At 65.3% G+C, this 43,244-nt stretch carries 42 protein-coding genes (1 of these 42 only partly in view); 16 read left to right on the top strand and 26 right to left on the bottom strand.

Annotated features, from left to right (window positions below; genetic code table 11):
• From GQ57_RS23680 to GQ57_RS38285, 8 genes are all read left to right on the top strand, one after another.
• The coding region (locus tag GQ57_RS23680; protein WP_034199173.1) for a TolC family protein at nt 1-296 on the top strand (296 nt) is incomplete at its 5' end.
• 157 nt (nt 297-453) lie between these two features.
• Entirely contained in the window at nt 454-1,275 is an 822-nt protein-coding gene (locus GQ57_RS23675) for an AfsA-related hotdog domain-containing protein (RefSeq protein WP_235215115.1), read from the top strand.
• Nucleotides 1,276-1,308: 33 nt separating this feature from the next.
• On the top strand, nt 1,309-1,956 hold the full coding sequence (locus tag GQ57_RS23670) for a methyltransferase family protein (protein ID WP_034199172.1): 648 nt from the start codon (nt 1,309-1,311) through the stop codon (nt 1,954-1,956).
• Nucleotides 1,957-1,960: 4 nt separating this feature from the next.
• Entirely contained in the window at nt 1,961-2,902 is a 942-nt protein-coding gene (locus GQ57_RS23665) for an NAD-dependent epimerase/dehydratase family protein (protein ID WP_052001451.1), read from the top strand.
• A 131-nt stretch (nt 2,903-3,033) separates the two neighbouring features.
• Entirely contained in the window at nt 3,034-5,793 is a 2,760-nt protein-coding gene (locus GQ57_RS23660) for a PEP/pyruvate-binding domain-containing protein (protein WP_034199171.1), read from the top strand.
• Between the two features lie 80 nt (nt 5,794-5,873).
• Nucleotides 5,874-6,701, top strand: a complete 828-nt coding sequence (locus GQ57_RS23655) for a hypothetical protein (RefSeq protein ID WP_152603330.1) — start codon at nt 5,874-5,876, stop codon at nt 6,699-6,701.
• A 377-nt stretch (nt 6,702-7,078) separates the two neighbouring features.
• Complete coding sequence (locus GQ57_RS23650) at nt 7,079-7,957, top strand: MBL fold metallo-hydrolase (protein ID WP_034199169.1); 879 nt, start codon at nt 7,079-7,081, stop codon at nt 7,955-7,957.
• 202 nt (nt 7,958-8,159) lie between these two features.
• Nucleotides 8,160-9,131 (top strand): LysR family transcriptional regulator, encoded by a 972-nt coding sequence (locus GQ57_RS38285; RefSeq protein ID WP_081896749.1) that lies wholly within the window; start codon nt 8,160-8,162, stop codon nt 9,129-9,131.
• A 66-nt stretch (nt 9,132-9,197) separates the two neighbouring features.
• Here GQ57_RS38285 and GQ57_RS23640 read toward each other — a convergent pair whose 3' ends face one another.
• On the bottom strand, nt 9,198-10,379 hold the full coding sequence (locus GQ57_RS23640; protein WP_034199168.1) for an MFS transporter: 1,182 nt from the start codon (nt 10,377-10,379) through the stop codon (nt 9,198-9,200).
• A gap of 596 nt (nt 10,380-10,975) precedes the next feature.
• Between GQ57_RS23640 and GQ57_RS23635 the strand changes: the two genes are divergently transcribed.
• Nucleotides 10,976-12,109, top strand: coding sequence for a helix-turn-helix transcriptional regulator (locus GQ57_RS23635; protein WP_031400598.1), 1,134 nt, complete (start codon nt 10,976-10,978; stop codon nt 12,107-12,109).
• Nucleotides 12,110-12,179: 70 nt separating this feature from the next.
• Here GQ57_RS23635 and GQ57_RS23630 read toward each other — a convergent pair whose 3' ends face one another.
• From GQ57_RS23630 to GQ57_RS23590, 9 genes are all read right to left on the bottom strand, one after another.
• Nucleotides 12,180-12,548, bottom strand: a complete 369-nt coding sequence (locus tag GQ57_RS23630) for an antibiotic biosynthesis monooxygenase family protein (protein WP_031400599.1) — start codon at nt 12,546-12,548, stop codon at nt 12,180-12,182.
• 79 nt (nt 12,549-12,627) lie between these two features.
• A complete protein-coding gene (locus GQ57_RS23625) occupies nt 12,628-13,188 on the bottom strand; it encodes a flavin reductase family protein (RefSeq protein WP_034199167.1) in 561 nt (186 codons plus the stop codon).
• A 65-nt stretch (nt 13,189-13,253) separates the two neighbouring features.
• Complete coding sequence (locus GQ57_RS23620; protein WP_034199166.1) at nt 13,254-14,417, bottom strand: LLM class flavin-dependent oxidoreductase; 1,164 nt, start codon at nt 14,415-14,417, stop codon at nt 13,254-13,256.
• 95 nt (nt 14,418-14,512) lie between these two features.
• Nucleotides 14,513-15,367 (bottom strand): DUF6282 family protein, encoded by an 855-nt coding sequence (locus GQ57_RS23615; protein WP_031400602.1) that lies wholly within the window; start codon nt 15,365-15,367, stop codon nt 14,513-14,515.
• A gap of 12 nt (nt 15,368-15,379) precedes the next feature.
• A complete protein-coding gene (locus GQ57_RS23610; protein WP_034199165.1) occupies nt 15,380-16,159 on the bottom strand; it encodes a hypothetical protein in 780 nt (259 codons plus the stop codon).
• Between the two features lie 63 nt (nt 16,160-16,222).
• On the bottom strand, nt 16,223-17,209 hold the full coding sequence (locus tag GQ57_RS23605) for an NAD(P)H-dependent flavin oxidoreductase (protein ID WP_034199164.1): 987 nt from the start codon (nt 17,207-17,209) through the stop codon (nt 16,223-16,225).
• A gap of 93 nt (nt 17,210-17,302) precedes the next feature.
• The gene (locus GQ57_RS23600; RefSeq protein ID WP_034199163.1) at nt 17,303-18,001 is read right to left on the bottom strand and encodes an RraA family protein; all 699 of its coding nucleotides are present in this window, start codon (nt 17,999-18,001) and stop codon (nt 17,303-17,305) included.
• Nucleotides 17,998-19,185, bottom strand: a complete 1,188-nt coding sequence (locus GQ57_RS23595) for an isocitrate/isopropylmalate dehydrogenase family protein (protein ID WP_052001449.1) — start codon at nt 19,183-19,185, stop codon at nt 17,998-18,000. The genes GQ57_RS23600 and GQ57_RS23595 overlap by 4 nt, the downstream gene beginning before the upstream one ends.
• Nucleotides 19,186-20,208 (bottom strand): aldolase catalytic domain-containing protein, encoded by a 1,023-nt coding sequence (locus GQ57_RS23590; RefSeq protein WP_034199162.1) that lies wholly within the window; start codon nt 20,206-20,208, stop codon nt 19,186-19,188. It lies immediately after the preceding gene.
• A 727-nt stretch (nt 20,209-20,935) separates the two neighbouring features.
• Here GQ57_RS23590 and asd point away from each other — a divergent pair.
• Nucleotides 20,936-22,051 carry an aspartate-semialdehyde dehydrogenase gene (gene asd, locus GQ57_RS23585; RefSeq protein ID WP_034199161.1) on the top strand — a complete coding sequence of 372 codons (1,116 nt, stop codon included), beginning with the start codon at nt 20,936-20,938 and terminating at the stop codon, nt 22,049-22,051.
• Nucleotides 22,052-22,357: 306 nt separating this feature from the next.
• On the opposite strand, the gene fahA is transcribed toward asd, so the two are convergent.
• Together fahA and GQ57_RS23575 are read right to left on the bottom strand one after the other, a co-directional pair.
• On the bottom strand, nt 22,358-23,671 hold the full coding sequence (gene fahA / locus GQ57_RS23580) for a fumarylacetoacetase (RefSeq protein ID WP_034199160.1): 1,314 nt from the start codon (nt 23,669-23,671) through the stop codon (nt 22,358-22,360).
• Between the two features lie 29 nt (nt 23,672-23,700).
• Nucleotides 23,701-24,507 carry a cyclase family protein gene (locus GQ57_RS23575; RefSeq protein ID WP_031400610.1) on the bottom strand — a complete coding sequence of 269 codons (807 nt, stop codon included), beginning with the start codon at nt 24,505-24,507 and terminating at the stop codon, nt 23,701-23,703.
• 490 nt (nt 24,508-24,997) lie between these two features.
• Here GQ57_RS23575 and GQ57_RS23570 point away from each other — a divergent pair, with 490 nt between their 5' ends.
• The gene (locus GQ57_RS23570; RefSeq protein WP_052001448.1) at nt 24,998-25,684 is read left to right on the top strand and encodes a TetR/AcrR family transcriptional regulator; all 687 of its coding nucleotides are present in this window, start codon (nt 24,998-25,000) and stop codon (nt 25,682-25,684) included.
• Here GQ57_RS23570 and GQ57_RS23565 read toward each other — a convergent pair.
• From GQ57_RS23565 to GQ57_RS23510, 12 genes are all read right to left on the bottom strand, one after another.
• Entirely contained in the window at nt 25,671-25,910 is a 240-nt protein-coding gene (locus GQ57_RS23565; protein WP_034199159.1) for a hypothetical protein, read from the bottom strand. The genes GQ57_RS23570 and GQ57_RS23565 overlap by 14 nt on opposite strands.
• A 395-nt stretch (nt 25,911-26,305) precedes the next feature.
• The gene (locus GQ57_RS23560; protein WP_031400613.1) at nt 26,306-26,992 is read right to left on the bottom strand and encodes a DAPG hydrolase family protein; all 687 of its coding nucleotides are present in this window, start codon (nt 26,990-26,992) and stop codon (nt 26,306-26,308) included.
• Nucleotides 26,993-27,158: 166 nt separating this feature from the next.
• Complete coding sequence (locus GQ57_RS23555; protein ID WP_034199158.1) at nt 27,159-28,286, bottom strand: porin; 1,128 nt, start codon at nt 28,284-28,286, stop codon at nt 27,159-27,161.
• A gap of 57 nt (nt 28,287-28,343) precedes the next feature.
• Nucleotides 28,344-29,894: an ATP-binding cassette domain-containing protein gene (locus GQ57_RS23550; RefSeq protein WP_034199157.1), complete on the bottom strand. Its 1,551-nt coding sequence runs from the start codon at nt 29,892-29,894 to the stop codon at nt 28,344-28,346.
• Nucleotides 29,891-30,886, bottom strand: coding sequence for a branched-chain amino acid ABC transporter permease (locus GQ57_RS23545; protein WP_081896748.1), 996 nt, complete (start codon nt 30,884-30,886; stop codon nt 29,891-29,893). The genes GQ57_RS23550 and GQ57_RS23545 overlap by 4 nt, the downstream gene beginning before the upstream one ends.
• Nucleotides 30,886-31,773: a branched-chain amino acid ABC transporter permease gene (locus tag GQ57_RS23540; protein WP_052001446.1), complete on the bottom strand. Its 888-nt coding sequence runs from the start codon at nt 31,771-31,773 to the stop codon at nt 30,886-30,888. The genes GQ57_RS23545 and GQ57_RS23540 overlap by 1 nt, the downstream gene beginning before the upstream one ends.
• A 21-nt stretch (nt 31,774-31,794) precedes the next feature.
• Complete coding sequence (locus GQ57_RS23535; RefSeq protein ID WP_034199156.1) at nt 31,795-32,991, bottom strand: amino acid ABC transporter substrate-binding protein; 1,197 nt, start codon at nt 32,989-32,991, stop codon at nt 31,795-31,797.
• A 43-nt stretch (nt 32,992-33,034) separates the two neighbouring features.
• Nucleotides 33,035-34,006 carry a 3-keto-5-aminohexanoate cleavage protein gene (locus GQ57_RS23530; RefSeq protein WP_235215114.1) on the bottom strand — a complete coding sequence of 324 codons (972 nt, stop codon included), beginning with the start codon at nt 34,004-34,006 and terminating at the stop codon, nt 33,035-33,037.
• A complete protein-coding gene (locus GQ57_RS23525; protein WP_063934594.1) occupies nt 33,978-34,892 on the bottom strand; it encodes a 3-hydroxyacyl-CoA dehydrogenase family protein in 915 nt (304 codons plus the stop codon). The genes GQ57_RS23530 and GQ57_RS23525 overlap by 29 nt, the downstream gene beginning before the upstream one ends.
• Before the next feature lie 9 nt (nt 34,893-34,901).
• Nucleotides 34,902-35,705, bottom strand: a complete 804-nt coding sequence (locus tag GQ57_RS23520; RefSeq protein WP_031400621.1) for an SDR family NAD(P)-dependent oxidoreductase — start codon at nt 35,703-35,705, stop codon at nt 34,902-34,904.
• Nucleotides 35,702-36,049 carry a cupin domain-containing protein gene (locus GQ57_RS23515; protein ID WP_031400622.1) on the bottom strand — a complete coding sequence of 116 codons (348 nt, stop codon included), beginning with the start codon at nt 36,047-36,049 and terminating at the stop codon, nt 35,702-35,704. The genes GQ57_RS23520 and GQ57_RS23515 overlap by 4 nt, the downstream gene beginning before the upstream one ends.
• A gap of 2 nt (nt 36,050-36,051) precedes the next feature.
• The gene (locus GQ57_RS23510) at nt 36,052-36,894 is read right to left on the bottom strand and encodes a cyclase family protein (protein ID WP_052001445.1); all 843 of its coding nucleotides are present in this window, start codon (nt 36,892-36,894) and stop codon (nt 36,052-36,054) included.
• A gap of 222 nt (nt 36,895-37,116) precedes the next feature.
• Here GQ57_RS23510 and GQ57_RS23505 point away from each other — a divergent pair, with 222 nt between their 5' ends.
• Nucleotides 37,117-37,929 carry an IclR family transcriptional regulator gene (locus GQ57_RS23505; protein ID WP_052001444.1) on the top strand — a complete coding sequence of 271 codons (813 nt, stop codon included), beginning with the start codon at nt 37,117-37,119 and terminating at the stop codon, nt 37,927-37,929.
• 410 nt (nt 37,930-38,339) lie between these two features.
• Here GQ57_RS23505 and GQ57_RS23500 read toward each other — a convergent pair whose 3' ends face one another.
• Nucleotides 38,340-39,491, bottom strand: a complete 1,152-nt coding sequence (locus GQ57_RS23500) for an MFS transporter (RefSeq protein WP_034199153.1) — start codon at nt 39,489-39,491, stop codon at nt 38,340-38,342.
• A gap of 134 nt (nt 39,492-39,625) precedes the next feature.
• On the opposite strand from GQ57_RS23500, the gene GQ57_RS23495 reads away from it, so the two are divergent.
• The gene (locus tag GQ57_RS23495; RefSeq protein ID WP_200880668.1) at nt 39,626-40,423 is read left to right on the top strand and encodes an IclR family transcriptional regulator; all 798 of its coding nucleotides are present in this window, start codon (nt 39,626-39,628) and stop codon (nt 40,421-40,423) included.
• Between the two features lie 95 nt (nt 40,424-40,518).
• A complete protein-coding gene (locus tag GQ57_RS43115; RefSeq protein WP_160257551.1) occupies nt 40,519-40,665 on the top strand; it encodes a hypothetical protein in 147 nt (48 codons plus the stop codon).
• Between the two features lie 147 nt (nt 40,666-40,812).
• Here GQ57_RS43115 and hndA read toward each other — a convergent pair whose 3' ends face one another.
• Entirely contained in the window at nt 40,813-41,763 is a 951-nt protein-coding gene (gene hndA, locus GQ57_RS23490; protein WP_031400627.1) for a 2-hydroxy-1-naphthoic acid nonoxidative decarboxylase, read from the bottom strand.
• Between the two features lie 122 nt (nt 41,764-41,885).
• On the opposite strand from hndA, the gene GQ57_RS23485 reads away from it, so the two are divergent.
• The gene (locus tag GQ57_RS23485) at nt 41,886-42,770 is read left to right on the top strand and encodes a LysR substrate-binding domain-containing protein (protein ID WP_034199152.1); all 885 of its coding nucleotides are present in this window, start codon (nt 41,886-41,888) and stop codon (nt 42,768-42,770) included.
• A 285-nt stretch (nt 42,771-43,055) separates the two neighbouring features.
• Nucleotides 43,056-43,244 carry the beginning of a phospholipase D family protein gene (locus tag GQ57_RS23480; RefSeq protein WP_034199151.1) on the top strand. The gene runs 1,362 nt beyond the window's last position, so only the first 189 of its 1,551 coding nucleotides appear in the window; it begins with the start codon at nt 43,056-43,058; its stop codon lies off the right edge, out of view.

Raw genomic sequence — 43,244 nt, 5'->3', positions numbered from 1 at the left:
CGAACTACCGGCAGCAGGTGCTCGTCGCATTCCGCGAGGTGGAGGACAACCTCGCCGACCTGCGCCTGCTCGACGACCAGATCCGTGCACAGGACGCGGCCGTCAACGCGTCGCGCCGTGCGGCGACCTTGTCGCGCACGCAGTACCAGGAAGGCGAGGTCGCGTATCTCGACGTGATCGACAGCGAGCGCTCGGTGCTGCAGTCGCAGTTGCAGGCGAACCAGTTGACCGGCGTGCAGGCCGTGTCGACCGTCAACCTGATTCGCGCGCTCGGCGGCGGATGGAGCGACGCGTAGCGTCGCCCGCCGCATCCCCCTGTCGCGCGGTTACGCCGAGCGAGTCTCCCGGCCCGGGGGGGGGGGCGTGAACATGCATTTCACGATTGGCAGGACTCCGTTCGACACAACGTCAAATGGGGAAACCGCACTTTGCTTGCCGGCATCTTCATTGGAAGTGCTGGATCGGCGCGCGGACAAACAATACGAGGAAACTATGGACAAGGGACCGTTTCACCAGCGTTCGAACGATTCATTGTTTATCGTCGGCGACCGTTGGGGCAGCGTCGGGATCGACGAAGGCATGCTCAGCGTTTCGGAATTCGTTTCCGGATTGCGCGCGGGGCGTTATCACGCGCCCCTGCCGACGCTGCGGCCCGGATTCGGGGTGGACGATCGCGAGCTGGAGGTCCTGCGACGCGAACTCGAGCAGCACGGCCTGGATCCGGTCGCGTTGAGCGGGATGCGCGAGCCGGATTGCGTCGAGATCGCGCATACGCACAAAAGGAACCCGCGCAATGTCCTGCTCGCGAAGCTGGTATGTCTCGACGGCGCGCACTACCGCGCGGCACTGCGGCTGGACAGCAATAACGAGCTGCTGCTCGATCACGTCACCGGCTGCCATATCTCGGCCATGGTCATGACGGAAGCAGCCCGGCAGATGTTTCTCGCGGTGACCGAGCAGTACTTCCTCGGCGGGGAGGCCGACGGGCATCACCGATTCGTGATTAACGACTGGCAGGCATCGTTCGAGAATTTCCTGTTTCCGCTGGACGCCGTCATCGATTACCGGATCGAGGAGGTCGATCACGACAAGGCCGATCGATTGCGGTTTCGTGTCGAAGTCCTCGTGAAGCAGGCCGGCACGGTCGCCGCCCGGGTTCGCATTTCGTTCACCGTTTTCGATTCGGCTTACCTGACCCGGTACGAAATGAAGCAGGCCGCCCGCACGATCAGACGGCTGAAGGCCGGCCTCGCCCATCCCGATTCAACCGAATGAGTTCATCGGGCGCCGTGCCCGGGGAGAAACATCGTGCAATGGTTCCTGCGCAAGTATCCGCTGCTTGTCTTCCTGTCGTGCTGCCTGATCCTGTTGATCGCCGCCGGCGACGAGGTGGCCCGCCATGCGTCACCGCTGCATCGGATCGGCATCGCGTTGGTCGCGATGTATCTGATCTGGCTTGCGTGCGAGGCTCGGACCGCGATGACCAGTTCGGTCGAAAGCAATCTGTCGAGCGATCGTGGGACGGTGCTGGTCTACGGGGCGGCGAGGGTGCTCACCGTCGCGAGCGCGTGCTTCGTGTCGAGCCGCTGGGTCGAATATCGGCCGTGGATGCCGGTGTTGCCGGCGCTCTTTTGCTTCGGCATTGCATTGCGGATCGTCGCGATTCACACGCTCGGGAAATTCTATTCCCACAAGGTGCGCACGCTCGCGGATCACCGGATCGTGCAAACCGGGCCGTACCGGTGGGTAAGGCATCCGGCCTACGCGGGGATGCTGATCGCGCATGCGTCGTTCGTGGCGTTCTTCCTGAACGGCTATAGCGTCGCGGCCTTCGCGATCATGCTCGTGCCGTCCATCGTCGTGCGCATCCGGTGCGAGGAGCGGATCCTGTCCGACGTGGCCGGCTACGCGGACTACTCGCACGGCCGATATCGCCTGATGCCGTTCGTATGGTGACGCCATGACGGCGTCGACGATCCTGGTGACGGGAGCCAGCGGCTTCATCGGCGAGGCAGTGTGTCGCCGGATGAGCGAGCTCGGGCACGGGGCGCGCCTGCGCTTGCTGGTGCATCGCCGGGCGCCCGGCCATGCCGGAGCGGGCGGCATGGATTGCGTGCACGGCGACCTGACCCGGCCGGCCGGTTTGCGCGGGCTGTGCGACGGCATCGAGACGGTGATCCACGCGGCTTCCGACGTCGGCGCCGATGCCGACGCGTGCGATGCGGTCAACCGGTCGGGTACGCGGGCGTTGGTCGAGGAAGCGCGGCGGGCCGGCGTGCGGCGAATGATCTACGTCGGCACGGCTGCCGTCTACGGGGCCGGCGTTCATCGCGGCATCCGCGAGAACGAGGTGGCGCCGGCTCCGGTATCGGCGGCCAGCCGCTCCCGGTTGGCCGCCGAGCAGTGCGTGCTGGCGGCGGGCGGGGTCGTGCTCCGGCCGATGTTCATCATGGGTGCCGGCGACCAGTGGTTCTTGCCGACGCTGCTGCGGCTGATCGGCGGGTTGAACGCGTGGATCGAAGAAGGGCGGGCCGTCCTGTCGTGCACCACGGTGGAGACCGTCGCTTCCGTAGTGGCGGCGATAGCGCTCGAACCGGGCAGGGTCGCGCGGGGCGCCGTTTACCACTGCACGCATCCCGAACCCGTTCGTGTGCGCGATCTGGTCGAGGCAGCGGCGGCGCACGTCGATTTCACGTTGCCGCGAACGTCGGTCGGTCTCGCCGAAGCGCTCCGACGCTTGCCATCCGGAGTAAGCGAGCGGCAGGCGCGCCTGTTCGCGGAGGACCACTGGTACGACGGCGCGCGGTTATGGCAGGCGCTCGGTACGTCGCCCGGCATGAATGTGCTCGCGCACTGCGACGCTTACTGGCAGGGATACCGGCGCTGGCTGGCCGACGGGTAGGCGGCGCGCCCGGCATCGGGGCGCGGAATCCGCCGAATGAAAGCATATCGGACACATGATTCGCATAACGAAGTTATCGGCGTGGACGGCGTTCCAGCCAAGGCCCTTCAACTGTCTGGAGAGAAACCGCAATGACTATTCTGTTGTCCGAGACGCAATGTCTCGATCCCCGGGAGGTCGGATTCAAGTTTTCGCGGCAGGCGGAGCTGCGGGCGGCGGGATTTCCCGTGCCGCGATTCCGTTGCGTTCCGGTATCGGTGTTCGATTCGACGGTCGGCGCCGTGTTGAACGAGGTGCCGAGACCCTCTTTGGCCGACGGCGATCTGGCGGCGCTGAAGGGATGGTCGCTCGATATCAGGGCCCGGATTGATGAAACAATGGTCTGCCCGGCCGATCTGGCCGGCGAGCTGGTCTTCGCGTTCGGGCGAATCGCCGCGGACGACCAGCTGGTTGCGGTACGGGCCTGTGCGGTCGCGGATGACGGCGGGCGGGGGGAAGACTCGGCCGACGATCCGTTCGCCGGACTATCCGACAGCTTTCTGTACGTGCCGCTCGGCGCACTCGTGACGTCGGTCTTGAAATGCTGGGCGTCGGCGTTCAACGTCGAGACGATGCTGTACCGTCACCGGCGAGGGCTGGATCCGGCCGGGGCGCGCGTCGCGGTGGGTATCCAGACGATGATTTCCGGATCGCGCTCGTTCGTGGCCTTTACCCGGGACCCGCGTGACGCATCGGATCGTTGCGTCATCGCCGCGGCATACGGCATCGGCGAAGGCGTGGTTCAGGAGAAGGCGGACATCGATCACTTCTTCGTCGAACGCGATTCCGGGCGGGTGACCTCGCGGCTCGTGTCGAAGCAGCGTCTGGTCGGGCACGATCGTCGATCCGGCGCGATTGCCACGCTCGACGTGCCGCCGGCGCTGGCCGGGCAGCCGGTGCTCGACGACGAGGCCGCCCGTTCGGTGGCCGAGCTGGCAGTTCGTGTCGAGCGGCATTTCGGCGTGCCCCAGGATATCGAGGGCACGATAACCGACGATGGCGCGATGCATCTGCTGCAGGCCCGGCCGATCGCGCTGGCCCGGCAGGAGGGGGGCGGCCACCCGCGGCCTGGCCCGTTGCGGCCGGTCGACATGATATGGAGCAACAGCAACATCACGGAGAGTTTCCCCGGCGTCACGTCGGCCCTGACCTTTTCGCTGGCTGCGCACTACTACGATGTGTTCCTGACCGACGGCTACCGGCGTTGGGGCGTCCCGCGCCGGGTGCTCCGGCGCAACGCGGATCACCTGAGCAACATGATCGGGCAATTCGACGGCCGGATTTATTGCTGCATGAGCGTCTGGTACCACCTTCACGGCCATGTGCCGATCTTCTGGATGATGCGCGAGACGTGGGAGCGGTCCTTTTTCGGCGTCGAGCCCGACTCCGTCGCGACTGCGCCGGCCAGGCGGCGCACGTCGTTCCTGTCGCGCGTGGCCGGGGCATGTCGCGACTACCTCGGCATCGCATCGCGTCTCGTGTCGCACCCGTTGCGGATGGCCCGCTTCCTGAAGCAATGGCGCGCATTCGTGAACGACCACCGCGACCTGGACGGACTCGACGCGTCGGCGTTGATCGCGGTCTATCGGGAGATGTGGGCGATCGTCGCGGCTCAATGGGGCGTGACGCTGGTGAACGGCTTTTTCCTGGTGTCGCTGACCGGCTGGGTGCGTGCGCTGATCGGTCGATGGACGCCGGCGGCCAGCCCCGGGTTGCTGAACGGGCTGCTGTGCGGCGGCACGGAGAATCGCTCGGTCGCGGCGCTGAGATCGACCATTTCATTGTCCGAGCAAGCGCGCGCGCATCCCGGGATGTTGTGCGCGCTGCTCGGCGCCGCATCGGACGTATCGATCTGGCGCGATCTCGAGGCGGGCCGTTACGGCAACGCGTTGGCCGACGCGGCGGCCCGGCATTTGAGCGCGTTCGGCGACCGCAACCTCAGCGACCTGAAGCTCGAGGCGCCGACGCCCCGGCAGCAGCCCTGGCGGCTGATCGGGCAACTGCGTCCGTTCGTCGAGCAGCAACTGACCGTCGAAAGCAGCCGCCAGACCGAGGCGCGCGCGCGCAGCGAGGCCGAATCGGAGTTGCAAGACCAGTGTCGATGGTGGGGCAGGCGTATCGTGTTGCGCAGCCTGGTGAAGGCGATGCGATGGTTCATGCGCATGCGTGAGGACACGCGTTTCTGTCGCAGCGAGCTGTTCGGCATGTCGCGGGAAGTCTTCATCCGGCTCGGGGCGGCGCTGGCCGACGCCGGCTTGCTGGATCGCCCCGACGACGTGTTCGATTTGTCCGTCGACGAAGTGCTCGATGCGTTCAGCGTCGGCGGCACGATTCCCGGCAGTGCGTTGCGTGTGCTTGCGCGGGAGCGGGGTGCGCTTCGGCACGCGCACGCGCAATTGCCGGACCCGCCGAAGACGATCAAGGTATCGAGCGCCGGCCTGCGCACGTCGACGATGCGGTCATGCCGCGAACACGCGCACGGCAACGCAGCGGCTTCGGCATCCGCCGATGTCCGCCTGCAGGGCATCCCTTCGAGCCGCGGTGTCGTGCGCGGCAGGGCGCGCGTCGTGCTCGACCCGGCGAGCGTCGAGCCGAGCTCGGTGCACGATCAGATCCTCATCGCGAAGGAGACGGATCCGGGCTGGCTCTTTCTGATGCTGGCGGCCAAAGGGTTGATCGCGGAGCGAGGAACGTTGCTGTCGCACACGGCCATTACGGGGCGCGTGCTCGGCATCCCGACCGTGGTGTCCGTGGCCGACGCCACCCGATGCATTGCCGACGGCGCATGGATCGAACTCGACGGCGCGGCCGGCACGGTGCGTCTGTTGCAGCAAGAGGAGGCGATATCGTGATCGCGCGTCTGAAATTGTTCGTCGTCGAGTCGTTTCCGTTGAGGTTCTTCATTCCGTATTCGCTCGTCTATGCATTCGGAATGACGGGACTGTTCGCCGCGACCGACGGCAGAATCACGCACTGGACGCCTGGCTTCGGGCTGTTGACCAGCGCCGCGACACTGATGATCGATCAGCTGATCATCCGCGCGCTGGACGACATCCGCGACCTCGATTACGACCGCCGCTACAATCCGGCGCGCCCGCTGGCCCGGGGCGCGGTGCGTCGTTCGGACCTGGTCGCCCTCATCGTCGCGGGCGTGGCCTTCGTGCTGGCGATCAACGCGGGCCGCGGCGCGGCGGACCTGATCCTGGTGGTCCAGCTGATCTACCTGGTCGTGCTCGCGGCGATCGAGAAGCGCTTCGATTGGCCCCGCGACGGACAACTGCTGACGAACCTCGCGGTCAGTTACCCGATCCAGCTGGCGTTGAGCGTCTACCTGTATGCGGACTGGTTGTCCTTGCATGCGCTCGCGCCAGCGTGGCAAGGCGTGCTCGTGATCCTGGCTGCTGCGGTCGGCTTGCTGCACCTGGAACTGGCACGCAAGGTCACGCGCACGCCCAGGGACGGGGAGCGCACCTACGTGCGTATTTTCGGCGTGCGGAACACGGTCCGGATCGCGGCGGCCTGTGCCGCGATCACGAGCCTGATTGTCGTCGCGCTGCTGCAGCCATGGGCGAATCCGCCACGCAGCGCCTGGGGCTGGGCGGCGCTGCTGCCGCTGATGCCGGTCGTCATCGGTCGGCTGAAATTCAACGATCCGGCCTTGCCGCGGTGGCCGTTGCGTTATGCGGCGTGGTACATCCTGGTGATGTATGCGTCGTTCCTGTTCGTGGGCCTCGCGACGCTGGGCAGGCAGGTCGCGTGATCGATCGCTCCCGGCGCGCGGCGCGACTTCGAGCGTGCCGATTCGCGACATTTCTGTCGTGGATGAAAATCCCGCCGGGCCGTTTATGGCCTTTTATCGTTCGGATACCATCAACGGCAATCGTGAGCCTGCGTGGAAGGTGAAGGCTCGCTGTCTTCAACGCGTGATTTGCCGGGCCGGCCGATTGCGCCGATTGCGCCGATCCGGCGTGTCACGCGATTCATTCAATCCGCGACGGTGCAAATCCGTCCGGTTGCCCGCATCCTCGATCCCGTCGGTCGCGCGAGCCGTTCGAGCGGACGGTTTTCGACTGTCGCATCGGGAGAAATGATTCGTCTCGGAATATCGAAAAGCGTAACCGTAAAAAGGAAGCTTAAATGACGTCCCCCCGCAACTATCAAACGCCCGGCCTGAATCGTCGAAACATCGGCGGTTTCCAAGTCACGATGATCAGCGACGGTTATCTCGATGCGACGGCCGATTTGCTGAACGGAATCGATCGCGCATCGGCCGACGAGATCTTGCGCAAGCGGGGCGTGGCCGACGTATCGCGGATGAACATCAACGTGTATGTCGTGCAGGACGCGACGCGCACGATCCTGATCGATGGCGGCGGCGGCGGGTATAACGGCTGGGGCGGGAGGCTGCCGGTCGCGCTGGCGGCCGCCGGCATCGATCCGCTCGACATCGACACGATCCTGCTGACCCATGCCCATCCCGATCACGTCGGCGGTCTTGCCGGCCCGCTCGCGACGCCGCTGTTCCGCAATGTCGAGCGGCTGCTGATTCATCGCGCCGAATTCGACTTCTGGAACGATGATGCCAATCGATCCGGGGCGCCGGCGGAAATCCGGCCGTTCTTCGATATCGCGCAAAACGTGTTCCGTGCGTACGCGCCGCAACTGGAGGCGTTTGGTGCCGAGGACGTGCTGGGCGGAATTCAGGCCGTGCCGTTGCCGGGGCATACGCCGGGCCACACCGGGTATCTGATATCGGACAACGGACAGGCGCTCCTGGTGTGGGGGGACCTCGTGCATTTTCCCCACGTGCAGGTCGAGCGTCCGGAAGTGACCATCGCGTTCGATCATGCGCCCGACGAAGCGGCCGTGGCGCGACGCCGGTTGCTCGATCGCGTGAGCTCGGACGACCTGCTCGTCAGCGGCATGCACTTCAACCTGCCCGCGTGCGCCCGCATCGAGCGGCGCGGCGCCAGCTATGCACTGACGTACGAGACCTGGTCGCCGGCACTGGTCTGAGCGGGCGCGCCCGCCCGGGCGTCAGGCTCGGGCGGGCCGCTCGAATTCGACCTGCCTTCATCGCGCGGCGTCGATCCGGCGGCGAACCGGTATCCCCGCGCGTGGTCCGCTGCCGAGGACATTGCCCAATGACAAAGCGTTCGATTATCTTAAAATAGACAATGAGAACGCACATTGAATACGCTCAAAATGGGGAGTCGTATTGGACAAGCTAAACGGCGTGACGGTATTCGTCCAGGCAGCGGAGACTCGTAGCTTTGTTGCAACCGGCCGATCTCTTGGAATTTCGGCCTCGGCGGTCGGAAAAAGTATTTCGCGTCTGGAGGAAAGGCTTGGCGTGCGGCTTTTCTATCGCAATACCCGAAGCATTCACCTGACTCCGGAAGGCGCGCTGTTCCTCGGGCACTGTCGGCGCATATTGGGAGAAATCGAATACGCCGAACGGGAATTGTCCAAGGCCAGGACGGCGCCGCGCGGCAAGTTGCGCGTCAGTCTTCCGCTCGTCGAGAGCTTGCTGCTGTCGACGCTGTCGTCGTTCATGGCGCGCTATCCTGAAATCGAGCTGGAACTGGATTTCAGCGACCGGCTGGTCGATATCATCGACGAAGGTTTCGATGCGGTCATCCGGACCGGGGAGTTGCGCGATTCGATGCTGATGTCGCGCAAGCTGTGCCTGTTCCGGATGCTGCTGGTGGCGTCGCCGCGCTATCTCGACGAGCACGGCGTTCCCCAGCATCCGAACGATCTGATTCGCCACGCGTGCCTGCACTACAAGTTCCCGACGTCCGGCAAGCTCGAACAATGGCCGATCGAACGCAGCTCGAGCGCATTCGATTTCCGGCTGCCCGTGACGATGGCCTGCAACAACGTGACGACGCTCGTCTATCTGGCGCGGCAGGGCCACGGCATCGCCTGTCTGCCGGATTTCGCCGTGCGCGACGCGTTGGCCGACGGCTCGCTCAGGACCATGCTGGACGACCATGCGGGGGATCCGAACATCTTCTGGATCCTGTGGCCGTCGAGCCGGCACGAGTCGCCGAAGCTGCGCGCGTTCATCGATCATTTGACGGAGCACCTGTTGGCGCCGGCAAGCGACCTGCGGGCATTGCCGGGCATTCTGAAGACCGTCGGCGAGGACACGCGCGAGCAGGAACGGCTGGCGCCATCGAGGTAGGCGGGCCCGCGCGGCGAGCGGCGAAGCGAATCGCGGGGCGACGGCGGGATACATGAAGGCGTGACGTCATCGCGCGGCGGACAGGGCGCTTTCCCGCGGCGTGTCGCCGTAGTAGAGGACCTTGATGCCGATGAAGGCCAGCGCGACGGCGGAGAACATGAGGCCGCTCCAGATGGTTCCCTGAATCCCGACTCTCGAAAGAAACCATCCGCCGGCGGTCGAGCCGAAGACCACGCCGAGGTTGATGAACGAGATGTACACACCGGTCGCGAACTCCGGCGCTTCCGGGGCTTCCGACGTCAGCCAGATCTGCGTGACGATCAGCCCGCTCGTATGGATGGCGCCCCAGAGCAGCGCGATCACGATCATCGGCGGCAGCGACGGCGTACAGAAGAAGTGCAGCACCAGGTAGGCGGCGCTCAGCGCGACCGGATGCAGCACCGTCGTTCGCACCTTGTCCTTCGCGAGCAGTTTGCCGGCGAGCAGATTGCCGATGACGCCGCCGATCCCGAATATCACCAGTACGACGCCGATGAGTTCGCCGCTCATGCGCGCTTCGAGGCGCAGGTATTCGGCGGAGTAGCTGTACACCGAGAACATCGCGCCGAAGATCGCGGTCGATGCGGCGATGTTGAGCCACAGCGGGACCTTGCGCAGGATCGCGAGCTGCTTGCCGTACGAGATGCGCTCGCTCCTGGCGGCATCGGGAAGCTTCGCCAGGATGCCGAGTGCGGCGACGAAGTTGACCGCCGCGCTGAACAGGAACGATGCCTCGTAGGACACGCGTGCCGCGATCCAGGTCGTGATCGGGATGCCGAGCACCATGCCCATGCTGGTGCCCACGAACGCCCTCGCGGAAGCGTGGGTGGCCATGTTCTTCGGATAAAGCGACGCGGCCGCGACGAAGGCCAGCGAGAAATAGACAGGGTGGAACAGCGCGGGAATGATCCGCGAGATCATCAGCGTCGTGTAGTTGGGCGCATACGCCGACAGCACGCTGCTGGCCGAGAAGATCAGCAGCGACAGCATCAGGACTTTCTTGCGGTTGAAGCGCGACATCAGCAGGACCATGAACGGGCCGCCGGCAGCGACGACGAGCGCGAAAAGACCTACCAGCAAACCGGCTTGCGACGCGCTGATGCCATAGCGTTGCGTAATGACCGGGAGAATGCCGACCACGCCGAATTCGATGGAATAGACGCCGAACAGGCCGAGCGCAATGAAAAATATCGGATGCAGTTTTTTCACACAATCTCCTTCATTCGTTGCCCGTGGGCTTCGAAAACATCAACGACTCGATTCGATGCGTGGATGGTAAGTCGATGCGGAGAAAAGAAAAATAGTATTCAGTTCCGTGGTTTGGCGACTCGCATGTCCGCAATCGCGCGCGAAGCCGCCTGCAGCGGGGCGGTGGCGGGTTCGGCGACGACCGGCAGGCGCGCCGCGGCATGCCCCCCGGCGTCGAATGCATGCACCGGATTGCAGTTCTGAAATGACGAGTTACATGTTATCGGCCGGAAGAAAATATATATATTCGAATTTCAATATAGTGATAGGGATTGTGGATATTTATTCTGTTAACAATGGACTTGAGTGGGCGCAATTTTGATGTTTTCTGTGTATTATGATCGCTGCAGCGCAGCATTGTTAACGGAGCGGGTTCCGGATGTTTCTTTCGCTTTCCTAATGTAATTATGGTGTATCCGTTGCAAGCATGACAGGAATGCGTCGACCGAGGAGATCGGTGATTGCCCGGAATGTTGTCCTGATGTGCGCCGTTTCATGAGAGTGCCTGACTATCCGAACGAATATCAAAGGCGTCGAGCGCCTTGGGGGCATTGATAATGAAGGTTGAGATACTCGATGATCTTCTGTCGAAGATATACGATACGGCCCACGATGCATCGCTCTGGCACATCGCGCTCGCGGCGTTGTGCCGGATGATGGAAGTCGAATCCGGAGCCCTGCTCTACGTCCCGCTTCAGGGAAGCGCCGGTCAGCCGATCGAAATCACGTATGGCACACCCGACGACGCGTTCAGGCGGTTGACGAATACGCTGAGCCGCGGCCGGGGCTGCGGGCCGCTCGAGTACATCGGCCCGCAAGGCGAGGTCGTCAGGTTCGACGTGCAGTCGGGTGGCGACGGGCAGGGCTTGCCGTGGCTCGTCGGCCCGACGAGCGGGCGCGACGTCGGGCAACTGCTGCTTGCGGTGTTTTCCTGGAACGATGCGTTCGTCGGTGCGATCGGTTTCAAGACGCGCGTGCGCGGCGAACCGTTCTCGCACGGCGAGACGCAGCTGCTTTCGCTGCTGTTGCCGCATATCCGTCGTGCGCACGAATTGAAGGCGCGGTTCGAGGACATCGTCGGGGTGAACGAAACCGCGCTGCTCGCGCTTGGCCGGCTGTCCTACGGTGCGGCGCTGCTGGCGTCGAGCGGCGAGGTGATCCGCACGAACAACGAAGCAGACCGGATCTGTACGGCGTCCGACGGCATCTCGATCTCGCAGCGCCGCTTGCGTTGCGTCGACGTGGAGAGCGATCGCAGCCTCGCCGAGACGTTGCGCCGAACCGTGTTCCGGTCCGGCGGCGACAGCGCGAAAGCGGTGCTGATCTCCCGTCCATCCGGCAAGCGTCCGTATATCGCGTGGAGTGTGCCGGTCGAGCACGCGCGGCCCGACGCGTCCCGCAGCCCGGCATACACGATGATCATCATCAACGACCTGGAGCGGCCGAAGAACAACCTGCACGCATTGCACGAGCTTTACGAGCTGACGCCGTGCGAGGCCGACATCGCGATTGCGCTGGGCACGGGGGCGGAAGTGTCGCACGTCGCGCAGAGCCGGCGCGTGTCGGTCAATACGGTCCGGTCCCAGCGGGCCCAGATCTATGCGAAGCTCGGGATCAGCAGCCAGAGCGAATTGATCCGGACGCTGGCCGCACTGCCGCAGCAGGAAATGCAGCGGTGGCAGGCAACATAGTGTGGCCGTGAAGGCAGGCGGCCCGCTTGCGGCGGGCCGCCCGGAACGTACGGCGGGAAACGCGGCCCGGTTATGCGTCGACCGCGGCGCCGGCCGTTTCCGGCGTAATCAGATCGGTTACCTGATAAAGGTGAAATTCCCAGGTTCCGGTTTCCTTCAGCCCGTTGTAGCGCGACAGGAATTCCGGGTCCGTGAAGAGCTGGTCGAATGCGGCCTTGCTCGTCCACTTCGCCTGATTGATGACGGTCTTGCCGTCGACGCTCTTGTACAGGCGGCTCCACAGGAACGCCGGATAGGTGCGCGCAACGTAGTTCACGGTATCGCGTAGTACGTCGAGCGCGGCATCCTGCTTGCCGTCGAAGACGTGCACGACGTTGACGAGCACGATTTCCTCCGCGGTGGCGGAATCGGGCGTCGTCGCAAACGTGTCATTGGCCATGGCAAACCTCGAATCGAGTTGAGATGAGTGGTTGAAGAAAGGGGGGCGGCCCTCGTCGTGTCGACGGCCGCCGGTTCCATCACGCCGGCGTTGCGAGCCCGGCTTCATGGAGGCTGTCGGCCGGCGCGCGGAGCGCCGGCAGCGCGCAGGCGCCGGCGGGCATGCCGTCCTGCCACAACAGCGGCGCAATGGCGTCCGCCGCGGTTGCCGCGCGCACACGGCCGATCACGACTTCATGGCTGCCGTACGCGAGCTGGCCGTCGACGTCGCAGAACAGGTTCGCCTGCGCGCCCGTCAGGAACGGCAGCGCATGGCGTTCGTCCCACGCGCCGTGTGCGAAGCGCTCGCGGCTCGGCACCTTGCCGGAGAACACCGGAATCAGGTGACTCTGGTCGGCGCGCAGCAGGTTCACCGAGAAGCGCCGTCGGCGCAGCAACGGTTCCCAGATGCTCGCCGCGCGGTTGATGCAGACGAGGATCGCGGGCGGGTCCGACGAAACGGAACTGACGGCGGTCGCCACCATTCCGAATCGCTCGGAGCCTTCGTCCGTCGCGATGATGCAGATCGTTGAAGTCAGACGCCGCATCGCTTTCTTGAAGTTCGCGACGACGGCGTCGTCGGACCGGGAATGATCGAGCATGGCTTGACCCTTGATGAGAGTGTCGTAGTGGATGCTGTGCCGCGGCCGCGGGCGACCGGCCGCCGTCACGCGATCCGCACGCGCGCGTGCGGATACGTGCCGCGCAGGCCGGCGTCCTCCATCAGCGGCAGCACGCCGTCGACGAAGTCCTGAATGCCGGCGTGGTAGTCGAGCCATGTCAGGCAGATGCCGTCGATCCCCCAGTCCGAATACTGCTGGAACTGCGAGACGATCATTTCCGGCGTGCCGACGAGCGGCACGCCGGCGAATCCCGCCTTGATGTGATATCGGAAGCGCTCGGCGTCTTCGGTCGACTTGAACATGCCGCTTTCGATGCCGATTTCCTTCGTGACGTTCGTGCAGGCCACTTCGTCGCCCATCTGGTTCACGTAGTAGTCGAGATCGCGCTCGGCCTGCGCGAGCGTGTCGCGCTGGATCACGTACGCATAGCACCAGATCTGGATGTCGCGGCCGAACTCCTTGCGGGCGAGATCCCGGTAGGACTGGATCTGCGCGCGCGCGACGTCTTCGCCGTCCTGGTACTTGACGATCAGGTAGGCGGCGTCGCAATGCTGCGCGCAGAACCGCTTGCCGCGCGGCGATCCGCCGGCATTCATCAGGAACGGGCGGTTGAGCGGCTTCGGCTCGGAGAAGCCGCGCTCGATGTTGAAGTATTTTCCCTTCAGGTCGAATTCGCCTTGATGGGTCCACGCGCGGCGGGCGACTTCGAGCCATTCGTCCGCATGGTCGTAGCGTTCGTCGTGCTCCCGCATCGTGCCGTCGAACATCTTCATTTCCACGCCGTGCCAGCCGCAGATGATGTTGAGACCGAAACGGCCGCCGCTGATGTGGTCGATCGTGGCGGCCTGCTTGGCCGCGAACAGCGGATGCACGGTCGATACGTGCGACGTGGTGAGGATGCCGATCTGGTCGGTCACCGATGCGAGCCCCGCGGCCCACGTATAGGTTTCATACGACACGCCCATCGGGTTGCTGTCGCCGCCGAAACCGCGCCAGCGGCCGACCGGCAGCAGCGCTTCGAAGCCGGCGCGGTCGGCGGCCTTCGCGATCTTCATGTTGCCGAGCCAGTCGTCCGCCTTCAGGCGTTCGGGCGCGCGGGTGAACGTGCAGCCGCCTTCGATGTTCAATGCGAATACGCCCAGCTTCATTTGGTTGGTGCTCGACAGCATCGGGTTGGGCTTGCGGGATGCGTAAGTCAGATTGGCCATGAAGTTCTCCTTGGATAGGGCAACACATGCGGGAAGAAAGCGCTGGTACGGTGGAGCGGGCGAGGCGCACGCGCGGCGGAGTGCGGACATTGCGCCTAGGTCAGCAGCGCGAGCGGCTGCACGCGCGTGATGTCGTCGATTCGCTCGCGCGACAACCCGAATTCGCCGAACCACCCGGACGACGCATGCAGCCAGTCCGGGATGTCGGGCTGGCTCGTCTGGCCGAGATCCGAGCTGTAGACGACGCGCGGCACGTCGGCCAGCACCGCACGAAAATCCTCGGCGTCCTGGTAGCCGAGCAGGTACGTGAGCGCGGTCTGCTCGACGTACACCATCGGCGCGCTCGCGATGTCGCGCAACTCGGCCGCGCGCAGGCCGGTGAGCGGATTCGCGGGCTGGTTGAGCATCAGGCGCGGCACGTCGTGGCGGATTGCCGCGTCGACGAGGCGATACACCTCGTCGCGGCTCGCATGGCCGGTCGAGATCACGAGCGGATAGTCGCGCGCCATGCGCAGGATGTCGACGACGCAGTCCTTCAGGCGGCCGTCGGCGTCGGATACGGTGCAGGGCGCGATCGCGCGCCGGTCCAGAATCGGGTGGCTGCGTTCCCGCGCGAGCCGGCTCGCGTGCTTGCGGCCCGTCACGGTAGGGAAGTGGACGATCAGGCGGACCGGGCCCTCGCCATGCTGGCACAGCGCACGCTCGACCGCACGCCGGTCGATGCCGCCGGCAATCTCGTTCAGCACGATCGACGCCGATACGGGAAGGCCCGCCTGGCGCGCTTCCCAGGCCTGCGCGGCCGTGCACCCGAGATGGTTCTTCAGGACGACCCAGCCGCCGGCTTCGCGATAGCATGCGCCTGCATCGAGCACGGAGCGGCGCCGCACGAACGCGTCGGGCCCCGCGTGGTAATGCACGTCGATGAACGTGGCCTGAGAGATGTCGGTCATGGTCGTTTCCGGTCAGGTCGGTTGCGACACGGCGATGCCGAGGTGCGCACGCACCGCCGCGCAGACGCGGGCGAGATCGTCCGTCAGCGGCCGCATGCCGCCGTCCGGGATGCCGAGGGCGGCCTGCGACGGCGTGCGGCGCAGATGGATGTTGCAGCGGCGGACGAGTTGCGAGCGCTCGCCGTAGACATTCAGCAGCCGGCCCGCGTAGCGATCCACGGCGGCCCGGACGTCGATGCCGAGAAGCAGTGCGAAACCGCGGGCAAGGCGCGCCGCTTCCGTCGCGCGGGTGCCGGGGGCGGCCGGCGCGGCGCCCGCGTGCGCCACGGTCGCACCCTCCGGGGCGACGAGGCTGTCGAGTCTCGCCAGCGCGCCGGCGACGTCGCCGCGGCGGCCGAGCGCCGCGAGCGCGCCGAGCCGCGTGTCGAGCGTTTCGTCGGCGAGGTTCGGCGCGGAGATCAGCAGCACCTTCGGCACGCCGGCGGCCCACGGCGCGCCGAGCATCGCCTGCACGACGGCGCCGCCCAGCGCGCCACCCGCGAGCAGGTCGAGTCGTCCGGACGCGGCCAGGCAAGCGGACCAGCGCGCGGCGAATGCGTCGATGCCCTCCGGTTCGTCGGACAGCATCGACAACGTGTCGTAAATCGTCACGCGATAGCCGGCGTCGGCCAACGGCCGCACGAGCGGCTCGAAAAAGCGTCCTTCGTCCCAGGCCGGGAGCACCGGGGACAGGACGGCCGCCCGCAGCGGGCCGTCGCCGTAATGCGCATGGACAGGTTCGATCGGTTTCATCTGGAGGCCGAGGGTCGGGGCCGGCCCGGTCGTGCGAGGGGGCCGGCAGGCATGGACGAGGGCTCAGGCGGTCTCGGGCTGGAACGCTTCGCCGAGTTGCGTGAGGTGGCGGGCCGTGTCGTGCGCGATGCCGTGCACGATGTCGGCCGCCGGGCGAACGTCGCGAACGAGATCCGACACCTCACCCGCCCAGATCGCGCGCGTGCGGACGTCGTCGTCGCGAATCGCCTGCGCGTAGGCTTCGCGCACGGCAGCGGGGGCGGCCGGCAGTTCGCGCTCGCGCCCGACCCATTGCGCGGAAAAGTCGTTTGCGAGCGCCCGGCCCGAATACTCGGCCGGCCATTCGATCCCGCGCACGAGATCGAACGCGCGCGTGCGCACGGTGTCCTTCTCGGTGGAGTCGATGAGGCGCTGCCGCATTTTCGCGGTCGCGAGCGACTCGTCGGTCGCGACGAAGCGCGTGCCGAGCATGACCGCGTTCGCGCCGAGGGCGAGGGCGGCGGCCGCGCCGCGCCCGTCCGCGATGCCGCCCGCGGCGATCAGCGGATACGCATCGCCGACGGCGTCGCGAACCGCGGGAAGCAGCGGAAAGAGTGCGCGGCGCAGGCTGTGCCCGCCCGCTTCGGCACCCTGCACGATGAGTGCGTCCGCGCCCGCGTCGACGGCGAGCAAGGCCTGGTCGACGTCGTGCACCTGGACAATGGCGAGCGCACCCCGATCCTTGATCGTACCGACGAACAGGCCCGGATTGCCGAACGACAGCGCGACGACGTTCGGGCGATAGGACAGTGCAAGATCGAGCAGCTGCATGTTCTTCTCGACCGTGAACATCACGAGTCCGACGCCCCAGGGCGCACCGAGGTCCGACATCAGCCCGAGTTCGGCGCGCATCCAGTCCGGATCGCCGTAGCTCGCGCCGACGAGGCCGAGACCGCCGGCGCGGGAGACGGCCCCGGCGAGGCGGCCGCCCGACACGCCGCCCATCGGGGCGAGAACGACCGGATGCCGGATGCCGAACAGTTGGGTGACGGGCGAAGTGATGGTGGTCATGAATTGATCCTCGAATGGGCGAATACAGGGAGTGCGAAGTTCATTCGTAGCCGAATCGGGCGGCGGCGCGGGCCGGCGCGCGCGCCAGACGGGTCAGCTCGCGCTCGCGCCGGCAGCCGGCAGCCACGGCTGGTCGTAGCGATGCACGCGGCGGGCGTCGGCGAGGCTCGCGCCGTCGGTGACGGCGGCGATGATGCGCGACTCGGTCTGCTCGATCGCATGCGCGCGCTTGATCACTTCCTCTGCGTGCTGCCTCGGGATCGCGACGCAGCCGTTGTCGTCGCACACGATCAGGTCGCCTGGATGCACGACCACGCCGCTGACGTCGACGGGCACCTGGGTCGCCTGAAGCTGCGCGCGGTTCTTCGCGGTCTGCATGAAGACCGCCCGGCTGAACAGCGGGTAGTTGAACTGCCTGACGGTGCCGATGTCGCGCGCGGCGCCGTCGATGACGGTCCCGCGGATATTCCGGGCGACCGCGACGTGCGTGAGGATGTCGCCCCATACCGTGCAGTCGGTGCGGCCCGCGTTGCTCGAGACGATCACCGAATCGGCGGGCACGTCGTCGATGTAGTTCGCGGCATTCCTGAACCCGGCGGTGTCGCTCACCGGCTCGTAGCGGACCGTATACGCGAAGCCCGCGCAGCGCGCGCCGGGCACGCGGGCCGTGAGGCCGTGAATGCCGCCGGAGAGGCGCAGGCTGTCGAGCGCATCCGACAGGGACGCAGTGTCGAGCTGGCGGCAGGCGGCCAGGAGATCGTGGTCGTACGCGATGGGTTGAGGTTGGGTCATCTTGAAGAGTCTCGTTGGAGGAGGGCATCGCGGGATCGGGGCGACGCCAGCTCGAGCGTGCAGCGCTCGACGATGGCGTTGGCGACTTCGCGCGTGGTCGACGTGCCGCCCAGGTCGTAGGTGCGGCAATCGGTGCGCGCGACGCTGCACACCGCCGAGCGGATCGCGGTTGCTTCGCTCGCGTAGCCGAAGTGATCGAGCAGCAACGCGATCGTGAGGAACATGGCGCTCGGATTGGCCTTGCCGAGGCCGGCATGCGCGGGCGCGCTGCCGTGCACCGGCTCGAAGTACGCGCCGGATTCGCCGATGTTCGCACTGGGGGCGAGCCCCAGGCCGCCCATGACACCCGCGCCGAGATCCGACAGGATGTCGCCGAACATGTTTTCCGCGACGATCACGCCGAATCGCTCCGGACGCCTGACCATCCACAGTGCGACGGCGTCGACGTTGTCGATGGCGACGGCGATCCCCGGATAGTCGGCGGCGACCGCTTCGATGATGTCCCGCGCGAACGCGCCGCTATGGCGCAGCACATTGGGCTTGTCGGCGAGCGTGACCTTGTCGAAGCCATGCCGTCGTGCGTAGTCGAATGCGAAGCGGAACAGCCGGGTGAGTCCGTTGCGGGTCTGCAGCCGTACGGCCATCGACGCGTCTTCCGCGGCGACGTGCTGCCACGGCGCGCCGGCGCGCTGGTGGCGCGACAGTACCGCCTCGAATTCCGCGGGAATACCGGGGAAATCCAGCCCCGCATACAGGCCCTCGGTGTTCTCGCGAATGACCGCGAACCGGTAGCGGTCGGGGCCCAGCACGTCGACGATCGGCCGGACGTTCGCGAAGAGATTGAGCTTTTGACGCAACTGGATGACGGGCGACACGTACTGCAATCCCGTGCCGCGAAGTTCCGCCGCGAGCTCGCTCTCCGCCTCGCGCATCGGCTTGCTGGTAATGGCGCCGAGCAGCGTCGCGTCGCTCGCGGCGATCTGGTCCCACGTGGCGTCGGGAACCGGATCGCCCCCGGTGCGCCAGCACGTCCAGCCGATATTGCCGAAGGTCAGCTCGGTTGAAATGCCGAGCGCGTCGAGCACCGGCAGTGCGGCGTGCGTGACCTCGACGCCGATGCCGTCGCCCGGCAGCACGCAGATGCGTAGCGGCCGCCCCGGCCCGATGTTGGCGCGCGCGTTCATTCAGAGTGCTCCGACGCGCGTTTCGGCGCGGCGCGCGGGTGCCGCGTGCGGTTGCGCCGTGGCGGCCTCGCTGGTCTTGCGCTCGTCGCGCACGCGGCGCAGCGTGCGGAACCACTCGGCTTCGGAGCCGTCGGCGAGGGTTGCCGCGATCTTCTGCTTCGCGTCAAACGAGATGTTGTATGCGCCGAGCATGATGTCGACGAGCGGTGCGGGCTGGCTGCTTTCGGTGACATGCTGTGCGGCGTACGACGACAGCTCGAGCACCTTGACCAGGTCGTAACGGGTGGGCTGGTCCAGGCGGTCGAGGTACGCGACGATCATGCTCAGGTGCAGGTTGCCGGCGCCCTTGCCCATGCCGCACAGCGACGCGTCGATGTATTCGGCGCCGGCATCGAGTGCGGCGAGCGTATTCGACAACGCGAGCGACAGGTTGTTGTGCGCGTGGAAGCCGAGCGGTACCGCCACGCGGCTCGCGAGCTTGCTGATCAGGCGCTGCGTGTCGGACGGGATCATGTTGCCGTTGGAGTCGGCGTAGACGACGAGATCCGCGCCCGCATCCTCGGCGCGTACCGACATTTCGGTGATGGCGTTCAGCGACATCGTCGTCACGTGCGTGACGTTCGCGCTGACCTTCAGGCCGCGCCGCTTCGCGCTCGCGATGGTGCCGAGACCGTCGTCGAGCTGGTCGGGGCGCAGGCAGACGCGGACCATCGCGACGCCGCGCTCGGTGAGCATGTCCAGGTCGCTGTCGTCGATGTTGCGCGGGTGCACCATCACGCAGAGATTCGTCTTTCCGTCGGCGGCGTGGACGAGCGCGTCGATATAGCTTTCGTCGACGGCGCTGGTGAGCCCGTGTTCGTTCTTGCGTACGAACGACCCTTTCCGGTAACCGATCTCGACGTACGGGATGCCCGCGTGCGCGAGCCGGCGCGTCGTCTCGACGGCGAATTCGGCCGTGAAATTGAAGTTGTTCCGATAGCCGCCATCCCGCAGGGTTACGTCGGTGATGATGATGTCGTTCATTTCTATGCCTCGTTTGAAGAGTTGGGAAAACGAAACGAAATTCAAGCCTTGAACATGGCGCAGCCGCTTTTGTTATCGATCTGTTCTTTTCTGTTGTTGTTGGACGGAATTTAAGCGATGAGGAAATGAGCGTCATCATCCTTGAGGATGATTGGCGGTGGCGGATTTCGGCAGGCCGGAATCGCGGGGCGGTCGCTGCGCGTGCACGTTCGTCGGGCAGCGGCACCATGCCTGAGCCGGCGTGCTCCGAAAACGTCCCCGCTCGCCCGACGATGGTGCGAGGCGGTTCGCGCACTACGATTCTTGAATGAACGCTGGATGACGCAGCGGCGAATATCCGTTCAATCCACGCCGATGCGCGCCGGTCGTGGACGACTGATCGACAGGATGAGAATCGAATAAGGTTATGACGGGGCGACGTGGGTGTTGGGAGGCCGGGGCGGCAGCCGGTGCGATCCCCGCCGTCGTTACTCGGCGGCGGGTGGGCATCGTCGGTTCCTTATGCGGCTCGCGGCTCGCGGATCAGGCGCCTCACCGGGGCCAGCCAACACAATTGAACGCGATGTTCGCCAGCCCGTTTCGACGCCAGCGAACGGCAGGGATTGAACGAGCTATGAACTGAAATCACATCAACACCTTCACCTATGCACTAGCTTGACATCTGTCGACGCGGCACCATTGCTGCATGAACGCGCTCGCGACAGCTTTTCAACAAGGTAGAGAGACGATGGCAAAGGTCGGACTGGTAGGTTGGCGTGGCATGGTCGGTTCCGTGCTGCTGAAACGGATGCGCGACGAGGGCGACTTCGCAAAAATCTCGCCGGCGTATTTCAGCACGTCGGCGGCGGGGCGCACGTATCGCGATCCGCGCGGTGTCGAGCACCGTCTGCTCGATGCGAACTCGATCAAGCAACTCGGCGAGATGGACATCGTCATCACCTGCCAGGGCGGCGACTACACGAAGGCCGTCTATCCGGCGCTTCGCGCATCGGGCTGGAATGGTTTCTGGATCGATGCCGCGTCCGCGAAGCGGATGGACGACGATTCGATCATCGTGCTCGATCCGGTCAACCGCGCGCAGATCGAGGCCGGTATCGCGGCTGGCGTGCGCAACTACATCGGCGGCAATTGCTCGATCACGCTCTCGCTGATCGGTCTGGCGGGACTGTTCCGCTCCGGTCTGGTCGAGTGGATGAGCATGATGACCTACCAGGCGGCGTCGGGCGCCGGCGCACGGCACGTGAAGGAATTGCTCGGTCAGATGTCGGCCGTCGCGAAGTGTGTCGACGGCAGCCTCGCCGATCCGGATACGCCGGTGCTCGACGTGCTGGCGAAGGCGCACGCCGCCGCGCACGCGAGCGACTACCCGACCGAGGCGTTTGGCGTGCCGCTCGCAGGCAGCATCGTTCCGTGGATCGACAGCGACCTCGGCAACGGCGTGAGCCGTGAGGAATGGAAGGGCGAGGTCGAGACAAACAAGATCCTCGGGCTGCCGCCGGGCACGATCCGTGTCGACGGACTCTGCGTGCGCGTTGCCGCACTGCGAAGCCACTCGGCCGCGATCACGCTGAAGCTGAAGGAGGATTGCGAGCCCGACCAACTCGAAACGCTGATTCGCGATGCGCACGAGTGGGTCGACTTCGTGCCGAACAACAAGCAGGAGACGATCCACCGACTGTCGCCGGCCGCCGTCAGCGGGTCGCTGAAGATCGGCGTGGGCCGACTGCGCCGCCTCAACGTCGGGCCGCACATGTACAGCGTGCTGACCACGGGCGATCAACTGCTGTGGGGAGCGGCCGAACCGCTGCGGCGCGTGCTGAACATCATTCTCGACGCACGGTAGGGCGCGTGACCGGGAGCGGCCGTTCCGGCATCGCCGGATTCGGCCGCCTTGGTGTGACGCAGTGTCCGGAATGACAGGGGGGAGCGCGATTTCCCGCGTAATGATCCGGCCGCCTGACAGGCACAAGGCAATCCGTTGTTCCGGGAGTGTCCTTGTGTCTTCAGCGACGTGGGGCCGCTTCGCATGACGGCGCAATCATTGCCGAGTCGCAGTCACGGCAGGCGACAGCGCGAGCGGCATCCGGTTTTCGCGAGCGCACTGACGCCGGTGACGAAGCGGCCCGTCATTGCCGTCGCAGCCGCGTTTTCATTCGGTTTCGGGAAAGGGCAGCACGGTCCCGTAATTCACGCCGAGTCCGATTCGCGCATAGCCTTCCCGTTCGCACCAGCCGCGGAAGATGACGGTATCTCCGTCCTCGAGGTAGCCCCGTTGCTCGCCATTGCCGATGTCGACGCGCTGCGTTCCCGCGACCGTCAGCTCCAGCAACGCGCCGGCTTCGCCTGCCGACGGCCCTGAAATGGTGCCGCTTCCCAGCAGGTCGCCACTCTGCAGATTGCACCCGCCGACCGTATGGTGGGCGATCATCTGGCCCAGCGTCCAGTGCTGGTGCCGGAAGCTGGTTCGGGTCAGCGTGCGAGGCGCGATGCCGTTCGCGAACTGGCGCGCGCTGAGGATCGACGCCTCGAGCTGGATGTCGAATGCGCCGCTGTCGGCATTGTCTTGCGCACTCAGGTAACCCAGCGGCTGCGGGCGCCCGGGCGCGCGCGACCAGGTCGTACGGTACGGCAGCAGTGCTTCGAGGGTGACCAGCCACGGCGAAATCGTGGTGGCGAAGTTCTTCGCGAGGAACGGCCCGAGCGGCTGCATCTCCCACGCCTGGATGTCGCGGGCCGACCAGTCGTTGAGCAGGCACAGGCCGAAGATGTGTTGCGGCGCTTGCGCCAGCGGGATCGGCCGGCCTCGCAGGTTGCCGGTGCCGATCACCGCGCCGATCTCGAGTTCGTAGTCCAGCTTGCGACAGGGGCCGTAGACCGGCGTCGGAGACGCTGTGTCGCGAAACTGCCCCATCGGACGATAGACATGCTGGCCACTGACGCCGATCGACGAGGCCCGGCCGTGGTACGCAATGGGTAGCCAGTCGAAATTCTCGCTGACGGCCATGCCGAGCGGGCGGCTGGCATTCAGCGCATGATCGAGCGAGGTATAGAAATCCGTATAGTCGCCGATGCGCACGGGCACCGCATACTCGGCTTCGTGCTGCGGGACCAGTGTCTTTCGCACGATCGCCTCGGCGCTGCTGCCTGTCTCCAGCAATGCAAACAGTGCGTGGCGCAACGCTTGCCATGCGCTCGGGCCCAGGTCCAGGAGCAGGTTGAGTGTCGGCCCGGATGCGGCGCGTATCGCGTCCGCCGCCAGGCCGTCGAGCCCGATCGATCGCGCCAGTGCGGCGAGGTCGACGATCTGATCGCCGATGCCGATGCCGCCGCGCCAGGGTTGGTCGCTGGCGGCGCGTCGGAAGACGCACAGCGGCAGGTTTTGCAAAGGAAAGTCGGTGTCGGGAGCGTTTGCCTGCTCGAGCCAGCTTGTGCGGGACACGTCGTGAGTGTGATTCAGTTCCATGGAAACCTTCGGGAAAGGCGTGGCGCGGATCAACCCGCGAACGAGGGCGGGTCTTCGAAGATTGCGACGGCCCGGGTCCATCCGGCCGACGCGCCGCGGATCTTGTGCGGGAAGCACGAAATGAAGAAGCCGTGCGGAGGCAGGACTTCCAGGTTGTGCAATTTCTCCAGGTGGCAGTAGCCGATGTTGCGGCCTGCCTTGTGCCCTTCCCAGATCAGGGCCGGGTCGTGCGTGCCGGCATATTTCCTCGCCGTATGCACGAACGGCGCATCCCAGCTCCATCCGTCCGTTCCCGTGAGGCGCACACCGCGCTCGAGAAGGTACATCGTCGCTTCCAGACCCATCCCACACCCGGAAGAAACGTAATCGGGCTGCCCGTAACGCTTGCCTGCCCGCGTATTGATCACGACGATCTCGAGCGGCTCGAGCGTGTGGTCGATGCGGCGCAGTTCTGCCTCGACATCGTCGGCCGTGACGACGTAACCGTCGTCGAAACCGGTGAAATCAAGTTTGACGCCCGGCTGGAAACACCATTCCAGCGGCACTTCGTCGATGGTGATCGAGGGCTCCTGCTTGCCGGTCGATCGGTTCATCGTGCTGTGGAAGTGATAAGGCGCGTCGAGATGGGTGCCGTTGTGCGTGCTGAGCTGGATGTATTCGATTGCCCACCCTTCGCTATCGGGCAGGTCGGAAGTCTGCATCCCGGGGAAGAACGCGGTCACGTCCTTCGCCGTTGCCTGGTGGGCCAGATACTGAATCTTCGGGCCATACCCGGGCGGATCGGAAATGACGTCGTTTTCCAGGTAGATCGAGAGATCGACGAAGCGTCGGGTCATGTTCGGTTACCTCGTAATGGTGGGGCGGCAATGGTGCGAATCGGCTCGGTCGGTTGCGCCGCAGGCAGTCGGGACGCCGGGAACGAATGCCGCAACCCGTCGATGCGAATCGGCCGGAATGAAAGCAGTGGACGCCGGACACGGGCTCGCGACGCTGCGTTTCATCGTGCAACCGGGGGCGGCGGGGTTCGGTTCCGGCAGTCAATGCTACATACTGACTGTACGATCGTACAGTCTCATTTTCGCAGGGTAAACGAGGATGAGCTGTCGCGAACCTGATACTCGACGTTGCGTGTTGTGCCGGGTGTCATGTCGGCCGACTGACCGGCGGGTGAGTGAATCCGCGGGAATGTCCCGGCCCGGTCAACGATTCAGCGACGGATTTCCGGTCGTGATCCGGCCTGGTTGGCAGCGTGCGGCTGACTGTACGAACAGTTGGGAAAATGCGCGTGGGATAGAATCGGGTTCGTGCTGAACGAGGACATGGTTCATGAGCAAGGCGGTGGCGAACGACGGAAAGGGACCGGGCAGGAAATCGGCAGCGAAGCCGGAGATCGAAAAGCGGGAACGGATTCTCCTGACCGCGGAGCGACTGTTCGCGGCCGACGGCTATCACGGCGTGTCGATGCGGGATATTGCCAAAGAGGCCGACGTCGGACTCCCGTTGATCGTGTACCACTTCGAAACCAAACTGGGCCTGTACAGGTCGATATTCGAATATCGAAGGTCGCTGTTCGACGAGCGGCGGATCCTGCTCGAAAAGATCGCCGATTTCGAAGGCCCCGACGCGCTGCTGAAAATTGCAACGGCTTTCGTGCTGCCTATCGTGAAGAGTTATGCGACGCCGGACGGCAGCAACTATGCGATGCTGGTTGTGCGAGAGGCGTCCGATCCCCAGGAAGAAGCCCGCGGCATCATCGAGGCGTATTACGACCCGGTCGCGCGAGCGTTCATGGCGGCGGTGAAACGGGCGTTGCCCGGTGTGACGGACGAGTACTTGCACTGGAGCTATCACTTCGCTGTCGGCGCGCTCGTCATGAGCGTATTCGACCGACGCATCGAGCGTCTCTCCGGCGGGAAGTTTCGAAACGTCGACGTGACCAGAAAGGCAAAAATGCTCGCGGCATTCATCGCGGACGGGATGCAGGGCGGCGCGCGTCGATTCAAGCGGCGATAGCCTCGGGGGGCTGGATATCGATGTACCCGCCCGGCAGAACCCGGCAGCGTTCGTCGAGTACCGTGATCCATGCACGGCCCGGTTCGAGCCAGGAAATCGAAATGACCGCGTATCGAATCCGCGCCCGCCGCCGTTCATTCGCGGCCATGCGCATGGCGAACGACATGCCGGACGGCGAGCGGCGCTTGCCGTCCCGCCCAAGGCCAACGACCCGCAGTCTTTTCAAGCCCGACGGATCACGCCCTCGATTCGAGTGCCTGCCATGCACGTCCTACATCCGCGACATGCATGGGAGCGGAAGCGGCTAGCGGCCGAACACCCGCTCGGCCAGCCGGACGTTGTCGTCGCATATTGAATGAACGTCAAGAGTCGCCATTCGCGGCCTCGTTTTGCGAACACGCGTCGTTTCCGGCACGACACTCACCGTGTGCTTCGGGTTGACCTGTCCCGCAGCGCTCGATATCTCGAAGCACGAAGAGAAGTTCGCCCTGGGCGCGCAGCCTGATCGCGGTGCGCATCCAGGAACGAAGCGAGTGAAGCAGGGCGTCAATCCTGCTCTTCAGGCGTGGGCGACTTTGCACGGAAGGGTCTTCCTGGCGCAGTGGGCGCGTGTGAGCCGATTCACCAAGGCAAGGCGATCTCGAGCGTCTCCCGGTTGTCGCCGAGGAACAGCGACGGGAGGAATCGCGCCAGAAACGTGAACTCGTTATAGCAGTGCATGAGCAATGCGCGGCCGAACTCGTCGGGAAAAATCTCGGCGACTTCTGCCGGACGCTTGCCCAGCATGGGCAGGTCCTGTCCCAGGTAGAAGTGGCTGCGCAGGGCGAGGCCCCACGCGGTGTCACGTCCGATATGGAGCAGGCGTCCACCGAGTACCCGTCCGTCCGGCGTTCTCTCGGGAGCGTCGCCCAACCCGATGCAGCCGCACACCGCCGCGGTCACGCGCCCTTCCTGCCGGGCGCTGTCATACGCCCCCTTTTCAAAGAACTCGGTGGCCGCTCTGAACTGGATCGCGAGCCGCTGCGAGGGCAATCCGGTGAAATATTCCTCGACCAGGTGGATGGAGCCGACATGGGTGTGGGTTTCGCCCTCCGCCCAGGCACTGCTGACATGGTCCACCGGGTGCCACCAGCGATAGTGGCGGGTGTCCGGCCTCGAGCGAAACCACCATTCGAACATCTCGCCCGTGCAGTTGTGCAGATCCGTGCGGCAGGCGACGTGCAGGACCCCGTCGTCCAGTCTTTCGTAGCCCGTTTCAAGGCGCAACGGCGCGGGATTCAGCAGCGAGCCAACCTCTTCGAGTTTCATGTTTCTCTCCAGTAGTGTCGGTGCCCCGGCCGATGTGCCGGGCCAGTGTTCGATTCCACACCAACGATGTGCAACATGAGAATGGGGAAAAGCACGGGCGACGGTACGCTTTCCGTCGGCCGCATATGCAGCGTGCGACACGCTCCGTGGGTGCGGGCCGCCGGCGTCAGAACGTCGTCGTCATGCCGAGCCGGCCGATTGCCTGGGAATGGCTGCTCGATCCCGCGTTCGATCCGAACAGCCCGTTGATCCATGCGCCCGTTGCCGGATCGTCGCCGGAGGCATACTGGTAGACCCCCTCCACATACACGGCCGTGCGCTTCGAGAACCAGTACATCAGCGAGCTCGTCAGCTGGTGTGCCTTGTTGTTCTGCAGGATCGCATTGCCTTTCATGTACTCGTAGTTGGCGCCGAGCGTCCACGAGTTCGAGATGAACCAGTTTGCGCCGATCTGGCCGACGTCGATACGCGCCCCCGTCAGCGTATTTTTCGTATACGTATAGAGAACGTTCGCGAGGACGATCCCGCTGAAGTCGTAGTGCATGCCGGCGCCATAATTCCGGATGCCGTCGTGACCGTTGTTCATCTGCGGGTACTTGACCTCGGTGTACGCGGCGCCGACGGCGAACGGACCGTGGGAGTAGTTGACGCCGAAGCTGACCGTATCGGCGGACGAGAAATCCCCGGCGACCTGGCCGAATCCGTACAGTGCGCCGAACGTAAAGCCGGAAAAATCGGGCGATTTGTATTTGACGGAGTTCGCGACGCGCGACGAGCCGGCAACGCGGTCGAAATCGGACGAGCCTGTCGGATTGTTCGGGATCCCCAGTGCGGAAAACGGCCCCTGCCTGAAGTTGTAGAAGCCGCCGTACGACAAGGCGCCGTCGAAACCCGCGTTCCGGTCGTGGAAGCCCCCGAACAACAGCGACTCCCACATGAAATCGTACTGGTTGCCCGCGGTAATGTCGCCGAGAGTCGGGTCGGACAGGCCTACCCAGGCCTGCCGGGAAAACATCGATCCCGCGCCGGGGATCGACGAGCCGTCCGCGAGTTCGAACTGGCTCTCCAGCAAGAATACCGCCTTGGTTCCTCCGCCGAGATCCTCGGTCCCCTTCAGGCCGATCAGGTTCGGTGCCCAGATGCCGGTATCCAGCCGACCGTTGCCATGACCGCCCTGATTGCTCACGTAGGTGACGCCCGCATCCAGAAATCCGAACAGCGCGATCGAGCTTTGTGCATGGGCGCTTGCCGCAACCAATGACAGCGCCGCCAGCGATACGGTAGTTGTCCTCATGTCTCCTCCATTTTTTTTGACGTCTTTCCTGCTGCGGTGATCCGGTCGATGCCGCCTTCAATCGGCAGTGCCGAGATAGAGATGCCGTAACCGGGGATCCTTGCGTATCGAATCGACCGTCCCGGAGAGTGCGAAGCGGCCATGCTCCATCACGTGGACGTAGTCGGCCAGATCGAGCGCGCGTTCCACGTCCTGTTCGACGATCAACATCGTCATGCCCGACGCTTTCAGTTCGCGCAGGGCGAGATACAGGCGATCCATCATGACGGGGGCGAGGCCGAGACTGATCTCGTCGAACACGATGAGGCGGGGGCGCGCCATCAGCGCGCGGCCGATGGCGAGCATCTGCTGCTGTCCGCCCGACATGGACGTGCCCGCGTTCTTCCGCCTCTCGCGCAAGTCCGTGAACATGTCGTACACGTGTTCCAGCCGCTCGCGGATTTCCTTCGGGGGCGCGCGCCGGGCGGCCAGCACGAGGTTCTCTTCCACCGTCAGCGAACTGAATATCCGTCTGCCTTCCATGCACTGGGCGAAGCCCATGGCCGCAATGCGATGGGGCGCCGGATCGAGCAGGCGTTTGCCGTCGATCCTCATTTCGCCCGCGGTCGGGTGTACCGTGCCGGCCAGGACGTTCGCAAGCGTCGTTTTTCCCGCGCCGTTCGTACCCAGGATGGCGATCACGTCACCCGTGCCCACGGTGAGGTCGATCCCGTTCAGGACGCGCGCCTGACTGTATCCGGCATGGATTCCGTGAAGTTCCAGCAGCGGCGGCGACGCCGGCTTCTCATGCGCGACCCCGTCCGCCGTGTTTCCGGCGCCGGCCAGAACCGCCGTTTCCGGCTCGGCCCGGCTGTCGGGCCGATCGTTTCCGTGTGCGGTGCCGAGATACACGGCGGCGACTTCGTCGCTGGAAAGAACCGCGTTGGTCGGCCCCTCGGCGAACTTTCGCCCGAAGTTCAGGACGATCAGCCGCTGGCAGCATTCGCGCACGACACGCAGCACGTGTTCGATGATGATGATGCCCGCGACCTCGCCCTTGAGCGAATGAACGAGGTCGATGAGCTCGGTAATTTCGCTGTCGACGAGCCCCGCACCGACTTCGTCCAGCAACAGGATTCGAGGTTCGAGCGCGAGCGCCCTTGCAACCTCCAGGCGTTTCCTGCGCAGCAGCGGCAACTGTCTGGCCGGCAGGTTCGCGGAATCCAGCAAGCCGGTACGCTCGAGAATCCGGTCGCACGCATCGATCGCGTCGCGCTTCGACGTGAACGGATGAAGGCTGTACCGTGCGGCGAGCAGGTTTTCGCGTACCGTCATGTTCAGGAACGGCCGGGGTATCTGGTAGGTGCGACCGATCCCGGACCGTGCGCGCGCGGCCGCCCCCAGCCGGGTGATGTCCTCGCCCCGGAAGTAGACGTTCCCGCTGTCCGCCTTGACGGCGCCGCCGAGCAATCCGATCAGCGTCGATTTGCCCGCGCCGTTGGGCCCGACGATGCCCAGTATTTCGCCGTCCGCGACGGAGAGCGACACGGTGTCGGTCGCCACGAGGCCGCCGTACCGTTTGACCAGATCGGTGGCGAACAGCAGCGGAAGGGAATGTTCGGTGTTCACGGCTGCTCCTTTCGACCGAGCGTGCTTTCAATCAATCCGGCGATGCCTTGCGGCGCGAATCGGATGACCGCCATCAGGATGACGCCGGTCACGGCCAGGTGAAGGGCGGGCCAGTCGGCGAGGGCCTCGCCGAGCGCAACGACGAAAATGGTGCCCAGCACGGGGCCGGCGCGCAGCCCCTGTCCGCCGATGATCACGATGGATAGCGCGCTGATGGTCCACTGGAGGCCGAACGTTCCATAGGGCTCCACCGTGCCGAGCTTCAGGGCCTGGAGTGCGCCCGCGATACTGGTCAGGGCGCTTGCCAGCACGAAGGTGGCGAGCTTGACCCGGAAGGTGCGCACGCCGAGTTGCGACGCCGAATCCTCGTCGTCGCGTACCGCGCGAAGCAGGACGGAGAACCGCGAGCGCGTGACGGCGCTCATGACGACCATGGTGACCGTCACCAGGGCGATCGCCATGAGGAACAGCGTGCGCAAGCCGGGCGGATCCTGGGAGAGCACGATGCCGGATGCGCCGCCGAACCCGCCGTAGTTGACCATGAACAGCCGCAGGGCCTCGGCGAGCGCGAGTGTGCCGACCGTGAAATACAGACCGCGAAGCCTGAAGACGCCTTTCGAGACGACGAGGCAAAGCCCCGCGCCGGCAAGCCCGGAAAGCGGGATTGCGGCCCAGGGTGGTACGCCCAGCACGTTGACGAGACCCGTCATCGAATAGGCGCCTGCGCCGAAGAACGCAGCGGTGCCGAGGGAGACCATTCCGCCGTAGCCCGCCATCAGGTTCCATGCCTCGGCAACCGTCAGCAGCAGCAGGAGCCGGAAGCCGACTTCAAGTGCGTAGTCGCCCATCTGCGGGACGACGATCCCGGCGAGCAGAAGAAGGGCGCCGGTGACGATCGCAGGCGTCAGGACGCTCGTTGAAGAACGGGCGACGGCGACTCGGACCTGCTCCCTCGCCACCCGCGTAAGTGGATTGTTCGTGAGATGGGGCATTAGCGTACTCCGGACACCATGCCCTGAGGGCGCAGTGCGAGGGCGAAGAGGAAGATGACGAGGCCGACCAGATCGCGATATCCGTCGCCGAGAACGAGTGCGCCGATACTCTGGAGCACGCCGAGCGTGATGCCCGCCGCGAGCGTTCCGGAGATGTTCCCGATGCCGCCCATGACGACGACCGCGAAGCACATCAGCAGGTAGGTCGAGCCGGAGGCGGGCGTGAACGAAAACGCGGTTGCGATCAGCACGCCGCCCATCGCCGCGCAAGCCGCGCCCAGTGCGAAAGTGAGCGCATGGACCTTGGCGACGTCGACGCCCATGACCGCGGCGGCGGCCGGATCGACTGCCGCGGCGCGCAATGCGCGGCCGAATCCGGTGCGCGTGACCAGCCCGTGTACGCCCAGCGTCAGCGCCACGGATACGGCAAACCCGATGACGTAAATCTCCGCGACCGTGACCGGGCCGGCCGTGAGCGGGCGCGCGGCGTAGCTCGTGTTGATCGCCCGGGTGTCCGCGCTGAAGCACAGCAGGTACACGTTCTGGAGGATGATCGAAACGCCGAACATCGTCATCATCGGCGCTTCGGTGCCTTTGTTTGCCAGTGGCCGGATGAGGATTCCGTGAAACGGAAGCGCGATCGCCCCCGTCACGACGGCGACGAGCGGCAGACAGAGGAGCGGGTCGAGGCCGGTGTATTGGGCCAGGAAGAAGCCGAGGTAGGCGCCGCCCACCAGCAGTTCCCCGTGGGCCAGATTGACCAGGCGCATGACGCCGAGCGCGATGGACAGGCCCAGCGCCGTCAGGGCCAGCATGCCTCCGAGCAGCAGGCCGGATACCAGGCCGTTCAGGACTACAGAGAGATCAGGGAGCGAGTATTCGAGCATGATCGTGTCTCCGGTCCGGCGTCAGTGAACGGCGGGCAGCGGAAAGAGCAGTTTTCCGTTGGCCTTGTCTTGCGGCCATACCGTCACTGCCTTGCCGTTCTGCCATTGCATGACCGCCACGGGAATCCGGGACGTGTGATCGGCGTCGAACTTCACGTTCCCGACGACGTAGGCCTTGTCCGTCTTTCCCACAGCCTGATTGATCCTGTCGCGGTCGAGGCTTCCCGCATGGGCGATCGCGTCCAGCAGCACCTGGGCCGCCGCGTACGAATCCGCGATGTGCTGGCTCTGGGTTTGACGGGTTTCGGACTCGAAGCGCCTGCCGAGATCCGCCGCGCCGGGATAGGGAAAGCTCGGGTCCCAGTAGCCGCCGACCAGCACGCCGTCAGCCAACTTCCCGAGCGCCCTGGCGAATTGTTCCGGTTCCGCGCCTTTCTCCATGACCAGGATCCTGGGATGAAAGTCGGCCGATTCCATCTGCTTGCGCATCGCGATCGCCTGCGGCGGAATCGCATCGACCAGCACGATGTCGGCGCCGTCCGCCTTGGCCTGATTGATCATCGTCGTGAATTGGGTCGCGTCGACGGGAAACGCGTTCTGGCGCACGAGCGTGTAGCCGCCGCGGGTGGTCGCGTTCGGCCAGACCTCGCCGCCGACGACCCGGCCGTCGGGCCCGTTGTCGGACAGGATCGCCACCTTCCGGTTGGTCGGCAGCCGGAAGTCCGCGAGCATGCGCAACGGCGCGGTACCGAGGTCGGTTTCGTCGAAGAAGAGCGTCCACGCGTATTTCCACTGCCGGACGGCCCGGAATGCGCCGAGCGGATCGCATCCCGATACGATCGGAACCCGGCGTCGCTCCGCAACAAGCGCCCCGGCATTCACCAGCGCGGGCGTGCACGAGCCGAGCATGCCGACGACGCCGTCCCGGGAGATCAGCGTTTCCGTGTTGCTCGCGGTGACGTTCGGGTCGGTCTTGTCGTCCCGGATGATCAGCTTCACCTTGTATTGGGCGTTGCCGATCCTGATTCCGCCGGTCTTGTTGATGTCGTTCACGGCGGTTTCGTAGCCCCATTTCTGATAGGCCCCAAAACCGGCGAGCGGGCCGGACAGCGGCAGGGAGGCGCCGATCGTGACCTCGTCGGCCCTGGCCGCCGTCGCGGCAAGGCAAAGCGATGCGATTGCGACGGCTTTCGCCAGAATATTGGGATGCCTGATCATCTTGTCTCCAGATATGCTCGTTTTATGGTTGCGACCGGTCCACCTAGAATGCCGTCTGATCGGCTCCCTTGAGTTCCAGCATCTGGCGCGCCTCGTCCGGCGTTGCGATCTCGAGACCGAGTTCGTCGAGAATCCGGCGGATTTTATGAACCTGCTGCGCGTTGCTCTGCGCCATCTGGCCGCGACCGAGATAAAGGCTGTCCTCGAGGCCGACGCGCACGTTCGCACCGGCGACGGCGGCGTGCGTCAGCAAGGGCATCTGATGCCTGCCGGCAGCCAGCACCGACCACCGGTAGCTGTCTCCGAACAGCCGGTTCGCGGTATCCCGCATGAACGTGACGCATTGCGGGTCGGGCCCGATGCCGCCGAGAATGCCGAAGATCGTCTGGATGAAGAAGGGCGGCTTGACCAGCCCGGCGTCGACGAAGTGCGCGAGGTTGTACAGGTGGCCCACGTCGTAGCACTCGAACTCGAAACGCGTACCGCAGCCCTCGCCGAGGTGCTGGAGGATGTACCGGATATCCCGGAACGTGTTTCGAAAGATGATGTCCTCGGTGCCTTCGACATAGCCTTGCTCCCACGGATATTTCCATTCCTTGATCCTGTTCGCGGCAGGGTGAATGGAGAAATTCATCGAGCCCATGTTCAGCGACGCCATCTCGGGCCGAAAGCGCAGGGGAGGCGCAAGCCTTTCCTCGAGCGTCATCTTCGTCGAGCCGCCGGACGTGATGTTGATCACGGCATTCGTTCGTGCCTTGATCGCGCCGAGGAACTGCCCGAATATCGCGGGGTCCGCAGTAGGGCGCCCGTCGCCGGGGTCGCGCGCATGCAGGTGAAGGATGGCGGCGCCGGCTTGCGCAGCCTCGACGGCCTGCGTGGTGATTTCCTCCGGCGTCAGCGGCAGGTAAGGCGACATGGAGGGCGTGTGGATCGCCCCGGTCACCGCGCACGTGACGATGACCTTGCTCTGGTTTTTGGCCATTTGATTAGTTATCCTCGCGGCGATCTGCCGCATCCATTGCCTTCAGATGCCGAAACACCGACGATCGGAGTTCCGCCTGCTGTTGTTCGCTCCATCGACGAAAGCCGTGGCCGGTCTTCATGCCCAGGCGTCCGCTGCTCACGAGTGCGCTCAGGTACGGCGAAGGGGCCGGCAGACATTCGATTTCAGGCAGCAGGACCTGGTGGATCGCGAGCGTCAGGTCGGTGCCGACGAGGTCGGCATTTTCCAGCGGCCCCAGCACGGGCAGGCGGCGACCGAAACTCGCCTTGACCACCGTGTCGACGGTTTCGGCGTCGCAGACGCCGTTCGCCACCAGCGCGATCGCTTCCCGCCAAAGGGCGTGCTGAAGCCGGTTGCCGATGAAACCCGGAATGTCTTTCTCGACCATCGCCGGGGTTTTTCCTGCACGCTTGAGCAGATCGAACATCCGTCGCGCAATGGCGGGATCGGTGTCGGGCGTTCGGATGACCTCCACCAGCGGCACGAGGAAGGGCGGGTTCCACCAGTGCGTGCCCATGGCCCGGTGCCCCGACCGGAGCCGCTCCGTGATGCGGGTGATCGGAATGGCCGACGTGTTGCTGGCGAGGATCGTGTCCGCCGGTACGAGGTTTTCGAGTCGCTCGAACAGCGACTGTTTCCACGAAAGGTTTTCGGGGCCGGCTTCAAATACGATGTCGGCGTCGTCGACCGCCTCTCCGAGCTCGACGGCCGGCGCGATATTCAAGGATGCGGCGCTGTCGAGCCCGAGCTCGAGCAGGTTGTGCTCCGTGCGCGCGACGAGCGATGCAAGCGCCGCACGGTCGATGTCGAACACCTTGACCGGATGGCCCGCGAGTGCGAAAACCTGCGCGATGCCCTGACCCATCAGGCCCGCGCCGACAATGGCTATTTTTTCCATGATGTTCGGTCAACCTGCGGTGTAGCCGCCGTCGGCGTAAAGGGTGTGGCCCGTGTGGAAATCGGACGCTCTCGAGCAGAGGAAGAGCAGCGGGCCGGCCAGGTCCTCGGGTTCGCCGAGGCGACCCAGGGGCACGCGGGCGAGGAAGTCGGCGCGAACCCGGCGCGCCTTCTCTGTATCCTCGAACATCCACGCGGTCAGCGGCGAGCGAAAGACGGTCGGGGCGATCGCATTGACTGTGATGCCGTATTTGCCCCATTCGCATCCCAACGCGCGCGTCAGGCCATCCGTTGCCGCCTTCGACGCGCAGTACGCGGAATATCCGGCAGGGTGTCCGAGCTTTCCTCGTGCGGACGAGACGAGCACGACCTTGCCCGGCGTTCCCTGCCGGATCACCCGCTGCCCGAACGCCCTGGACAGGAGCCAGGCGCCCGTGATGTTGCCGTGCATCACCGCGTCGAAGCGGTCGGGCGACATCTCGATGATCGGGCAGGGGTCGTTCAGCCCCGATCCGACCACAAGGATATCCAGGGCGCCGAAAGCGGTTTGCCCGGCGTCCATGATGGCGTCGCAATCGTCTTCCGTCGCCGGCCTGCGCGCGACGGTCGTCACTTCCGCGCCGAGTTCCCGGCATTCCCGGGCCACGGCGTCGAGGGCCTTTTCGTTGCCGGCGGCGAGGACGAGCCTGGCTCCCGCCGCCGCGAGCACCTGCGCGGCAAGCTTGCCGAACGCGCCGGACGCCCCTGTTATCACTGCAACCTTGTCGCGCACCTCGAACAGCGACCCGGGCGATTTCAGCCATTCCATATTCATGCTGCGGTCTCCGCGTATGGCATCACGACCAGCATCGTGGCCACTTCGTTGCTGTTGTTCCTGACCTCGCGTACCTCATTCGAGGGAATTGCACAGCTATCGAGCGGGCCGAGGACGACCTCTTGCGAGCCGATGCGGATAGTCACCTCGCCGGCGAGGACGACGTAGACGCGTTCCATCGGGATGCTGTCCGGGCCGGCGCCGCCCGCCGGCAGAAAGTGCGAGAGGCCGACCCAGAACGACTCCGGTCCGCCGGGCGCGAAGCCTTGCAGGCGCAGGGAGCGCATGTCGTGATGGTTGGGCGCCTCGTAACGCCGGGCCTCGCCGTAGCGGGTGACTTTCATGGTCAGCCCTCGCCGTTCTCGATACGGTAGGAGCCGCGCTTGTCGACGATCGCGACGAGCCGGACGATACAGCCGTCGCCTTGCGTCCAGCGCCACGGGAACGCCGCAAACGTGACGCGCTTGCCGGTCACCTTGTCGATTTCACCGCCGACGTTCTCGATGCCGCAAATGCCTGCGCTCAGGATCGCCTGGTGGCACGGCTCCCATTCGGGGAAATCCTCGATGACCTTGCGACCGGTCTCGCGCTCGTACTCCATGTTGACCTGGGGAAGCAGCCCGTTCGGCCAGCCGGGACCATGCGGCCCGATGGCGGTGCCGAGCGGATGATCGAGCGCCTGCGTATCCGTGCCGATCATCTTGACCTTCTTCTTGGCGAACCACTCGCCGGCATCCTTGTAGAAGCCGGGCGAATACGCGTAGTACATGCGGCTGTCGCTGTAATGCTTGTGCCAGCCGGTGTTGACGATGACGATGTCGCCTTCGCGGATTTCCGGGCTGGCCTTCTCGAGATCCTCCGCGGTGATGACTTCCCACTTGCCTTTCGGGATCGACACGACGACGCCCGTGCCGAAGAAGTACGGAAGCGGCACCTCGTCCATGAACGGCGTGCCTTCGACCACGTGCGCGGGCGCATCGATGTGCGTTCCCGAGTGCATCACGGTGGTGATGCGTTGCGTGAGCACGCCGGACTTGGCCATGTTGTGGAGGCGTTCGATCTTGACGTCTTCGAAGTAAGGCCAGCAGGGCTGACCGAGACCCCACGGGTGGCTGAGGTCGTAGAACTCCAGCCCCATGTCGTTATTTAAGTTCTCCTGATAGTTGATGCCTCGGACTGTTACGGTCATTTGCATTGCTCCGGTTTCTGGATGTCGTTTGGTGTATGTACCGCAATTCAGTACAGAAGTACCGTATGTCGGTGAAATGAATACTAGTCCGACAGGCGCTCGAAACCATTGGGGGGAACCCGAATCGCGCGGCCCGATGTGGCGATATTCAAGTGGCTAAAACAGATCGCATGTCGCCACTCTGGCAAACTACCGACCTCTATTCATGGAACGGAATGCAAAATGGTTAGGTCAAGATCCGACGAAATCGAGCACCTCGAGGCTGGAGAGGCGCCGGCGGAAAGACCTGCGGTCCAGGTGATCGCGAGAGCGGCCGCGGTGCTTCGGGCGCTCAAGGAGCATCCGGACGGCCTGTCGCTCGGTGAACTCGCAAAGCTGCTCGGCCTGCCGAGGTCCACGGTGCAACGGATCGTCGACGCGCTTCATGCGGAGAACCTGGTCATTGCTGCGTCACAGGCCCGGGGCGTGCGTCTCGGGCCGGCGCTGCTGCCTCTGGCGGCCGCCGCGAAATTCGCGATCGTCGACATCGCGCGCCCGACCCTCCAGCAGATTTCGCGCGAGTGCGGGGAGACCGTCGATCTGTCGTTGCTCGATGCGGACAAGGTGGTCTTTGTGGACCAGGTCCGCGGCATCCACCGGTTGCGCGCCGAATCCGACATAGGCGTGTCGTTTCCGCTGCACTCGAGCGCGCCCGGAAAGGCGATGCTGGCCGCGATGGATGAGGATGAACGGGACCGTCTCAAGGCCGCATTGCGGCTTGGCAGGCTGACGAGCCGGACGATCGTGTCCTGGGAGGCGCTCGAGGATTCACTGGCCGAAATTCGTCGTACGGGCCTGAGTAGCGATCTCGAGGAGAATGCCGACGGCGTTTGCGCGATCGCGGCGTCGCTTCGCCTGCCCACCGGCGAGCTGGCGGCGATCTCGATTCCGGTGCCGACCCAGCGCTTCGCGGATCTTCGGGAACAACTCGAGGCGCTGTTGCTGGAGCAGTGCGAGAAATTGCAGCAACGGTTGCGCGGGAGCCGGTTCGGTTAGGACGTGACGAAACGGGTCGCCGTCGTCGATGCGGACGTCACGGATGGCTCGAGCAGAAGAACCACGAGCGCGACGCGCGACGGTCGAGCAAGCGGCTGAAGGAATCGGGCACCCGCTGCAGCCGGATCGCCCCGTCGCGCTGCCAATCGCCAGGCGACCGCGACGATGGCCTGCCGATGTTCGCGCGCGGCGAATCCCTTTCGAACGTGCTCGGGCAACCGTCCGGCCTCGGGCCTCACACGCTGAAGCGGTGGCCCGGCAGCCATGCGGTCGCAGGTCCCGACCGTTCACGCGGCGGTGCCGGGCGTCCCGGAATGGCCGGTCCGAGCCGGCCATGGATTATCCGCGGCCGCCTGGCCCGCGACACCCACGGCCGTCCTGCCCGTTTCCCGCCACGACACATCGCGCTTTCACTGCGACTCGGCTTGCACGCGAAGACGGTAGTGTGCGATCGAGACGGCGGCGATGGCGATGCAGCCCAGGATGAAGGCCGCCGTAAAGACGCGTTGCGTGTTGGCCGCGACGATATCCATGAACGAGGACAGGAACTGGCCGAGAAAGATCGACATCGACAGATAGGCCAGATGCCGTCCTCTTTGCGCAACGGGGCTTTGTTCGACGGTCATGTGATTGACCAGCGGCACGGAGAAGCCGAATCCGCAACCCATCGCGATCCCGCCGAATACGGCTGCCGCGATCGAGTGGGACAACGCGAACGTGGCGTGCGCCGCGATGTAGCAGGCGAATGCCAGAACGAGGGTTTGACGTTCGCCGATGGACGACGCCACGCGCGGCATCTGCGAGGCCGCGACGACGGCGACCAGCGATATGAAGGACAGGAAATAGCCCGTCTGCGATTCGTTCAGGCTCAGCGACCCGAGCAAGAGCGGCAGCGCGATGATCCCCGTGAAGAACAGGACCATCGAGGCGCTGGCCGAGAAGAAGACGAGCTTCAGGCTTGCCGAAATCGGGGCCGGCTCGGCCTGCGTTTCGGAGCCGTCCTGCCCGATCACGTTGGGAACGAATGCCCACATCATCGCGAGCAGCACCCAGGCGACCAGGTAGAGCAGGAACGGGAATTGCCAGCCGTAAGCGGCAAGCACGCCGCCGATCGAGAGGAAAATGACGCCCCCCAGTTCGATCGACATGCCTTGCCTCGCGATCATGGCCAGGCGCTCCTGGCCCTCATAGAGGGCCGAAATCATCCCGGTGCCGGCGGACATGACGAGGGCGGTTGCGCCGCCGAGCAGCAGCCGGTCCGCGAGCACCACGTACTCGCCCCGCAGGAAGATGCCGGCGACACCGAGCAATCCGTACAGGAAAAGCCCGATGCACAGCGCGCGGTAGAGCCCGGTGCGCTCGATGAACCGGCCGACGATGGGGCCGAAGAGCACGACGCCCAGCGACGGCGTCGTGACGAGCCAGCTTGCCGACGACGGCAAGCCCAGCGCGGTTGCGATGGAGGGCAGGCCGGGCACGATGACGCAGCCGACCATGATCGTGAGACAGGCGACGCTCAACAAGGTGAAGGCGGCGGCTTTCGATGTGGAACGCGAGTTCATGTTTGCTTCCGATTCCGTGTTGTACTATAGTGTCCGATCAGTGGAACACCAATATCCTCTGTATGGAACAAGGGTAGGGTGTGCTTGCCGATTGGTCAAGCGTTCTTTCCGTATAAACCCTAAGGATGTGAAGCGTGGACGAGATACAGGAACCGGAAGCCGACGGTGCGTCGGGCAAGCAGGTCATCGCGCGGGCGGTGGCGGTGCTGCGTGCTTTGGAAGGGCAATCGGTCGGGCTGAGCCTTTCGCAGATCGCGCGGGCCGCGGCGCTGCCGCGCACGACCGTGCACCGTCTTGTCAATGCGCTGGAGGCGCAAGGTTTCGTGGCGACCGGCTCGGCCGGGATCCGCCTGGGGCCGGCGTTGATCCGGCTCGCGGCATCGGCGCACATGGACGTGGTGGCCGTGGCCAAGCCCTTTGCGGATGCGTTGAGCCGGCGCACGCGCGAGACCGTCGATATCTGCGTGATACGCGGCGCGCATGCGATCTCGGTCGACCAGTACCTTTCCGACCAGGAGCTTCGCGTCGGTTCGAGCATCGGCACCGCTTTCCCGCTTCATTGCACCGCCCACGGAAAGGTCTTGCTGTCGTTGCTGAAGGACGACGAAGTCGCGTCGCTTCTCGAGCATCCGCTTCAACGGCGCACGCCGGCTACCGTCGTCGAGCAAGAGACGCTGCTCCGGAGCCTGGCGGAGATCCGCGATCTCGGATACGCCGTTGATCGGGAGGAGCACGCGTCGGGGGTGTGCGGGTTGGGGGTGGCGATCGAAACGGCTTCGCCGCAGAGCTACGCGATGGCGCTCGCTGTGCCCGCGCTGCGATTCGAGGCGCGATTCGAGGATTTGCTCGCGGCACTTCGACAGACCAAGTCGGAAATTGAATCGGCGCTGGGCGCTACCCGTGCGGCGAAGGCGGTCGTCGCGCCGTCTTGATCTGCCACGCTGGAATCGTGGAGGCCGGTTGGCTTCCGTCGATACGGCGGGTGGATCTTCATGATTCGCATTCCTGAGTTTCAAGGCGCGACAGATTGTCGGGCGACCTGGCAGATCCGGCTGGTGCAGACATCCGGAGCGGGCAACCGGCGGTGGTCGACCGGTTCCGCGTGCAGGTGTTCGCGATCGGTCCGGCGTTCCGCCATCGGTTCCGCGGGATCGGCGCGGCGGCCGCGTTCTGAAGGTGTCGTTCGTGCGCAGCCGGTCGGCCGGAACGGCCCGGTGGGTGAAGGTCAGCGTTCCGTTTCGACGGCGCGGCGCCGACAGCCGCCGCGCCGGTTGCCCATGTGACGCCGCCGTCGCGGGGCGTCACGTTGCGCACGGTCGCGTTATCGCGCGAGTGCGGCGAGACGCGGGAACAGCGGCAGTGCGTTCGCACGATTGATCGCGGCGTGCCGATCGGCATCCAGCGCGGCGTACCCGTCCTGCGAATGGGTGAACGACGTGCTGACGGACGGCGGCGCGTACGGGAAGTCGCTGCCGTACAGCACGCGCTCGGGTTGCGCGAACGCGACGAGGCTCGGCAGTGCCGACGGCGACGACAGTGCGGTATCGAAGTAGAACCTGCGCAGCAGGTCGAGCAGCCCGTCGCGATCCGGAACGTCGTTGCGCACGCCTGGTGCAAGTTCGGCGAAGCGGTACGCGGTGTACGGCAGGAAACCGCCGGCATGCGACAGGATGATGCGCACGTTCGGGTAGCGCGCGATCACGCCGTTGAGCACGAGTTGCAGGGCCGTGCGGGTCGTGTCGAACGGATAGTCGAGCAGCGGGCCGGGCATGCCGGTCAGCACGTCGATCGCGGGCTTCGCCGGGTGGATGAACACCACCGCATGACGGCGGTCGAGCGCGGCCCACACCGGGTCGAACGCCGCATCGCCGAGATATTTGCCGCCGTAGTTGCTGAGCAGCACGACGCCGTCGGCCTCCAGTGTGTCGAACGCGAAGTCGATTTCGGCGAGCGTGCCGTCGACGTCCGGCAGCGGCAGCGTGGCGAAGTTGCCGAAGCGCGACGGCCATTTCGCGACGAGGCCGGCCACGTATTCGTTGACCTGACGCGCCATGTCGAGCTTGGCCTGGCCGGCCCAGCCCTGTACGCCGGGCGCCGTCAGCGACAGCACGCCGGTCTGGATCTCCAGCGAATCCATGAAGGCCAGTGCGCTTTCCGGGCTCCAGGCGGGGCTGCTCCAGCCCGACGGATCGCCGCCGTGGGCGGGCAGTGCGTCGGCCCAGAACGGCGGGACGACATGCTGGTGAACATCGATGCGGGTGCGGTTGGACATGATTCGGCTCCTGTGAAAGTACGCTGCGTCGCAACGCCTGACCGTCAGAATGCGCGCCGTTGATTTTTCTATCCAATATATTAAAGTTAACGATTGATTATTCTGGATGATCAATCGACTTCATGGACCTTCGACATTTCCGCTACTTCCTCGCGGTGGCCGAGGAGGGGCATTTCGGTCGCGCGGCGGAGCGGCTGCATATCGTGCAGCCTGCGCTGAGCGTGCAGATTCGCGCGCTCGAGGAGGAACTGGGCACGCCGCTGTTCGAGCGCAGTACGCGCAAGGTCGCGTTGACCGACGCCGGCCGGCTGCTGCTGCTCGAGGCGCGGCGCACGCTCGAGCAGGCCGAGCGCGCGAAGACGCTGATCCAGCGTGCGGCGCGCGGCGAGACGGGCATCGTGCGGATCGGCTTCGTCGGGAACGCGGTCGCGACCGGACGGCTGTCCGAGGACCTGACCGAGTTTCATGCGAGGTGGCCGGGCGTGGAGCTCGACCTGTCCGAAATGGCGCCGGCCGCCCAGCAGGAGGCGATTCTCGCGGGCCGGCTCGACATCGGCTATTGCCCGGCGCTCGGCGTGGCCTTCGACGAGAAGCTGGCCGTGCAGACGGTCGGCAACTGGTCGTGGGAAGTCGTGATGAGCGTTCGTCATCCGCTCGCGAAGCGGCGCGTCGTGAACGTTGCCGCAATCGCGGACGAGCCATTCATCCTGTACGGGGCCGACGGCGACGACGAAGGGCATCTGGCGACGCTGCGGCTGATGCTCGGCAGGGAACCCCGCATCGCGCACAAGGTGAACAGCACGCTTTCCGTGCTCGCCCTCGCGGCCGCGGGTCTGGGGCTGGCGCTGACCCCCGAGCCGCTGAACCGCATTGCGGCGCCGAACGTGGTTCACCGGAAGCTGGCGGGAAGCGTGCCGAAATCGAAGCTGGTGGTGATCAGCCGGATCGCCGGGGAGTGGGGGGCCGTCCGGCAATACCTGGCGATGCTGGGCGAGCACCGCGCGTGAGCGCCGCAACGCACCGCGACCCGGCCCACGGCGGGACAACTTCCCGTCGTGCAACCGGATCCTGCCCGTGAGCCCGCGATCGTCCGTGTCTTGCGCGAGTGCGATACGTCGCGCGCGGCGTATCGACCGGATCGGGAAAATACGGAGAAGGTGTCGCGCGACACGCAATCGAAGTATGCTGTAGCGCCGTCGTTTCACGCGCGCCGCCGGCCCTGCCCGAAGGGCCGCGGCCCGGTCCGTCGGGCGGCCAGAACAAACAATTTTCGCCCGGGAGTGGGGGCAATCATGACCATGCTGCGTTCGTGGGGTGCGATTCTGTCGTTGCTGGCGCTCGCGGCATGTGCAAGCCTGCCGCCGCAGGCCGATCGCGCGCCGACGCATGCGTACACCGATACGGACAACACGCGGCTCGGCGTCGCGTTCCGGCAGCAGGCCGGCACGCATCCGGGGCAGGACGCATTTCATCTGCTGACC

It is taken from the genome of Burkholderia sp. MSh2 (genome assembly GCF_000731655.1).
Classification (GTDB): domain Bacteria; phylum Pseudomonadota; class Gammaproteobacteria; order Burkholderiales; family Burkholderiaceae; genus Burkholderia; species Burkholderia paludis.
Note: the sequence above shows the minus strand (reverse complement) of the source record. Positions and strands in the feature narration are given on the sequence as shown.

Excerpts from the sequence above, each read along its gene's own strand:
- GQ57_RS23535 (WP_034199156.1), bottom strand. The coding sequence starts at position 32,991 with ATGATCAGGCATCCCAATATTCTGGCGAAAGCCGTCGCAATCGCATCG.
- GQ57_RS23620 (WP_034199166.1), bottom strand. The coding sequence starts at position 14,417 with ATGGCCAATCTGACTTACGCATCCCGCAAGCCCAACCCGATGCTGTCG.
- GQ57_RS23525 (WP_063934594.1), bottom strand. The coding sequence starts at position 34,892 with ATGGAAAAAATAGCCATTGTCGGCGCGGGCCTGATGGGTCAGGGCATC.
- GQ57_RS23665 (WP_052001451.1), top strand. The coding sequence starts at position 1,961 with ATGACGGCGTCGACGATCCTGGTGACGGGAGCCAGCGGCTTCATCGGC.
- fahA (WP_034199160.1), bottom strand. The coding sequence starts at position 23,671 with ATGGAACTGAATCACACTCACGACGTGTCCCGCACAAGCTGGCTCGAG.
- GQ57_RS23590 (WP_034199162.1), bottom strand. The coding sequence starts at position 20,208 with ATGAACGACATCATCATCACCGACGTAACCCTGCGGGATGGCGGCTAT.
- GQ57_RS23555 (WP_034199158.1), bottom strand. The coding sequence starts at position 28,286 with ATGAGGACAACTACCGTATCGCTGGCGGCGCTGTCATTGGTTGCGGCA.
- GQ57_RS23570 (WP_052001448.1), top strand. The coding sequence starts at position 24,998 with ATGAGCAAGGCGGTGGCGAACGACGGAAAGGGACCGGGCAGGAAATCG.
- GQ57_RS23605 (WP_034199164.1), bottom strand. The coding sequence starts at position 17,209 with ATGACCACCATCACTTCGCCCGTCACCCAACTGTTCGGCATCCGGCAT.
- GQ57_RS23530 (WP_235215114.1), bottom strand. The coding sequence starts at position 34,006 with ATGCGGCAGATCGCCGCGAGGATAACTAATCAAATGGCCAAAAACCAG.
- GQ57_RS23485 (WP_034199152.1), top strand. The coding sequence starts at position 41,886 with ATGGACCTTCGACATTTCCGCTACTTCCTCGCGGTGGCCGAGGAGGGG.
- GQ57_RS23600 (WP_034199163.1), bottom strand. The coding sequence starts at position 18,001 with ATGACCCAACCTCAACCCATCGCGTACGACCACGATCTCCTGGCCGCC.
- GQ57_RS23595 (WP_052001449.1), bottom strand. The coding sequence starts at position 19,185 with ATGAACGCGCGCGCCAACATCGGGCCGGGGCGGCCGCTACGCATCTGC.
- GQ57_RS23560 (WP_031400613.1), bottom strand. The coding sequence starts at position 26,992 with ATGAAACTCGAAGAGGTTGGCTCGCTGCTGAATCCCGCGCCGTTGCGC.
- GQ57_RS23540 (WP_052001446.1), bottom strand. The coding sequence starts at position 31,773 with ATGCTCGAATACTCGCTCCCTGATCTCTCTGTAGTCCTGAACGGCCTG.
- GQ57_RS23635 (WP_031400598.1), top strand. The coding sequence starts at position 10,976 with ATGAAGGTTGAGATACTCGATGATCTTCTGTCGAAGATATACGATACG.
- asd (WP_034199161.1), top strand. The coding sequence starts at position 20,936 with ATGGCAAAGGTCGGACTGGTAGGTTGGCGTGGCATGGTCGGTTCCGTG.
- GQ57_RS23505 (WP_052001444.1), top strand. The coding sequence starts at position 37,117 with ATGGTTAGGTCAAGATCCGACGAAATCGAGCACCTCGAGGCTGGAGAG.
- GQ57_RS23520 (WP_031400621.1), bottom strand. The coding sequence starts at position 35,705 with ATGAATATGGAATGGCTGAAATCGCCCGGGTCGCTGTTCGAGGTGCGC.
- hndA (WP_031400627.1), bottom strand. The coding sequence starts at position 41,763 with ATGTCCAACCGCACCCGCATCGATGTTCACCAGCATGTCGTCCCGCCG.
- GQ57_RS23575 (WP_031400610.1), bottom strand. The coding sequence starts at position 24,507 with ATGACCCGACGCTTCGTCGATCTCTCGATCTACCTGGAAAACGACGTC.
- GQ57_RS23660 (WP_034199171.1), top strand. The coding sequence starts at position 3,034 with ATGACTATTCTGTTGTCCGAGACGCAATGTCTCGATCCCCGGGAGGTC.
- GQ57_RS23615 (WP_031400602.1), bottom strand. The coding sequence starts at position 15,367 with ATGACCGACATCTCTCAGGCCACGTTCATCGACGTGCATTACCACGCG.
- GQ57_RS23610 (WP_034199165.1), bottom strand. The coding sequence starts at position 16,159 with ATGAAACCGATCGAACCTGTCCATGCGCATTACGGCGACGGCCCGCTG.
- GQ57_RS23510 (WP_052001445.1), bottom strand. The coding sequence starts at position 36,894 with ATGACCGTAACAGTCCGAGGCATCAACTATCAGGAGAACTTAAATAAC.
- GQ57_RS23630 (WP_031400599.1), bottom strand. The coding sequence starts at position 12,548 with ATGGCCAATGACACGTTTGCGACGACGCCCGATTCCGCCACCGCGGAG.
- GQ57_RS23515 (WP_031400622.1), bottom strand. The coding sequence starts at position 36,049 with ATGAAAGTCACCCGCTACGGCGAGGCCCGGCGTTACGAGGCGCCCAAC.
- GQ57_RS23500 (WP_034199153.1), bottom strand. The coding sequence starts at position 39,491 with ATGAACTCGCGTTCCACATCGAAAGCCGCCGCCTTCACCTTGTTGAGC.
- GQ57_RS23625 (WP_034199167.1), bottom strand. The coding sequence starts at position 13,188 with ATGCTCGATCATTCCCGGTCCGACGACGCCGTCGTCGCGAACTTCAAG.
- GQ57_RS23545 (WP_081896748.1), bottom strand. The coding sequence starts at position 30,886 with ATGCCCCATCTCACGAACAATCCACTTACGCGGGTGGCGAGGGAGCAG.
- GQ57_RS23655 (WP_152603330.1), top strand. The coding sequence starts at position 5,874 with ATGACGGGACTGTTCGCCGCGACCGACGGCAGAATCACGCACTGGACG.
- GQ57_RS23650 (WP_034199169.1), top strand. The coding sequence starts at position 7,079 with ATGACGTCCCCCCGCAACTATCAAACGCCCGGCCTGAATCGTCGAAAC.